The organism is Vibrio sp. QJM3NY_26, from assembly GCF_057786005.1.
In genome coordinates this window covers 749,729-807,399 of the sequence record NZ_CM173515.1, presented here as the reverse complement: position 1 = coordinate 807,399, position 57,671 = coordinate 749,729, and the positions used below count along the sequence as shown (strand labels likewise).

Annotated in this window: 52 protein-coding genes and 19 tRNA genes (2 of these 71 running past the window's edge); 51 read left to right on the top strand and 20 right to left on the bottom strand. The window is 44.0% G+C overall.

The features are described 5' to 3' along the window. The 4 genes from AC3CH4_RS03595 to hemA form a co-directional block, all read right to left on the bottom strand. A protein-coding gene (locus tag AC3CH4_RS03595) for a SirB2 family protein (RefSeq protein WP_004736238.1) crosses the window boundary here: on the bottom strand, positions 1–176 show its 5' portion. Its footprint begins 208 nt before the window's first position; only the first 176 of its 384 coding nucleotides appear in the window; its start codon is at positions 174–176; its stop codon lies off the left edge, out of view. A 208-nt stretch (positions 177–384) separates the two neighbouring features. Beyond that, positions 385–1,257 (bottom strand): peptide chain release factor N(5)-glutamine methyltransferase, encoded by an 873-nt coding sequence (prmC, locus tag AC3CH4_RS03590; RefSeq protein ID WP_171309285.1) that lies wholly within the window; start codon positions 1,255–1,257, stop codon positions 385–387. A gap of 5 nt (positions 1,258–1,262) precedes the next feature. Beyond that, positions 1,263–2,351, bottom strand: a complete 1,089-nt coding sequence (gene prfA / locus AC3CH4_RS03585; protein WP_004736236.1) for a peptide chain release factor 1 — start codon at positions 2,349–2,351, stop codon at positions 1,263–1,265. Between the two features lie 28 nt (positions 2,352–2,379). Further along, positions 2,380–3,639, bottom strand: a complete 1,260-nt coding sequence (hemA, locus tag AC3CH4_RS03580) for a glutamyl-tRNA reductase (RefSeq protein ID WP_171330835.1) — start codon at positions 3,637–3,639, stop codon at positions 2,380–2,382. 160 nt (positions 3,640–3,799) lie between these two features. On the opposite strand from hemA, the gene lolB reads away from it, so the two are divergent. The 25 genes from lolB to AC3CH4_RS03455 all read left to right on the top strand — a co-directional run bounded on the left by lolB (position 3,800) and on the right by AC3CH4_RS03455 (position 12,307). Next, positions 3,800–4,468, top strand: coding sequence for a lipoprotein insertase outer membrane protein LolB (lolB, locus tag AC3CH4_RS03575; protein WP_488543303.1), 669 nt, complete (start codon positions 3,800–3,802; stop codon positions 4,466–4,468). After that, on the top strand, positions 4,465–5,340 hold the full coding sequence (gene ispE, locus AC3CH4_RS03570; protein WP_171311875.1) for a 4-(cytidine 5'-diphospho)-2-C-methyl-D-erythritol kinase: 876 nt from the start codon (positions 4,465–4,467) through the stop codon (positions 5,338–5,340). The genes lolB and ispE overlap by 4 nt, the downstream gene beginning before the upstream one ends. A 27-nt stretch (positions 5,341–5,367) precedes the next feature. After that, positions 5,368–6,312, top strand: coding sequence for a ribose-phosphate pyrophosphokinase (locus AC3CH4_RS03565; RefSeq protein WP_012603389.1), 945 nt, complete (start codon positions 5,368–5,370; stop codon positions 6,310–6,312). Between the two features lie 224 nt (positions 6,313–6,536). Further along, positions 6,537–7,127, top strand: coding sequence for an aminoacyl-tRNA hydrolase (gene pth, locus AC3CH4_RS03560; RefSeq protein ID WP_488543302.1), 591 nt, complete (start codon positions 6,537–6,539; stop codon positions 7,125–7,127). 10 nt (positions 7,128–7,137) lie between these two features. Then, entirely contained in the window at positions 7,138–8,229 is a 1,092-nt protein-coding gene (gene ychF, locus AC3CH4_RS03555) for a redox-regulated ATPase YchF (protein WP_026012356.1), read from the top strand. Between the two features lie 280 nt (positions 8,230–8,509). After that, positions 8,510–8,586 (top strand) — tRNA-Met (locus tag AC3CH4_RS03550). Between the two features lie 68 nt (positions 8,587–8,654). Further along, positions 8,655–8,739: transfer RNA gene (locus tag AC3CH4_RS03545), tRNA-Leu, on the top strand. 29 nt (positions 8,740–8,768) lie between these two features. After that, a tRNA-Gln gene (locus tag AC3CH4_RS03540) sits at positions 8,769–8,843 on the top strand. 77 nt (positions 8,844–8,920) lie between these two features. Further along, a tRNA-Met gene (locus AC3CH4_RS03535) sits at positions 8,921–8,997 on the top strand. Between the two features lie 77 nt (positions 8,998–9,074). Next, positions 9,075–9,159, top strand: a tRNA-Leu gene (locus AC3CH4_RS03530). Between the two features lie 29 nt (positions 9,160–9,188). Continuing rightward, positions 9,189–9,263 (top strand) — tRNA-Gln (locus tag AC3CH4_RS03525). 68 nt (positions 9,264–9,331) lie between these two features. Further along, a tRNA-Leu gene (locus AC3CH4_RS03520) sits at positions 9,332–9,416 on the top strand. Positions 9,417–9,445: 29 nt separating this feature from the next. Continuing rightward, positions 9,446–9,520 (top strand) — tRNA-Gln (locus AC3CH4_RS03515). A gap of 107 nt (positions 9,521–9,627) precedes the next feature. Then, positions 9,628–9,712: transfer RNA gene (locus AC3CH4_RS03510), tRNA-Leu, on the top strand. A 51-nt stretch (positions 9,713–9,763) separates the two neighbouring features. Next, positions 9,764–9,840: transfer RNA gene (locus tag AC3CH4_RS03505), tRNA-Met, on the top strand. A 77-nt stretch (positions 9,841–9,917) separates the two neighbouring features. Beyond that, positions 9,918–10,002, top strand: a tRNA-Leu gene (locus tag AC3CH4_RS03500). 29 nt (positions 10,003–10,031) lie between these two features. Then, positions 10,032–10,106, top strand: a tRNA-Gln gene (locus tag AC3CH4_RS03495). Between the two features lie 68 nt (positions 10,107–10,174). Then, a tRNA-Leu gene (locus AC3CH4_RS03490) sits at positions 10,175–10,259 on the top strand. A gap of 29 nt (positions 10,260–10,288) precedes the next feature. After that, a tRNA-Gln gene (locus tag AC3CH4_RS03485) sits at positions 10,289–10,363 on the top strand. A 108-nt stretch (positions 10,364–10,471) separates the two neighbouring features. After that, positions 10,472–10,556: transfer RNA gene (locus tag AC3CH4_RS03480), tRNA-Leu, on the top strand. A 51-nt stretch (positions 10,557–10,607) separates the two neighbouring features. Beyond that, positions 10,608–10,684: transfer RNA gene (locus tag AC3CH4_RS03475), tRNA-Met, on the top strand. Between the two features lie 77 nt (positions 10,685–10,761). Beyond that, a tRNA-Leu gene (locus AC3CH4_RS03470) sits at positions 10,762–10,846 on the top strand. Positions 10,847–10,875: 29 nt separating this feature from the next. After that, positions 10,876–10,950 (top strand) — tRNA-Gln (locus AC3CH4_RS03465). A gap of 68 nt (positions 10,951–11,018) precedes the next feature. Then, positions 11,019–11,103, top strand: a tRNA-Leu gene (locus AC3CH4_RS03460). 157 nt (positions 11,104–11,260) lie between these two features. After that, positions 11,261–12,307, top strand: coding sequence for a lactonase family protein (locus AC3CH4_RS03455; protein ID WP_488543301.1), 1,047 nt, complete (start codon positions 11,261–11,263; stop codon positions 12,305–12,307). Between the two features lie 71 nt (positions 12,308–12,378). On the opposite strand, the gene AC3CH4_RS03450 is transcribed toward AC3CH4_RS03455, so the two are convergent. Further along, entirely contained in the window at positions 12,379–13,554 is a 1,176-nt protein-coding gene (locus tag AC3CH4_RS03450; RefSeq protein ID WP_488543300.1) for a 2-octaprenyl-3-methyl-6-methoxy-1,4-benzoquinol hydroxylase, read from the bottom strand. A 308-nt stretch (positions 13,555–13,862) separates the two neighbouring features. On the opposite strand from AC3CH4_RS03450, the gene miaB reads away from it, so the two are divergent. The 5 genes from miaB to lnt all read left to right on the top strand — a co-directional run bounded on the left by miaB (position 13,863) and on the right by lnt (position 19,591). Continuing rightward, positions 13,863–15,287, top strand: a complete 1,425-nt coding sequence (gene miaB / locus AC3CH4_RS03445; protein WP_146457494.1) for a tRNA (N6-isopentenyl adenosine(37)-C2)-methylthiotransferase MiaB — start codon at positions 13,863–13,865, stop codon at positions 15,285–15,287. A gap of 162 nt (positions 15,288–15,449) precedes the next feature. Beyond that, positions 15,450–16,571, top strand: coding sequence for a PhoH family protein (locus AC3CH4_RS03440; protein WP_017087693.1), 1,122 nt, complete (start codon positions 15,450–15,452; stop codon positions 16,569–16,571). Next, positions 16,572–17,033, top strand: a complete 462-nt coding sequence (gene ybeY, locus AC3CH4_RS03435) for an rRNA maturation RNase YbeY (RefSeq protein WP_017092515.1) — start codon at positions 16,572–16,574, stop codon at positions 17,031–17,033. It begins immediately after the preceding gene. A 120-nt stretch (positions 17,034–17,153) separates the two neighbouring features. Further along, complete coding sequence (gene corC, locus AC3CH4_RS03430) at positions 17,154–18,044, top strand: CNNM family magnesium/cobalt transport protein CorC (RefSeq protein ID WP_004735253.1); 891 nt, start codon at positions 17,154–17,156, stop codon at positions 18,042–18,044. 32 nt (positions 18,045–18,076) lie between these two features. Beyond that, on the top strand, positions 18,077–19,591 hold the full coding sequence (gene lnt / locus AC3CH4_RS03425) for an apolipoprotein N-acyltransferase (RefSeq protein ID WP_237299715.1): 1,515 nt from the start codon (positions 18,077–18,079) through the stop codon (positions 19,589–19,591). A 103-nt stretch (positions 19,592–19,694) separates the two neighbouring features. Here the strand turns inward: lnt and AC3CH4_RS03420 are convergent, their stop codons facing one another. Beyond that, positions 19,695–20,165 (bottom strand): zinc ribbon-containing protein, encoded by a 471-nt coding sequence (locus AC3CH4_RS03420; RefSeq protein ID WP_488543299.1) that lies wholly within the window; start codon positions 20,163–20,165, stop codon positions 19,695–19,697. A 265-nt stretch (positions 20,166–20,430) separates the two neighbouring features. Here AC3CH4_RS03420 and leuS point away from each other — a divergent pair, with 265 nt between their 5' ends. From leuS to lipA, 12 genes are all read left to right on the top strand, one after another. Next, on the top strand, positions 20,431–23,007 hold the full coding sequence (leuS, locus tag AC3CH4_RS03415) for a leucine--tRNA ligase (RefSeq protein ID WP_114633072.1): 2,577 nt from the start codon (positions 20,431–20,433) through the stop codon (positions 23,005–23,007). 226 nt (positions 23,008–23,233) lie between these two features. Further along, positions 23,234–23,875 carry an LPS-assembly lipoprotein LptE gene (locus tag AC3CH4_RS03410; protein WP_146457499.1) on the top strand — a complete coding sequence of 214 codons (642 nt, stop codon included), beginning with the start codon at positions 23,234–23,236 and terminating at the stop codon, positions 23,873–23,875. 9 nt (positions 23,876–23,884) lie between these two features. Next, positions 23,885–24,910, top strand: coding sequence for a DNA polymerase III subunit delta (gene holA / locus AC3CH4_RS03405; protein ID WP_428785081.1), 1,026 nt, complete (start codon positions 23,885–23,887; stop codon positions 24,908–24,910). Positions 24,911–24,974: 64 nt separating this feature from the next. Then, positions 24,975–25,292: a ribosome silencing factor gene (gene rsfS / locus AC3CH4_RS03400; RefSeq protein ID WP_004735247.1), complete on the top strand. Its 318-nt coding sequence runs from the start codon at positions 24,975–24,977 to the stop codon at positions 25,290–25,292. Between the two features lie 3 nt (positions 25,293–25,295). Then, positions 25,296–25,766 (top strand): 23S rRNA (pseudouridine(1915)-N(3))-methyltransferase RlmH, encoded by a 471-nt coding sequence (gene rlmH / locus AC3CH4_RS03395; RefSeq protein ID WP_004735246.1) that lies wholly within the window; start codon positions 25,296–25,298, stop codon positions 25,764–25,766. A 6-nt stretch (positions 25,767–25,772) separates the two neighbouring features. Beyond that, a complete protein-coding gene (mrdA, locus tag AC3CH4_RS03390) occupies positions 25,773–27,665 on the top strand; it encodes a penicillin-binding protein 2 (RefSeq protein WP_488543298.1) in 1,893 nt (630 codons plus the stop codon). After that, on the top strand, positions 27,665–28,786 hold the full coding sequence (gene rodA / locus AC3CH4_RS03385; protein ID WP_054548035.1) for a rod shape-determining protein RodA: 1,122 nt from the start codon (positions 27,665–27,667) through the stop codon (positions 28,784–28,786). Before mrdA ends, rodA begins: the two co-directional genes overlap by 1 nt. A 3-nt stretch (positions 28,787–28,789) precedes the next feature. Next, on the top strand, positions 28,790–29,629 hold the full coding sequence (locus AC3CH4_RS03380; protein ID WP_488543297.1) for a septal ring lytic transglycosylase RlpA family protein: 840 nt from the start codon (positions 28,790–28,792) through the stop codon (positions 29,627–29,629). A gap of 93 nt (positions 29,630–29,722) precedes the next feature. Continuing rightward, positions 29,723–30,904, top strand: coding sequence for a serine hydrolase (locus AC3CH4_RS03375; RefSeq protein ID WP_017079939.1), 1,182 nt, complete (start codon positions 29,723–29,725; stop codon positions 30,902–30,904). Between the two features lie 235 nt (positions 30,905–31,139). After that, the gene (ybeD, locus tag AC3CH4_RS03370; protein WP_017079938.1) at positions 31,140–31,415 is read left to right on the top strand and encodes a DUF493 family protein YbeD; all 276 of its coding nucleotides are present in this window, start codon (positions 31,140–31,142) and stop codon (positions 31,413–31,415) included. 195 nt (positions 31,416–31,610) lie between these two features. Further along, on the top strand, positions 31,611–32,270 hold the full coding sequence (gene lipB, locus AC3CH4_RS03365; RefSeq protein ID WP_017079937.1) for a lipoyl(octanoyl) transferase LipB: 660 nt from the start codon (positions 31,611–31,613) through the stop codon (positions 32,268–32,270). 4 nt (positions 32,271–32,274) lie between these two features. After that, positions 32,275–33,240, top strand: a complete 966-nt coding sequence (lipA, locus tag AC3CH4_RS03360; RefSeq protein WP_004735240.1) for a lipoyl synthase — start codon at positions 32,275–32,277, stop codon at positions 33,238–33,240. A gap of 174 nt (positions 33,241–33,414) precedes the next feature. Here the strand turns inward: lipA and AC3CH4_RS03355 are convergent, their stop codons facing one another. The 3 genes from AC3CH4_RS03355 to AC3CH4_RS03345 all read right to left on the bottom strand — a co-directional run bounded on the left by AC3CH4_RS03355 (position 33,415) and on the right by AC3CH4_RS03345 (position 36,398). After that, complete coding sequence (locus AC3CH4_RS03355; protein ID WP_488543296.1) at positions 33,415–34,776, bottom strand: sodium-dependent transporter; 1,362 nt, start codon at positions 34,774–34,776, stop codon at positions 33,415–33,417. A 302-nt stretch (positions 34,777–35,078) separates the two neighbouring features. Next, positions 35,079–35,837, bottom strand: a complete 759-nt coding sequence (locus AC3CH4_RS03350) for a YggN family protein (RefSeq protein WP_488543295.1) — start codon at positions 35,835–35,837, stop codon at positions 35,079–35,081. A gap of 87 nt (positions 35,838–35,924) precedes the next feature. Next, positions 35,925–36,398: a GreA/GreB family elongation factor gene (locus tag AC3CH4_RS03345; protein ID WP_488543294.1), complete on the bottom strand. Its 474-nt coding sequence runs from the start codon at positions 36,396–36,398 to the stop codon at positions 35,925–35,927. A gap of 145 nt (positions 36,399–36,543) precedes the next feature. Here AC3CH4_RS03345 and AC3CH4_RS03340 point away from each other — a divergent pair, with 145 nt between their 5' ends. Continuing rightward, positions 36,544–38,478 (top strand): RecQ family ATP-dependent DNA helicase, encoded by a 1,935-nt coding sequence (locus AC3CH4_RS03340; protein WP_488543293.1) that lies wholly within the window; start codon positions 36,544–36,546, stop codon positions 38,476–38,478. A 155-nt stretch (positions 38,479–38,633) separates the two neighbouring features. On the opposite strand, the gene dinB is transcribed toward AC3CH4_RS03340, so the two are convergent. Further along, a complete protein-coding gene (dinB, locus tag AC3CH4_RS03335; protein ID WP_019350587.1) occupies positions 38,634–39,710 on the bottom strand; it encodes a DNA polymerase IV in 1,077 nt (358 codons plus the stop codon). A 163-nt stretch (positions 39,711–39,873) separates the two neighbouring features. Here dinB and AC3CH4_RS03330 point away from each other — a divergent pair, with 163 nt between their 5' ends. Then, positions 39,874–41,115, top strand: a complete 1,242-nt coding sequence (locus AC3CH4_RS03330; protein WP_054548041.1) for a diguanylate cyclase — start codon at positions 39,874–39,876, stop codon at positions 41,113–41,115. A gap of 127 nt (positions 41,116–41,242) precedes the next feature. On the opposite strand, the gene nqrM is transcribed toward AC3CH4_RS03330, so the two are convergent. The 9 genes from nqrM to bolA all read right to left on the bottom strand — a co-directional run bounded on the left by nqrM (position 41,243) and on the right by bolA (position 49,362). Continuing rightward, the gene (nqrM, locus tag AC3CH4_RS03325; protein ID WP_004735214.1) at positions 41,243–41,497 is read right to left on the bottom strand and encodes a (Na+)-NQR maturation NqrM; all 255 of its coding nucleotides are present in this window, start codon (positions 41,495–41,497) and stop codon (positions 41,243–41,245) included. 16 nt (positions 41,498–41,513) lie between these two features. Next, positions 41,514–42,518, bottom strand: a complete 1,005-nt coding sequence (locus AC3CH4_RS03320) for an FAD:protein FMN transferase (protein WP_488543292.1) — start codon at positions 42,516–42,518, stop codon at positions 41,514–41,516. A 174-nt stretch (positions 42,519–42,692) separates the two neighbouring features. Further along, positions 42,693–43,919 carry an NADH:ubiquinone reductase (Na(+)-transporting) subunit F gene (nqrF, locus tag AC3CH4_RS03315; RefSeq protein WP_004735212.1) on the bottom strand — a complete coding sequence of 409 codons (1,227 nt, stop codon included), beginning with the start codon at positions 43,917–43,919 and terminating at the stop codon, positions 42,693–42,695. Positions 43,920–43,948: 29 nt separating this feature from the next. Further along, positions 43,949–44,545, bottom strand: a complete 597-nt coding sequence (gene nqrE, locus AC3CH4_RS03310; RefSeq protein ID WP_004735211.1) for an NADH:ubiquinone reductase (Na(+)-transporting) subunit E — start codon at positions 44,543–44,545, stop codon at positions 43,949–43,951. A gap of 7 nt (positions 44,546–44,552) precedes the next feature. After that, positions 44,553–45,185 (bottom strand): NADH:ubiquinone reductase (Na(+)-transporting) subunit D, encoded by a 633-nt coding sequence (locus AC3CH4_RS03305; RefSeq protein ID WP_004735210.1) that lies wholly within the window; start codon positions 45,183–45,185, stop codon positions 44,553–44,555. Further along, positions 45,185–45,952 carry a Na(+)-translocating NADH-quinone reductase subunit C gene (locus AC3CH4_RS03300; protein WP_004735209.1) on the bottom strand — a complete coding sequence of 256 codons (768 nt, stop codon included), beginning with the start codon at positions 45,950–45,952 and terminating at the stop codon, positions 45,185–45,187. Before AC3CH4_RS03300 ends, AC3CH4_RS03305 begins: the two co-directional genes overlap by 1 nt. Continuing rightward, positions 45,942–47,186, bottom strand: coding sequence for an NADH:ubiquinone reductase (Na(+)-transporting) subunit B (locus AC3CH4_RS03295; RefSeq protein WP_004735208.1), 1,245 nt, complete (start codon positions 47,184–47,186; stop codon positions 45,942–45,944). The genes AC3CH4_RS03300 and AC3CH4_RS03295 overlap by 11 nt, the downstream gene beginning before the upstream one ends. A gap of 5 nt (positions 47,187–47,191) precedes the next feature. Beyond that, positions 47,192–48,532, bottom strand: a complete 1,341-nt coding sequence (locus AC3CH4_RS03290; protein WP_017080319.1) for a Na(+)-translocating NADH-quinone reductase subunit A — start codon at positions 48,530–48,532, stop codon at positions 47,192–47,194. 521 nt (positions 48,533–49,053) lie between these two features. Continuing rightward, a complete protein-coding gene (gene bolA / locus AC3CH4_RS03285) occupies positions 49,054–49,362 on the bottom strand; it encodes a transcriptional regulator BolA (RefSeq protein ID WP_017079929.1) in 309 nt (102 codons plus the stop codon). Between the two features lie 175 nt (positions 49,363–49,537). Here bolA and AC3CH4_RS03280 point away from each other — a divergent pair, with 175 nt between their 5' ends. The 4 genes from AC3CH4_RS03280 (at position 49,538) to AC3CH4_RS03265 (ending at position 53,287) form a co-directional block, all read left to right on the top strand. Further along, complete coding sequence (locus AC3CH4_RS03280) at positions 49,538–50,689, top strand: methyltransferase (RefSeq protein ID WP_488543291.1); 1,152 nt, start codon at positions 49,538–49,540, stop codon at positions 50,687–50,689. A 67-nt stretch (positions 50,690–50,756) separates the two neighbouring features. Next, entirely contained in the window at positions 50,757–51,326 is a 570-nt protein-coding gene (locus AC3CH4_RS03275) for a YajG family lipoprotein (RefSeq protein WP_017074206.1), read from the top strand. Continuing rightward, complete coding sequence (locus AC3CH4_RS03270) at positions 51,326–51,874, top strand: peptidylprolyl isomerase (protein WP_237299735.1); 549 nt, start codon at positions 51,326–51,328, stop codon at positions 51,872–51,874. The genes AC3CH4_RS03275 and AC3CH4_RS03270 overlap by 1 nt, the downstream gene beginning before the upstream one ends. A gap of 54 nt (positions 51,875–51,928) precedes the next feature. Then, positions 51,929–53,287, top strand: a complete 1,359-nt coding sequence (locus tag AC3CH4_RS03265; RefSeq protein ID WP_017079927.1) for an AmpG family muropeptide MFS transporter — start codon at positions 51,929–51,931, stop codon at positions 53,285–53,287. A gap of 76 nt (positions 53,288–53,363) precedes the next feature. Here the strand turns inward: AC3CH4_RS03265 and AC3CH4_RS03260 are convergent, their stop codons facing one another. Beyond that, a complete protein-coding gene (locus AC3CH4_RS03260; protein WP_488543290.1) occupies positions 53,364–54,710 on the bottom strand; it encodes a DUF4397 domain-containing protein in 1,347 nt (448 codons plus the stop codon). A 585-nt stretch (positions 54,711–55,295) separates the two neighbouring features. Between AC3CH4_RS03260 and AC3CH4_RS03255 the strand changes: the two genes are divergently transcribed. From AC3CH4_RS03255 to csdA, 3 genes are all read left to right on the top strand, one after another. After that, the gene (locus AC3CH4_RS03255) at positions 55,296–56,087 is read left to right on the top strand and encodes a nucleoside-specific channel-forming Tsx family protein (RefSeq protein WP_029222329.1); all 792 of its coding nucleotides are present in this window, start codon (positions 55,296–55,298) and stop codon (positions 56,085–56,087) included. Positions 56,088–56,197: 110 nt separating this feature from the next. Further along, a complete protein-coding gene (gene panE, locus AC3CH4_RS03250; protein WP_488543289.1) occupies positions 56,198–57,091 on the top strand; it encodes a 2-dehydropantoate 2-reductase in 894 nt (297 codons plus the stop codon). An 87-nt stretch (positions 57,092–57,178) separates the two neighbouring features. Continuing rightward, a protein-coding gene (gene csdA / locus AC3CH4_RS03245; protein ID WP_488543288.1) for a cysteine desulfurase CsdA crosses the window boundary here: on the top strand, positions 57,179–57,671 show its 5' end (the start). Its footprint extends 719 nt past the window's final position; only the first 493 of its 1,212 coding nucleotides appear in the window; it begins with the start codon at positions 57,179–57,181; its stop codon lies beyond the right edge, outside the window.

Here is a 57,671-nt window from a genome sequence, read left to right as displayed (position 1 = left end):
AAAATCAAACCAATACCCGATAGCAGCAGCAACGAGTCATTGATATGAGGGAAACGCTGCAAGAAAGGATGCTTAAGCTTTGGTGAGTTAACCATCATCAGAGCGAAACGAATCGAAAGAAGTAGCGCGCTTATAGCAATCGTTAGTAGGTGAAAATGTTTTAAACCTTCGTACATGGTATTCCTTTATATTTTTATATGTGCTTTCGTTAACACGAGCCACACAATACCCGTTAATGCCCTGTAGTTCTGCGTTAATTCTCTGTATTTCCGCGTTAAGTGCATTATCGAGTTAAGTGTATTGTCGAGTTAAAGGTATCAATTTAGCAAGTTCATCATCTATTGCTCACAAGATGATTAACAGCAGCCTATGAGCAACCACTATCTATGAACAGTAACGACCCAATGTCACTCGGTCATTACCACCGTAATCTTTTTCTGTAACCACATCCAAGTAGCCCAGTTGTTGCATTATCTCACGTACCGCCAAGCCTTGGTCATAGCCGTGTTCAAATGCTAGCCAGCCTTCATTTTCTAAAAAACCGCGTGCGTTTTCAGAGATGTATCGAATATCAGCTAAACCTTTCTCTTCAGCAACTAACGCTGTGATCGGTTCAAAACGCACATCACCTTGAGATAAATGAGGATCGTTCTTCTCAATGTAAGGTGGGTTCGAGACAATCAACGAGAACTTTACAGCTTCTTCTTCAGAATTCACCGAGTTCAAAGGCTCAAACCAACTGCCATGTAAAAAAGTGGCGTTAGTGATATTTAATCGCTGAGCGTTTTCTGTAGCAAGTTGCTGCGCTTCAGGGCGAAGATCAATACCCATCACTGGTCGATTCGGCATCTCAGACGCCAATGCTAACGCGATAGCACCTGTGCCCGTGCCTAAATCTAGAATCGCACCTTGTTTGCCGTAGGTTTTATCCAAAGCGACTTCAACCAAACGCTCGGTATCCGGGCGCGGGATTAAAGTAGAAGGAGAGACTTTTAACGGCAGCGACCAAAACTCACGTTCACCAACAATGTAAGCCACAGGCTCACCGGTTAAGCGACGTTTTAGGAGGGTATGGAATTCGGATTCTTGTTCTGAAGTGAGGTGCTTCTCAGGCCAAGTCAGTAGGTAAGATCTAGGTTTATCTAAAGCGTGACAAAGCAGTACCGCAGCATCAATCGAGGGCGATGTGTTATCGCCCTCTTGAAGCTGTACGATTGCTGACTTTAAAGCACTTTCAACCGTATATGCTGACTGCATAGTAATTAGTTGTGCTCAGCAAGTGCTGCTAGTTGATCGGCTTGGTGCTCTTGTAGAACAGGATCAAGCAGGCTTTGCATATCACCTTCCAAAACTTCGTTCAGGCGGTAGATAGTTAAGTTGATGCGGTGATCAGAAACACGGCCTTGTGGGTAGTTGTACGTACGAATACGGTCACTACGGTCACCAGAGCCTAATAGGTTACGACGTGTATCTGAAATAGCAGCAGCACGACGCTCTTCTTCAGCTTGAACGATACGAGCCGCAAGAACAGCCATCGCTTTCGCTTTGTTTTTATGCTGAGAACGCTCGTCTTGACACTCTACTACGGTACCTGTTGGCAAGTGAGTAATACGGATTGCTGAATCCGTGGTGTTAACGTGCTGACCACCCGCGCCAGATGCACGGAAAGTATCAATTTTAAGATCGCCCGCTTTGATCTCTGGAAGATCTGCTTCTGGGATCTCAGGCATAACCGCAACGGTACAAGCTGATGTATGAACACGACCTTGAGATTCAGTCTCAGGTACACGTTGTACACGGTGACCGCCAGACTCGAACTTCATTGTGCCATAAACAGCGTCGCCACTGATTTTAGCGATCATCTCTTTAAAGCCGCCCTGCTCTGAAACATTGCTGCTCATCACCTCAACGCGCCAACCTTTTTTCTCGGCAAATCTAGAGTACATGCGGAAAAGGTTACCCGCAAAAATACCCGCTTCATCACCACCAGCACCGGCACGAATCTCTAAGAAACAGTTACGCTCATCGTTTGGATCTTTTGGAATCAGAAGAATTTGCAGCTCATCAGTCAGACGTTCAATGTTCGCTTTCGCATCTTTGATCTCTTCTTGAGCCATTTCGCGCATTTCTGCGTCGTCTTCATTTGCCATCTCTTCAGCAGCTTCTAAATCTTCTTGAGCTTGCTGGTATGATTTGAAGCACCCCGTCACCTCTTCTAATTGAGAATACTCTTTTGACAAGGCACGGAATTTGTCTTGATTCCCAAGTACACCGGGATCACCAAGTAGATGTTGAACTTCTTCATAGCGTTCAACAAGTGTTTCAAGCTTTATTAGAATCGAGGCTTTCATAATGTCTTATTCTGTTGGAGGTCGAATATTATTGAGGGTTTTCTAAGCCCAAACTCTGTCTAATGACCATTAATTTTGCAGGTTCTCCTTGCTCAGCTGCACTTTGAAGTGCACGCGTTGGAGCATGGATCAATTTGTTTGTGAGCTTATTACTTAGCTCAAGTAGGACTTTCTCAGGGTCACCGCCAGCGGCAAGTGATTGTAAACTCTTACTTAATAAATCTTCTCGGATTTCATTGGCCGATTTACGGTAATCACGAATACTGTCTACCGCTTGCAGTGAACGCATCCAACTCATAAACGCGGCGCTTTCTTCACTAACTATTGCTTCAGCTTGAATCGCTTCTACTTTTCGTTGTTCAATATTGCCATCAACGATCGACTGCAAATCGTCAACGGAATATAGGTAAGCATCATTCAGATCGCCGACCTGAGATTCCACATCACGAGGAACCGCAATATCAACCAACAACATAGGTTGATGCTTTCTTGTCTTCAGTGCGGTTTCAACCATGCCCTTGCCAATAATAGGCAGCGGGCTTGCAGTTGAGCTGATCACGATATCCGCTCTATGCAAATGGTCAGGAATTTCATTGAGGCTGATCACTTCAGCGCCAAACTCTTCTGCCAACCCTAAAGCACGCTCACGAGTTCGGTTGGCGACAATCATCTTGGTGCAACCATTCGCTGAAAGGTGTTTTGCCACCAATTCAATCGTCTCACCCGCACCCACCAATAACACCGTTGATTCAGCAATCGACTCAAAGATGTGTTTGGCTAACGTACAAGCTGCGTAAGCAACTGAAACCGCGCTTCCACCAATTTCAGTTTCAGTTCGAACACGCTTAGCGACAGAAAATGATTTCTGGAACAGTTTTTCCATTGAAGCATCAACAGATTTGTTCTCTCGCGAGTCCGTATAAGCTTGCTTCACCTGACCTAAGATCTGCGGCTCACCCAATACCAAGGAGTCCAAACCACAAGCTACGCGCATTAAATGTTTAATCGCGGCCTGCTCTTCATGGACATAAATGCTGGGTTTTAGCTCTTCAGGGCTAACTTGATGGAAAACTGACAACCAATCGATGAGCTTGTTTTTTGCCACGCCTTTGACGTCACAATACACTTCAGTTCGATTACAGGTAGAAAGTATGACACTTCCATTTACGTGTGCATTTGCGTTCAGTTGCTTGAGTGCCTCAGATAATTTATCTGGACCAAAAGCGACTTTTTCTCGCAATTCAACCGACGCTGTATTGTGATTGATACCTACGGCAAGCAAAGACATGTATCAGAAGTTCTCGATCAGGGAATGGAAACAAGGGGCGAATTTTACTTGATGCATGGCTCTATTTAAAGAGCAAGCGGGATTTGTTTTCCTGAGTTCGTGAATTCAATGCTATAGTTGAAGCGTTTTTTAGATAAATTTGAACAAGTTGTGAGCAAATATGAGCAAGCTTCGTAAAATCACGTCTCTTATTTTTTTGACCATAATTATGGTGGGTTGCTCGTCTATCCCAGAACAACCGACCAGCGTTGAGTGGCAAAGTCACCAAAACCGGCTTTTACAGATAGAAAACTATCAAGCCTCAGGCAAGCTCGCTTATATTTCTCCAGAGCAGCGCCAAAGCCTAAACTTCATATGGAAGCATTCACCAAATCAGAGTCAACTAAGGCTTACGACTTTTCTCGGTCAAACCGCCTTGAACCTCACAATTGACAGTTCGGGTGCCAAGGTAGTCACTTATGATGACCAAGTTTTTACTCATGCAAGTGCTTCCGTTCTTGTGGAACAACTTACTGGATTGCAGATTCCCATTGACCATCTACCGCAATGGTTCCTTGGCATTCCAGATCAAGCCGACAGCTACCAATTGAACACCACCAACACGCTTGAATCTCTCACCAAACAAGTCAGCAACCAGCTATGGACACTGAGTTTTGCTAACTATCGCAATACAGAGATGCCGAGTAAACTATTATCTGGTGAAGACAACAAGAACTCTAGTGAAGACAACACTAAGGTAGAGACAATCCCACTCCCTACTCGATTGTCATTCAAGCAAGACGAGAACAAAATCAACATTGTAGTTTCGAAGTGGACACTGAAAAAATGATAACAACGCCAACCCACTGGCCTTCTCCGGCTAAACTGAATTTATTTCTTTATATCACTGGCCGACGCGACAATGGCTATCACGAACTTCAGACCTTATTTCAGTTTGTCGAATTTGGCGATGAGCTAACAGTTAGTGCAAATCAAGAAACCAGTGCGATCACAATAACCCCTGAAATTCCAGGCGTTGCGACAGAAGATAACCTGATTTGGAAAGCCGCAACTGCCCTCCAACAATATACATCGACCTCTTTCGGTGCGGACATTGAACTCAAGAAAGTGTTGCCAATGGGAGGTGGCATTGGTGGGGGCTCTTCAAATGCAGCAACCGTGCTGGTCGCGCTTAATTATTTATGGCGACTCAACCTCTCTGATGATCAACTTGCCGAAATCGGTTTGCAGCTTGGTGCTGACGTTCCGGTCTTCGTTCGAGGCCACGCCGCCTTTGCCGAAGGGGTTGGAGAACAACTACAGCCCGCTAATCCGGATGAAAAATGGTATCTCGTTGTCAAACCTCAAGTGAGCATAGCAACTGTAGACATATTCACACATTCAGAATTAACTCGAAATACGCCGAAGCGAGCACTAGCAACGCTTCTAGAGCAAGAATACGTAAACGATTGCGAAAAAATTGTGCGAATGCTGTACCCAGAGGTTGATAAGCAACTTTCATGGCTGCTACAATACGCGCCGTCGAGATTGACTGGTACGGGTTCATGCGTTTTTGCTGAATTTAGCAGCAAAAAAGAAGCCGAATCGGTGCTAGAGCAACTGCCTGACACAGTTTCCGCGTTTGTCGCGAGAGGACGAAACATTTCGCCTTTGAAAGAAACTTTGGCTGAATACCAATCAGCCCACCCACAATCTATTTAAAACTGGACGCAACCCGAGGTTTCCACCGTGCCTGATATGAAGCTATTTGCTGGTAACGCAACACCTGAACTAGCCCAACGTATTGCTGATCGTCTATACATCTCTCTTGGCGATGCTACTGTAGACCGTTTTTCTGATGGCGAAGTCGCTGTTCAAATCAATGAAAACGTTCGTGGTAGCGATGTATTCCTGATTCAATCAACTTGTGCACCAACCAATGACAACCTTATGGAATTGGTGGTAATGATTGACGCAATGCGCCGTGCTTCTGCTGGCCGTATTACTGCTGTAATCCCTTACTTCGGTTATGCCCGTCAAGATCGTCGTGTACGTTCTGCTCGTGTGCCTATTACTGCAAAAGTTGTTGCAGATTTCCTTTCTAACGTTGGTGTCGACCGCGTTCTTACTATCGACCTACACGCAGAGCAAATCCAAGGCTTCTTCGATGTACCTGTTGATAACATCTTCGGCACTCCAGTTCTTCTAGAAGACATGGCTAACCGTGGCCTAGAAAACCCAGTCGTGGTTTCTCCAGACCTTGGTGGTGTTGTACGTGCTCGTGCAACCGCTAAAGCGCTAGGTGATGTAGACATCGCTATCGTTGATAAGCGTCGTCCACGTGCTAACGTTTCTGAAGTAATGAACCTGATCGGTGATGTTGAAGGCCGTGACTGTGTTATCGTTGATGACATGATCGATACTGGTGGCACACTGTGTAAAGCAGCTGAAGCACTTAAAGAGCGCGGTGCGAAGCGTGTATTCGCTTACGCTACTCACGCTGTATTCTCTGGTACTGCTGCAGAAAACATCCGTAACTCAGTTCTAGACCAAGTTATTGTTACAGATTCAATCAAGCTTTCTCCAGAGATGGCTGCGACAGGCAAAGTGACTGAGCTAAGCCTTTCTCGCATGCTTGCTGAAGCAATTCGCCGCATCAGCAACGAAGAATCAATCTCAGCGATGTTTAACTAATCAAAGCTCTATAGCTTTGTTTTAGAAAAGCTTTGTTTTAGAAACTCGTGAGAGAGACATATTAAGCACTTCATTGAATGAAGTGCTTTTTTTATGTCTAACCAATATTAAGCCGCAATTCACCACAGTCAGGAATCATCGTGTTGCTATCAGCTAGCTCGCACCTTTTTCATAAACTGTGATATCATACGGCGCTTTTTGAAATCCCAAGAGAGATCCATACCTTGAGCCAACAAATAAAACTTCTCGTTGGACTGGCTAATCCAGGTCCAGAATACGCCAAAACTCGCCACAATGCGGGTGCTTGGGTAGTTGAAGAATTAGCGCGTGTACATAACGTGACACTAAAGAACGAACCAAAGTTCTTTGGCCTAACGGGTCGTATCATGGTTCATGGTGAAGATCTTCGCTTGCTGATCCCAACGACTTTTATGAACTTGTCAGGCAAAGCTGTTGCTGCCTTAACAAAGTTCTACCAAATTAAACCAGAAGAGATCATGGTGGCTCACGATGAGTTAGATCTTCCTCCAGGTATTGGAAAGTTAAAAAAAGGTGGTGGTCATGGTGGACATAATGGTCTGAAAGACATCATCAGCAAGCAGGGTAACAATAAAGAATTCTATCGTCTTAGATTAGGCATTGGCCATCCAGGACACAAAGATAAAGTTGCAGGTTATGTATTAGGCAAAGCTCCTGCGAAAGAGCAAGAGTGTATCGAGGCTGTCGTTGACGAATCGGTTCGTAGCCTAGACATCTTATTAAAAGATGGCCTACCAAAAGCACAAAATCGCTTACATACGTTCAAAGCAGAATAAGGTTTATATCATGGGTTTTAAATGTGGCATCGTTGGTCTACCAAACGTTGGTAAGTCAACTCTGTTTAACGCACTGACTAAAGCAGGCATCGAAGCAGCAAACTTTCCATTTTGTACAATCGAACCAAACACAGGTATCGTTCCGGTTCCAGATCTACGCTTAGATGCATTAGCAAAAATTGTTAATCCACAGAAGATCCTTCCAACGACAATGGAATTCGTAGATATCGCAGGCCTAGTTGCTGGCGCATCTAAAGGTGAAGGTCTAGGTAACAAATTCCTAGCTAACATCCGCGAAACTGATGCTATCGGTCACGTTGTACGCTGCTTTGAAAACGAAAACATCGTTCATGTTTCTGGCAAGGTCTCTCCAATCGAAGATATCGAAGTGATCAACCTTGAGCTTGCTCTTGCCGATCTAGATAGCTGTGAACGTGCAATCTTCCGTAATGCTAAAAAAGCAAAAGGCGGAGATAAAGACGCTAAATTTGAAACTACAGTTCTTGAAAAGCTTCTACCTATCCTGACTGAAGGTGGTATGGCTCGTACTGTTGAACTTGGCAAAGAAGAAGTAGCAGCAATCGACTACCTTAACTTCCTAACGCTTAAGCCAACAATGTACATTGCAAACGTTGCTGAAGATGGTTTTGAAAACAACCCTTACCTAGACGCCGTTCGCGAATATGCAGAAAAAGAGAACAACGTTGTTGTTGCTGTGTGTGCTGCAATCGAATCTGAACTTTCTGAGCTTGACGATGAAGACCGTGAAGAGTTTCTAGCTGACATGGGCATCGAAGAACCAGGCCTTAACCGAGTGATCCGCTCTGGTTACGAGCTACTGACTCTTCAAACTTACTTTACTGCCGGTGTTAAAGAAGTTCGTGCTTGGACTATTCCTATCGGTGCAACAGCACCGCAAGCAGCTGGTAAGATCCACACCGACTTCGAGAAAGGTTTCATCCGTGCAGAAGTAGTTGGCTACGAACATTTCATCGAATTTGGCGGTGAAAGCGGAGCAAAAGATGCAGGTAAATGGCGTCTTGAAGGCAAAGAATACATCGTTAAAGATGGTGACGTAGTTCACTTCCGCTTCAACGTATAATTCTGATTAAACATCTAGAAAAAAGGCCAGTGAATTCACTGGCCTTTTTGTTTTCCCCCTTTAGAAATAGCCCCACATCCAAAACTTAACTTCCTATATATATCGCCTTTTAGACCTGTTTTTTGTCGACAAATACACCTCTTTGCCTAAAAAGAAACCGAACAGATGTTTATTCGCGATTTATTCAAAAAAAAAGTTGACGGGTTTCGCTCAACTCCGCATAATGCGCCCCGTTCACAACGAAGCGGCAACGTCTCGAAATGAGCAACAATTTGGAAATGGCTACTTAGCTCAGTTGGTTAGAGCACATCACTCATAATGATGGGGTCGCAGGTTCGAATCCCGCAGTAGCCACCATTTTCTAAGCACTCTGTTTGTCATTAAACATCTGTCTCTTAACAACAAAGAGTTTTTAGGAAAGTAAAGCGGTCGTGGCGGAATTGGTAGACGCACCAGATTTAGGTTCTGGCGCCGAGAGGTGTGAGAGTTCAAGTCTCTCCGACCGCACCATATTGAGATATCTTAATTGATATCATTGTTGGGCTATCGCCAAGCGGTAAGGCACTGGCTTTTGATGCCAGCATTCCCTGGTTCGAATCCAGGTAGCCCAGCCACAATTTAAAGTGTAATTATCTTTAAAAAGATAATGGCATTGGAAGCGAGATTATATTATATTACTTCGCTCTCAGATGGCTACTTAGCTCAGTTGGTTAGAGCACATCACTCATAATGATGGGGTCGCAGGTTCGAATCCCGCAGTAGCCACCATTCTTTCTTTATGAAAGAAAAAGTACAAACAACGTTATATTGAATTACCAATGTCGATATAACTATAAAGATTTGCTGCGGTCGTGGCGGAATTGGTAGACGCACCAGATTTAGGTTCTGGCGCCGAAAGGTGTGAGAGTTCAAGTCTCTCCGACCGCACCATTATTTAGATATCTTAATTGATATCCTGTTGGGCTATCGCCAAGCGGTAAGGCACTGGCTTTTGATGCCAGCATTCCCTGGTTCGAATCCAGGTAGCCCAGCCATTACAACGTTACTTAGACAAACCATAAGTCTTCTTAACTATACTCTTTGCTAGAGTAAAAGCTTTGCTGCGGTCGTGGCGGAATTGGTAGACGCACCAGATTTAGGTTCTGGCGCCGAGAGGTGTGAGAGTTCAAGTCTCTCCGACCGCACCATTATTTAGATATCTTAAATGATATCCTGTTGGGCTATCGCCAAGCGGTAAGGCACTGGCTTTTGATGCCAGCATTCCCTGGTTCGAATCCAGGTAGCCCAGCCACTATTAAACTCTTTGTTTTTACTTAGCTTGTTTTTAAGCTAAATAGCAAACCAAGAGTACAACGTTACATCGAACCACCAATGTCGATATAACTATAAAGATTTGCTGCGGTCGTGGCGGAATTGGTAGACGCACCAGATTTAGGTTCTGGCGCCGAGAGGTGTGAGAGTTCAAGTCTCTCCGACCGCACCATTATTTCTCTTTTATTAGAGATAAAATAGTGAATACATAAAATTCATTATTGGCTACTTAGCTCAGTTGGTTAGAGCACATCACTCATAATGATGGGGTCGCAGGTTCGAATCCCGCAGTAGCCACCATTCTTTCTTTATGAAAGAAAAAGTACAAACAACGTTATATTGAATTACCAATGTCGATATAACTATAAAGATTTGCTGCGGTCGTGGCGGAATTGGTAGACGCACCAGATTTAGGTTCTGGCGCCGAGAGGTGTGAGAGTTCAAGTCTCTCCGACCGCACCATTATTTAGATATCTTAATTGATATCCTGTTGGGCTATCGCCAAGCGGTAAGGCACTGGCTTTTGATGCCAGCATTCCCTGGTTCGAATCCAGGTAGCCCAGCCATTACAACGTTACTTAGACAAACCATAAGTCTTCTTAACTATACTCTTTGCTAGAGTAAAAGCTTTGCTGCGGTCGTGGCGGAATTGGTAGACGCACCAGATTTAGGTTCTGGCGCCGAGAGGTGTGAGAGTTCAAGTCTCTCCGACCGCACCATTATTTAGATATCTTAAATGATATCCTGTTGGGCTATCGCCAAGCGGTAAGGCACTGGCTTTTGATGCCAGCATTCCCTGGTTCGAATCCAGGTAGCCCAGCCACTATTTAAACTCTTTGTTTTTACTTAGCTTGTTTTCAAGCTAAATAGCAAACCAAGAGTACAACGTTACATCGAACCACCAATGTCGATATAACTATAAAGATTTGCTGCGGTCGTGGCGGAATTGGTAGACGCACCAGATTTAGGTTCTGGCGCCGAGAGGTGTGAGAGTTCAAGTCTCTCCGACCGCACCATTATTTCTCTTTTATTAGAGATAAAATAGTGAATACATAAAATTCATTATTGGCTACTTAGCTCAGTTGGTTAGAGCACATCACTCATAATGATGGGGTCGCAGGTTCGAATCCCGCAGTAGCCACCATTCTTTCTTTATGAAAGAAAAAGTACAAACAACGTTATATTGAATTACCAATGTCGATATAACTATAAAGATTTGCTGCGGTCGTGGCGGAATTGGTAGACGCACCAGATTTAGGTTCTGGCGCCGAGAGGTGTGAGAGTTCAAGTCTCTCCGACCGCACCATTATTTAGATATCTTAATTGATATCCTGTTGGGCTATCGCCAAGCGGTAAGGCACTGGCTTTTGATGCCAGCATTCCCTGGTTCGAATCCAGGTAGCCCAGCCATTACAACGTTACTTAGACAAACCATAAGTCTTCTTAACTATACTCTTTGCTAGAGTAAAAGCTTTGCTGCGGTCGTGGCGGAATTGGTAGACGCACCAGATTTAGGTTCTGGCGCCGAGAGGTGTGAGAGTTCAAGTCTCTCCGACCGCACCATCATTGAATAGAACCCAGCTTTTTAGTTGGGTTTTGTTTTATCTGGAATATGCAATTCTGCTAGCCAAGTCACCAAGTATTCTCTTCTATAACCTCACTTTTAATACGTTTTTATAAGACAATGTCTGCTCCACTTTCTAATTGAGTATGACTACCTATGAAAAACCTCCCATTAACGATCGGTTGCTACACGGATACGCCAAGTAAAAGCCAAGGTGTCTATCAAACTCAGTTAGATCTAGAAACAGGAAAACTATTACCTCTAGAGCTTATTGCCGAATGTCATAACCCCTCTTTTATCACCGCGACAAAGTCTGGAATCTATACAGCAGCTGAAGTTGAGCAAAAGAAACAACCGAAGCTCATTCATATACCTAATGTTGACTCACAAATCACGTCCAATACAGGCCTCATCTCGGGGGATCACCCCTGCCACGTTGCGATAGATCCCCACAATAAGTTTGCTATTACATCGCAATACTCGTCAGGGACATTCGATATCTTTAGTTTAAGTATCAACGGTAATATCGATAAACGACTCAAAACACTCAAAATGGTTGGCTCAGGGCCGAACAAAGAAAGACAAACTGGCCCACATGCTCATCAAAGCCTTTTCCTGAATAACTCTCCGCAGTTTGTTACCGTCGATCTCGGAGCCGATCGAATCAACTTCTATTGCTTCGACGAAGAACAAGAAGAATTCCTTGATGAGCCAATGCAGTCTATTAAAGTGCCAGTAGGGAATGGACCTCGTCACCTAGTCTTTAACCAAGCTGAAGATAAAGCCTATGTGGTGTGTGAGCTCTCGGAAACGATATTGATTTTGGAGAAATCTTTAGGGCTGTGGAATATTATGGAAGAGGTTGACGCACTTCCTAATACGGAGAAAGGAGAAGCCGCGGCTGCAATTAAGCTATCGCCAGATGAGCAATTCCTTTACGTATCTTGCCGACATCAATCAAGAATCAGTTGTTTTCGAATAGATTCAACTACTCAAAAGCTCATATTTATGGACAGTTACGATATTGAAGGCAAGTTCCCTCGCGACTTTCATATCACTAATGACGGACAATGGCTTATCTCCGCAAACCAGCACTCCAACAACCTCACGTCATTCAAACGAAATGTTGAAGATGGCTCTCTGACCTATACCGGTTACTCGTTAGACCTTGATGCACCAGTTTGTGTCACTCAGCAACAATAAGCATTACAACAAAAACAAAAAAGGAGAGCATCGGCTCTCCTTCTCTATATAAACAACCTGATCTAACCATTTTAAAGGCCCAAGGCGTATTTCAAGACTTGAGCTTTAATCGGCCCTGAGTTTTCTGCTAACTTTAGTGCAGCATTGCGGACAAACTTTAACGGGCCAATGTCATTACTGAACGTTTTATAGAAGAAGTCCATTCCACTCTGCATCATTAAGTTGTCACTTCTTCTCATCACTTCATAGCGTCTTGCTACAGATTGATTCAATTCGCCTTTTTCATTGGTGACATCCAATAGTACTGAAACATCTTTAAAGCCCAAGTTGACGCCCTGCCCTGCTAAAGGGTTAATCGTATGCGCTGAATCACCGACTAAAATACAATTATTCTTCGAGTATGATTGAGCATGACGTCGTGTCAGAGGAAAAGATCCAGAATTCAATACCTTGATATCACCTAGCTCTTTAGGGAAGTTAGCGAGTACTTCATTACGCAGCTTTTCAGGGCTCATCGATGATAATTGTTTTATACGAGATGGGGAGTCATACCAAACCAACGATCCCTGCCCGACTTCTTGACCGTCAGAGGTTAGAGAACACAATGGCAAAAATGAACGAGGACCACTTGGTAGGAATTGCTGCCAAGTAATATCTTGTTGAGGCTGCTCGGTTTCGACATTGATAAGCATGCAGTGTTGTCGGTAATCCCACGCTGTAATACCAATTCCAGCTTGCTGACGAACGGCTGAATTCGCGCCATCAGCCCCAACCACCCACTTCGCTGATAACTCAGCTCCTGATTGAAGCTTAACGATATTGGTTTCACCAAACTCAATCTCATCCAGCTTTTCTGGGCATAACAGTTCGAGATTGTCGTAGGCATCAAATTGAGACCATAATCCTAGTTGAATGAGCCTATTCTCAACAATATAGCCTAGACGAGGCAGATCCAGTGATGCAGCATCAAATCGAGTACGACACTCTGGATGCTCCCACGTTTCTAAACGCTTGTAAGAACACACGCGCATCGCTGCGATACTTTGCCACGCACCAAGACCTTCAAGTAAATCGACCGATGCTTGAGAAATCGCAGACACACGAGTATCCATCGCTTGTGACTCACCAAAAGCTTGTGGGGCAAAACCTTCGATCACCGCAACACTCAGCCCTTGCTTCGCAAAGCCGACCGCTGTTGCTGCGCCAACCATGCCGCCACCGACTACCACAATATCGTAACTGTTCATATTTTGTACTTATCAGTTTGATTCTTTGACTGTTTTTGATTGTACTTTTTCATAACTAACTTGTAACCAAAAACCTTATTCGAAAAAAGGGTTATCCCTTATGGTATATGGCGTTAACAATAATAAAAACCACTACATAAGAGATTTGTTCAGACTACTAGTCAGTCGGTTTTGAAACCAGTACAATACGCCGCTTGCCGCTAGAGCCAGTCATAAAATTGAATACCGAATTATGACAAACACTACTGGCGGATGAATAATGGGCGATTTGCTCCCTTAAATTAAACTAACGATCGAGCGAACATATAATGAGTAAGAAACTGCTAATTAAAACTTGGGGCTGTCAGATGAATGAATACGATTCATCAAAAATGGCCGACCTGCTTAACGCTGCAAATGGCTATGAGCTAACTGAAGTACCTGAGGAAGCAGACGTACTACTATTGAATACTTGTTCTATCCGCGAAAAAGCGCAAGAAAAAGTATTCCACCAGCTTGGTCGTTGGAAAACGCTTAAAGATAAAAAAGAAGGTGTAGTGATCGGTGTGGGTGGCTGTGTAGCAACTCAAGAAGGTGATCACATTCGTCAACGAGCACCGTACGTAGACGTTATCTTTGGCCCACAAACATTACACCGTCTGCCAGAGATGATTAAGTCATCACTGTCTAACGAAAAGCCAGTAATGGATATCTCATTCCCTGAGATCGAAAAGTTCGATAACTTGCCGGAACCTAAAGCAGACGGTGCAACAGCCTACGTTTCTATCATGGAAGGCTGCTCTAAGTACTGTACTTACTGTGTTGTGCCATATACTCGTGGTGAAGAAGTTAGCCGTCCAATGGATGATGTGCTCTACGAAGTTGCACAACTGGCAGAGCAAGGCGTACGTGAAGTAAACCTACTAGGCCAAAACGTAAACGCATTCCGTGGCCCTACTTACGAAGGCGACATCTGCACATTTGCAGAACTACTTCGCCTAGTTGCGTCTATCGATGGTATCGACCGTATTCGTTTCACTACAAGCCACCCGCTTGAATTTGGTGATGACATCATTGAAGTTTACAAAGATACGCCAGAGCTAGTGAGCTTCTTACACTTGCCTGTACAAAGTGGTAGTGACCGTATTCTTACGATGATGAAACGCCCGCATACGGCAATCGAGTACAAGTCTATTATCCGCAAACTGCGTAAAGCTCGTCCTGATATTCAAATCAGCTCTGACTTTATTGTTGGTTTCCCTGGTGAATCTAAGCAAGACTTCCAAGATACAATGAAGCTAATTAAAGAAGTTGATTTCGATATGAGCTTCAGCTTTGTTTTCTCTCCTCGTCCAGGTACACCTGCCGCAGATTACCCATGTGATGTACCAGCACAAGAGAAGAAAGATCGCCTGTGGGAGCTGCAACAGACAGTCAACACACAAGCTATGCGTTTCTCTCGCCTAATGCTAGGCACAGAGCAGCGTATCCTTGTTGAAGGTCCATCAAGAAAGAATCTAATGGAACTGCGTGGCCGTACTGAAAACAGCCGTGTTGTGAACTTCGAAGGTTCTGCAGACCTAATCGGTCAGTTCGTAGACGTGAAGATCACTGAGGTTTACACCAACTCACTACGTGGTGAGCTAGTTCGCACAGAAAAAGACATGGGTCTACGCGTTGTAATGTCTCCAGCAGAAATGATGGAAAAAACAAAACGTGAAGACGAGCTAGGTGTAGCCACGTTTACGCCATAGGTAATACAACTGTTTGAGCACAAAGCTCAAACACAAAGCTTGAAATTACCTGACTAAGTGACCATCTTAGAAATAGGGAATCACCATCAGAAGCCCGGTCTAAATCGGGCTTCTTGCTCTTTTTTTTATTTAAGAGTGAGTGGCACAAAATGAGAGGCTAATTTGAGCAATAAAATCGTTACCTTAGAGATAAATCTAGAGCCAGCAGACAACAAGCGCTTGGCAAGTTTATGCGGACCATTTGACGACAACATCAAGCACCTTGAGCGTCGCCTTGGTGTAGAGATTAATTACCGTAGCAACTTTTTCACCATTGTCGGTAAGCCTCACACAACTGCCGCAGCTTTAGACATCATCAAACACCTCTATGTTGAAACGGCTCCAGTTAAAGGCAACATAATCGATATCGAACCAGAGCAAGTACATCTGGCGGTCACTGAGTCTGGCATTTTGGAGCAACACGTCGAGTCTGAAATCGACTACGGCAAAGAAGTGACCATTAAGACTAAAAAAGGCGTCATAAAACCACGCACACCCAATCAAGCTCAATACCTAATGAACATGGTGACTCATGACATCACCTTTGGTATTGGACCTGCTGGTACTGGTAAAACATACTTAGCTGTTGCGGCTGCGGTTGATGCACTTGAACGCCAAGAGGTTCGCCGAATCCTACTGACTCGCCCTGCTGTTGAAGCTGGTGAGAAGCTTGGTTTCCTGCCGGGTGATTTAAGCCAAAAAGTGGATCCGTATTTACGTCCACTTTACGATGCACTGTTTGAGATGCTTGGCTTCGAGCGTGTTGAGAAACTGATTGAGCGCAACGTGATTGAAGTTGCGCCACTGGCTTACATGCGTGGTCGTACATTAAATGATGCGTTTATCATTCTTGATGAGAGCCAAAACACCACGGTAGAACAGATGAAGATGTTCTTAACCCGTATCGGTTTTAACTCACGCGCTGTGATCACAGGTGATATTACGCAAATCGATTTACCTCGAGGAGCTAAGTCAGGTCTACGTCATGCAACTGAAGTACTCAACGAAGTGGATGACATTAGCTTTAACTTCTTCATGTCTGAAGACGTCGTTCGCCACCCTGTCGTTGCTCGTATCGTCAATGCGTACGAGAAGTGGGAAGCAAAAGACCAGAAAGAACGCAAAGAGTTTGAAAAGCGTAAACGTGAAGAGCGTGAAGCCAAACTTCTTGAAGCTCAGCAAGCCGTTACGACACAATTAGCAACACAAAATAGCTCTGTAATTACAGAACAAGGTGATAAATAGATGTCTATTGAACTAGACCTGCAAATAGCGGTCGAAAATGAGCAAGGACTTCCAACTAAGCAAGATATTCAGCTTTGGTTGGACAAAACAATTCCTCAGTTTCAAGAGAATGCCGAGCTCACCGTTCGTATTGTTGATACAGAAGAGAGCCACCAGCTCAATCATGACTACCGTGGAAAAGATAAGCCAACTAACGTGCTGTCTTTCCCATTTGAAGTACCACCAGGAATGGAATTAGATCTACTGGGTGACCTCATTATCTGCCGCCAAGTTGTCGAAAAAGAAGCAGAAGAGCAAAATAAGCCTCTGCTAGCACACTGGGCTCATATGGTTGTACATGGCAGTCTGCATCTGCTAGGTTATGATCATATCGAAGATGATGAAGCTGAAGAGATGGAGTCACTCGAGACAGAAATCATGCAAACTATGGGGTTTGAAGACCCGTATATTCTAGAAAAGTAAATTGATTCTAGTAAAGTAGGTTGCAGAGAAACAATAACTCATCGAACCTGTGATTTTCGCAGGAATCTGAGTTGTAACGTGTGCTATCACACTTCTGATAGCGTTATTTTTTGAGAAATCATGAACGAAGGTAACCCCCCCACTTCTGAGGGAAGTAAAAAATCTGAAGGTCCGAGTAGAAAGTCCTTCTTTGAACGCCTAGGCCAACTATTTCAAGGTGAAGTAAAAGATCGCCAAGAGCTCGTAGATGTAATCCGCGACTCAGAAATTAATGACCTAATTGACCACGACACGCGCGACATGCTCGAGGGTGTTATGGAAATTTCAGAGATGCGAGTACGCGATATCATGCTGCCTCGCTCTCAAATGGTTACAGTTGAACGCACCGATGATTTAGATACATTGATTGCGCTTATTACTGATGCTCAACACTCTCGCTACCCAGTGATCAGTGAAGATAAAGACCATGTTGAAGGCATTCTATTAGCGAAGGACCTACTTAAGTATTTGGGTTCAGAAAGTGCCCCATTTGATATCGAACAAGTGATTCGCCCTGTCGTGGTTGTTCCTGAAAGTAAGCGAGTTGATCGCCTGCTCAAGGAGTTCCAAGAAGAGCGTTACCACATGTCTATCGTTGTCGATGAGTTTGGCGGTGTTTCTGGCCTGGTAACCATTGAAGATATCCTCGAAGAAATCGTTGGTGAAATTGAAGACGAGTTCGACGATGAAGAAGAGCTAGATATTCGTAAGCTGAGTAAGCATACCTATTCGGTTAAAGCTTTAACCACCATTGAAGAGTTCAACGATACGTTTAACACTTCCTTCAGTGATGATGAAGTCGATACTGTGGGTGGTATGGTAATGACAGCACTCGGTCACCTGCCTGTTCGTGGCGAAATTGTAGAAATCGGAAACTACCATTTCAAAATAACATCCGCAGATAACCGTCGTGTGATTCAGCTACAGGTAACCATCCCTGACGAGCAGCCTCTTCCGACTATCGAAGAATAACAACTTCTCTCTAAAGAGATGACAGAAATTAGATGACTAAGACCTTTATTCATCGCCTATTACGGCCGCTTGCGGCCGTTTTTGTTGGCGCTATAACCACCCTTTCATTCGCTCCATATTCAATATGGCCTCTTGCTATTCTCAGCCCAGCTTTGTTGCTGTTACTGATCCACAACCGTTCTCCTAAAAGTGCGCTTTGGATTGGTTACGCATGGGGCTTAGGCCAATTCACGACTGGTATTAGTTGGGTATACGTCAGTATTGATGGCTTTGGCGGAATGCCTCTGGCTGCCAATTTATTCTTAATGGCATTGCTTGTTGGTTACCTTGCTGTCTACTCCGGTCTGTTTACTTGGAGTTTAAACAAATTCTTTCCGAGCAATAACCTAAGCCGATTTTTTCTTGCTGCCCCTGCACTATGGTTAATCTGTGACTGGCTACGCGGCTGGGTAATGACTGGCTTCCCGTGGTTATGGCTAGGTTACAGCCAAATCGACTCTCCATTAGGCTCATTCGCACCGATTGGTGGTGTCGAACTTGTGACGCTAGCGATTATTGTGTCAGCTTCTGCACTCGCGTATACAGTTATAAACAAAGCGTGGAGTGTCAGCATTATCCCTGCGATTGTCTTCAGTGCTGGTTTCGGTATTCGAAATATCGACTGGGTGACACCGAACCCTGAAAAAACCACCTCAGTGGTATTGATTCAAGGTAACGTCGACCAAGACAGCAAATGGCTACCTAGCCATCGCTGGCCAACGATGATGAAGTACACCGATTTAAGTAGAGAAAACTGGGATGCTGATATCATCATCTGGCCTGAGGCGGCTATTCCAGCATTCGAAGTTGAGATTCCATCTTTCCTACGAAACTTAGATAGCGCAGCGAAGATGAACAACAGCTCAATCATTACTGGCGTGCTGAACCAATCTGAAGATAAGAAGTACTACAACAGTGTTCTTTCTCTCGGTGTCAATCCATACGGTGAATACAGCTACGATCCAGACGAACGCTACCATAAACATCATCTTCTACCATTTGGTGAATTTGTACCGTTTGAGGATATCCTGCGCCCGTTAGCACCGTTCTTTAATTTGCCAATGTCATCATTTAGCCGTGGCGATTTCGTTCAGCCAAACATAGTGGCAAATGGTCGTCATCTAGCACCGGCGCTTTGTTATGAGATCATCTTTAATGATCAAGTGAGACAAAACGTAACGGATGAAACTGACTTTATTCTAACGCTCTCTAACGATGCGTGGTTTGGCCGTTCGATTGGCCCCTTGCAACATATGGAAATCGCACAAATGCGTGCTCTGGAGCTGGGTAAGCCGCTGATTCGCTCAACCAACAATGGTGTAACGGCAGTAACGGATCACAAAGGCAGGATCATCAAGCAAATACCGCAGTTTGAAACCGCAGTATTGAAAGCTGAACTCATTTCAACGGATGGTCAAACCCCTTATCACGTGGTCGGTACTTGGCCACTGTATATCTGGGCGTTGCTTAGTTTGGTAGCTGGCTGGTTTATGAGAAGAAAAGACTAGATTCGAGATTCGAGATTCGACGGAAAGTTGTTGAGGGTTGGCTGATTCAGTCAACCCTTTTTATTACTACGGTGTAAAGTTGAAGATGCTATGCCGCCAGTATTTACGGCTTAAGCGCTTTGCGGCTAAACCCTGTCGAGCCACATTTAATACACGGAATAATCGTCGTTGGGTGGTTATATTCGGTTTGATGCCCACACTCATCACAGACAAGTGTCCCGAGCCCAATAACCTCATCAGCTTGATACAAGCCTTGATGTTCTAAGTCTTGAAACAGTTCAACCCATTCAACCTTAGTGCGATCAGTGATATCCAAGAGTCCTTGCCAAATAGAATCTGTGATCATTAAATAAAATGGACCACCTTTACTATCTTCATAGCTTTCGGAGAACTCTTTTAAGTCCGACTTCACGTAGGCCGAAATCAATGACAATTCGTCTTTGGTCATGTCATTGGCTGCTTTCGCATATTTACCTGACGTTTTTATTTTGTTGTTAAGCTCTTCAGGACTATGCTTCAGCGTTTCTATCACCTCTTCGACGACTTCTTCATAGAGTGCTTTTTTCTTCGGCATAACGACCTCCTTAAGATGACCAAGCTTTATCTTAGTGAACTGACCTTAAGTGAAGCGACCAGTCCCTAACAAACAAATGCAATTCATACCCTTAAGTATAGCTGTCCTAAGTAATTAGGTTGAATTTACGCAATCAACCACGCTGCAACTGCAAGTATGAAGGGTATAACTATTGTTGTACTAAGCTCCTTTAGGTATTCTATGACGATCTGTAAGATTCTGTTCTAACCGAACTCACAAATTCCAAGATAACCGGATACCATCGATGCAAGAACAATATAACCCGCAAGAGATTGAACAAAAGGTTCAACAACACTGGGATGACAGCGAGACTTTCGTTGTAAGTGAAGACCCAAATAAAGAAAAATTCTACTGTCTTTCTATGTTCCCGTACCCAAGTGGCCGACTGCATATGGGTCACGTGCGTAACTACACCATCGGTGATGTGGTATCTCGTTTCCAACGTCTACAAGGCAAAAACGTAATGCAACCAATCGGTTGGGATGCATTCGGCCTACCTGCAGAAAACGCAGCTGTAAAAAACAACACAGCGCCTGCTCCGTGGACCTACGAAAACATCGAATACATGAAAAACCAGCTTAAACTTTTAGGCTTTGGTTACGACTGGAAACGTGAATTCGCAACGTGTACGCCTGAGTACTACCGTTGGGAACAAGAGTTCTTCACTAAACTTTACGAACAAGGCCTAGTTTACAAGAAGACATCTTCTGTTAACTGGTGTCCAAACGACCAAACTGTACTAGCGAACGAGCAAGTAGAAGACGGTTGCTGCTGGCGTTGTGATACTCCAGTAGAACAAAAGAAGATCCCACAGTGGTTCATTAAGATCACTGAATACGCTCAAGAGCTACTAGACGACCTAGACAACCTAGAAGGTTGGCCTGAAATGGTGAAAACCATGCAGCGTAACTGGATCGGCCGCTCTGAAGGTGTTGAGCTGTCTTTCGCTGTTAACGGTGAAGAAGCGCCACTAGAAGTGTACACAACACGTCCAGACACACTAATGGGTGTTTCTTACGTTGGTATCGCTGCAGGTCACCCTCTTGCAGAGAAAGCATCACAGAACAACCCTGAGCTTGCAGCATTCGTTGAAGAATGTCGTAACACCAAAGTGGCTGAAGCTGAACTAGCAACGATGGAAAAGAAAGGTATGGATACAGGCCTAACGGCTATCCACCCTCTTAACGGTCGTGTTGTTCCTGTTTACGTGGCGAACTTCGTTCTTATGGATTACGGCACAGGTGCGGTAATGGCAGTTCCCGCTCACGATCAACGTGACTACGAATTCGCAACTAAGTACGGCATCGATATCATCCCAGTAATCAAACCTGAAGACGGTTCTGAGCTAGATGTGTCTGAAGCGGCTTACACTGAGAAAGGTGTACTGTTCGATTCTGGCGAATTCGATGGTCTTGCGTTCCAAGAAGCATTCGATGCAATTGCTGCGAAGCTTGAAGCAGAAGGCAAAGGTAAGAAGACTGTAAACTTCCGTCTGCGTGACTGGGGTGTATCTCGTCAGCGTTACTGGGGTGCTCCAATCCCAATGGTAACCACTGAAGACGGTGAAGTTCACCCAGTACCAGCAGACCAACTGCCAGTCATTCTTCCAGAAGACGTGGTAATGGATGGCGTAACTAGCCCAATCAAGGCAGATAAGTCTTGGGCTGAAACCACATTCAATGGCGAACCAGCGCTACGTGAAACTGATACGTTCGATACGTTCATGGAATCTTCGTGGTACTACGCACGTTACTGTTCACCACAAGCTGACGACATTCTAGATCCAGAGAAAGCAAACTACTGGTTGCCAGTTGACCAATACGTTGGTGGTATCGAGCACGCATGTATGCACCTGCTTTACTCTCGTTTCTTCCACAAGCTTCTTCGTGATGCGGGTTACGTGACATCTGATGAACCGTTCAAGCAGCTTCTATGTCAAGGCATGGTTCTGGCTGATGCGTTCTACCACACGAACGAGAAAGGCACGAAAGAGTGGATTGCTCCAACTGACGTGACTATCGACCGTGACGCGAAAGGTCGCATTGAAAAAGCTGTAGACAACCAAGGCCGCGACGTTGAGCACTCAGGCATGATCAAAATGTCTAAGTCTAAAAACAACGGTATAGACCCACAAGAGATGGTAGACAAGTACGGTGCTGATACAGTACGTCTATTCATGATGTTTGCATCACCTGCAGATATGACGCTTGAGTGGCAAGAGTCTGGCGTTGAAGGTGCAAACCGCTTCCTTAAGCGTGTTTGGAAACTGGTTCACGCTCACTCTGCTAAGGGTGCGGCTGAAGCTGTTGACGCTTCTGCGCTATCTGGTGACCAGAAAGCACTTCGTCGTGATATTCACAAGACTATCGCGAAAGTAACGGACGATATCGGCCGTCGCCAAACGTTCAACACAGCCATCGCTGCAATCATGGAACTGATGAACAAGCTAGCGAAAGCACCTCAAGAATCTGTACAAGATCGTGCAATCCTTGATGAAGCGCTAAAAGCGGTAGTACGCATGCTTTACCCAATGACTCCACACATCTCTTACGAAATGTGGATTGCTCTGGGTGAATCAAACGTAGACTCAGCAACATGGCCAACGTTTGACGAGAAAGCACTAGTTGAAGACGAGAAGACTATCGTTGTCATGATCAACGGTAAGCTACGAGCGAAACTAACGGTTGCAGCTGACGCGACAGAAGAGCAAGTTCGTGAACTTGGTCTAAACGATGAAAACGCTATGAAGTTCCTAGATGGCTTAACGATTCGTAAAGTTATCTTCGTACCTGGTAAACTTTTAAACATCGTAGCTAACTAATATTTGCTAGCTAACATTGGCAAACTAACAGTTGCAGATTAAAGCGAACCAGCTTTAGTCTGCACATATAACTGCTGAAGCGAACTTATTTTGTTTTCAGCAGTCTTTAGACAGGGTGCGACATCGCCCTGTCTACTTATTTAAGCGCTTTAGATTCATAGCTCAACAATTCTAACGAATTAAAGCCTTTAAATAAGTATTCTACCTTCATGAGAGCCATCAAATAATGCGCCTGATTTCACTATCTTCATTGAAAGTTACTGTTGTTGTTTTAACCGTTAGCCTACTGAGTGCCTGTGGTTTCCACTTACGTGGTGACTATTCTGTACCAGAAGAACTCAACAAGATCTCTGTGACCAGTTACGACCAATACAGTACGTTTACACGTATGATGAAAGGTCAGCTACGTATGAATGATGTAGAAATCGTATCGCCTACAGAAAACACCCCTAATTTGCATATTATTAGCGAAAGCGTTAGTGAGCGAACTCTGTCCCTTTACCAGAATACTCGTGCAGCAGAAAAAGAACTGACACTCAACGCATCATACCGCGTCACGATTCCTGAATTAGGCTCAAAGACATTCTCAACGAGCGTAACCCGTAGCTACCTAGACAATCCGTTAACCGCATTAGCAAAATCGGTTGAGCGCGACATGATCGAAGATGAGATGCGTAAGCTTGCAACAAGTCAAATCCTTCGTCAAATGGCTCGACTAAAAGCGAACATCGCTGCTGATAGCATGGATCTAGATGCGCTAGAAAATGTTCAAGTGAAAGAGCTTGAGAAACAATACAACATCAAGAACGTCGAAATAGATCCAAGTTCTACGGAAACGACAAAGCCCGTAGAATCAGCTGAACAATAGGTTTATTTGATGCGTATTTTTGCTGACCGCTTATCAGAGCAACTTGCTAAACAACTAAGTAATGTTTACCTCATTTTCGGTAACGAGCCTCTGCTGTTACAAGAGAGCCGAGAAGCGATTCAAAAGGTTGCTAAAGAGCAAGGCTTTGATGAACGTCACCGCTTTGCTATTGATAACAGTCTGGACTGGAATCAAGTCTATGACTGTACTCAAGCATTAAGCCTGTTCTCTAGCCGTCAAATCATCGAACTTGAACTGCCAGAGTCCGGGGTCAATGCGGCGATAGCCAAAGAGTTACTGGCAATCTCAGAGCATATCCACAGCGATATTCTGTTGATCTTGATTGGTACGAAGCTAACCAAGGCTCAAGAAAGTGCTAAATGGTTTAAAGCACTGTCTAATCAGGGTCACTGGATCAGTTGCCTAACGCCAGATGTCAGCCGCTTACCTCAGTTTGTCCAAGCGCGCTGCCGTCAAATAGGCTTATCTCCAGACCCTGAAGCGATTCAAATGCTGGCACAATGGCACGAGGGTAACCTATTTGCTCTCACTCAAAGCCTAGAAAAGCTAGCGCTCCAATACCCTGACGGAAAACTTACCCTAGTACGCTTAGAAGAATCACTGAGCCGTCACAACCACTTTACTCCATTCCATTGGAGTGACGCGTTACTGGCTGGAAAAGGTAATCGTGCACAACGAATTCTAAGACAACTGGAAGCTGAAGGTGTAGAGCCAGTCATTTTACTGCGTAGCATACAACGTGAACTTGCCTTGCTATTACAAATGCAGCAACAAATGAAACAGATGCCGATCGGCCAAGTATTCGAAAAACACCGTATCTGGCAATCTAAAAAGCCTCTTTATAACGCTGCGCTAACAAGAGTTTCGATTTCTCAATTACATTCGTTGTTTGCGTTGCTGACTCAAGCCGAATTGATGACAAAAACTCAATATGAACAGTCGCCTTGGCCACTAATTCATCAGTTAAGCGTAGAGTTTTGTATCCCTTCAGCTTCAATCCCATTTCACGCATAAAAGCGTGGTATATTCTAGGGTCAACAGATCCTAAAAAGCTAAATTCAGATTAAAGGAACACCCCGTGTTACGTGAAGAACTAAAAGATTTTCTTGCAGACAAAGCCGACGACATGAAAGCAGAATCGATTGTTACTATCGATGTAGAAGGCAAATCAAGTGTTACTGATTACATGATTGTTTGTACTGGCACCTCTAAGCGCCATGTTGCCTCTATCGCACAACACGTTGCCGATGAAGTGCGTAAAGCTGGTATGCAACCACTAGGCATGGACGGGCAGCAAGAAGGTGAATGGGTTGTTCTAGATATGGGAACAAGCATGCTTCATGTTATGCAAGAAGAACATCGAGAGCTGTACCAACTAGAAAAACTTTGGGGCTAAGCGTTGAAGATCCAGTTAATCGCAGTTGGTACAAAAATGCCAAAGTGGGTCGAAGAAGGCTTTAAAGAATATAAACGCCGCTTCCCTCATGATATGCCATTAGAACTCATTGAGATCACTGCGGGAAAACGTGGTAAAAATGCTGATATTGCACGTATTCTTCAAAAAGAAGGCGAAGCAATGTTGGCAGCAGTGCCAAAAGGCAACCGCATTGTCACGCTTGATATCCCAGGTAAAAAGTGGGATACCCCACAACTGGCAGAACAATTGGAAAGTTGGAAGTTGGATGGACGCGACGTTTCTATCCTTATTGGCGGGCCTGAAGGATTAGCACCTGCGTGTAAAGCGGCTGCAGACCAAAGCTGGTCTCTATCGGCGCTTACTCTCCCTCACCCATTAGTACGCGTTATCATGGCGGAAAGCTTGTATAGAGCTTGGAGCATCACTGCTAACCACCCTTATCATCGAGAATAAGCGTTAATGTTACGTAAACGTAGCCAAATCCGTGATTACAAAGCAGAAGCACGACTATTTACTAGTCGTGCTTTTGTTGCGTTTGCGGGGATCATAGTCATGATGTCGATGTTGGTTGTTAACCTGTACAACATTCAGGTCAACCAATATCAAGACTATAAAACCCGCTCTAACGACAACCGTATCAAGGTCGTTCCAATCGCACCTAACCGTGGTTTGATTTACGATCGCAACGGTGTACTTCTTGCCGAAAACCGCCCCGTTTTCAACCTAGAAATTACGCCCGAAAAAATCAAAGATATGGATGACACGCTCGTCCGTCTACAAACGTTAATCGAGATTCCACCTGAACGTATCGAGCGTTTTAATCGTGACCGCCGCAATTCACGACGCTTCAAGTCAGTGCCTATTCTAAATCAGCTCACCGAAGAGCAAGTTGCGGTATTCTCTGTAAACCAGCATAAATTTCCGGGTGTTGAGGTAACAGGCACATTAAAACGTTTTTATCCGTATGGTGATGTACTGACTCACGTTATTGGCTATGTATCGCGCATCAACGATCGCGATATACAGCGCTTAGTACGAGAAGAAAAAGACGCCAATTACAAAGCAACACGTGACATCGGTAAACTTGGTATTGAGCGCTACTACGAAGACATGCTGCACGGCACCGCGGGTTATCAAGAAGTTGAAGTAAACAGCCGTGGACGAGTCATTCGCACACTAAAATTTGTCCCTTCGGTTCCGGGTAAAGATATTGTACTTAACTTAGACATCAATCTTCAGTTATACGTGCACAAACTGCTCGATGGACGCCGTGGCTCTGCCATCGTTCTGGATCTGAAAGACAATGGCGTGTTAGCAATGGTGTCTAGCCCAAGCTACGACCCAAATGCCTTTGTACATGGTATCTCCTCTAAAGGTTATAACGCTCTACTACAGAACAAAGATCGACCTTTGGTTAACCGTGCCACATTGGGTATTTATCCACCAGCTTCTACGATCAAACCGTTTATTGCCGTTGCTGCTCTACAAGAAGGTGTGATTACACCGAATACAACGCGTAATGATCCAGGCTATTGGAAAATACCTAACTCCAAAACCAAGCCGTTTCGCGACTGGTTACGTTGGGGACACGGTGTTGTTGATATAGAGAAAGCGATTGAAGAATCAGTTGATACCTTCTTCTACCAAATCTCCTTTGATCTAGGTATCGACCGTTTATCTCAATGGATGATGTTATTCGGCTTTGGTGACTACACAGGCATTGATATTTACGAAGAAAGTAAAGCCAACATGCCAACTCGTGAATGGAAAATGGCAAGACACCGTGTGCCTTGGTATCAAGGTGACACCATCCCTGTTGGTATCGGACAAGGCTATTGGACGGCAACACCGATGCAAATCGCTAAAGCCACGTCTGTATTGGTCAACGAAGGTGAAGTAACAGCGCCTCACCTATTACGTGCGACGATCGATAATGGTCAGCCATTCGATGACCAAACAGTATCAGAGATCGAAACTTATCCTCCAATCACTGGTGTTAAGCAGAAATACTGGGATATCGCGCAAGAAGGCATGAGACTGGTAAACCACGGTAAGAAAGGTACTGCAAGACGTTCATTCCAAAAGATGTCTTACCAAACCGCTGGTAAATCAGGAACTGCGCAAGTATTCGGTCTCAAAGAAGACGAAGAATACAACGCGGACGAAATCGCAGAGCATTTACGCGATCATGCACTCTTTACGGGTTATGCTCCTTTTGAAGATCCAGAAGCGGTTGTGACTATCGTATTAGAAAACGCAGGTGGTGGCTCATCAAATGGCGGCCCTGTCGTTAGAAAAATATTAGACCATATTATTCTCGCTGAAGAAGATGAAAGTAAGGCAACAAAATAATGAAACTTGATCCTTCTACTGGACGAAATAGAGCCTTGTTTGAAAGGCTCCATATCGATCTACCATTACTGCTCGGTATTCTGGTGTTGATGGGCTTTGCCTTATTGATCATGTACAGCGCCAGCGGACAAAGTCTTGCGATGATGGATCGCCAAGCAATGCGTATGGTGCTGTCTTTAGGTGTCATGATCTTCTTAGCACAACTTTCGCCTCGTACGTATGAAACCTTGGCCCCGCTGTTATTTGCAGGCGGTGTCATCTTACTCTTGGGCGTGTTGTTCTTTGGTGAGGCATCTAAGGGTGCCCAACGTTGGTTAAATTTCGGTTTTGTTCGATTCCAACCCTCTGAACTATTAAAGCTTGCGGTACCTTTGATGCTGGCTCGATTTATCGGTAAACGATCACTGCCGCCAACCTTTCAAACATTAGCGATCTCGCTAGTGATGGTGTTTGTACCTACCATTTTAATCGCTAAGCAACCCGACTTGGGTACATCTATCCTTATCGCCGCATCTGGTATCTTCGTGATATTCCTGGCTGGTATAAGTTGGAAAATCATTGCCAGTGCCGCAATAGCGTTAGGGGCATTTATCCCAATATTATGGTTCTTTTTGATGCGTGAATATCAAAAAGTACGAGTAAGAACCCTTTTTGATCCTGAATCAGATCCATTAGGTGCGGGCTACCACATCATTCAAAGTAAGATTGCGATAGGTTCGGGTGGTATATCAGGAAAAGGTTGGCTACAAGGAACTCAATCCCAACTGGAATTCATTCCAGAGCGTCACACTGACTTCATTTTTGCGGTAATAGCCGAAGAATGGGGCATGATTGGTATTTTGTTCTTGCTTGCTATCTACCTATTCATTATTGGACGGGGTTTAGTACTCGCGAGCCAAGCGCAAACAGCATTTGGTCGAATGATGGGCGGCAGTATTGTACTGAGCTTCTTCGTTTATATCTTTGTAAACATTGGCATGGTAAGCGGTATTCTACCCGTGGTTGGTGTTCCTCTACCTCTCGTCAGCTATGGCGGTACTTCAATGGTTACCCTTATGGCTGGTTTTGGTATTTTAATGTCGATCCATACACACAGAAAAGCATTTTCAAAGGCGACCTAATCGATGTCTATTACAATATTTCAAAGAAAAGCATCTTTGGTTGATGAGCTGCCAATCAAAAAAATAGCCTCTATTCTAGGCTTAGCGATTTTAATCAACGGCTGTTCTTCACAAAAGCCAACCGGTCGCTACGATATTGATACGGATATTGCACCAGATGCACCTATCTCGGTGGAGCATCTAGAAGATGCTCACCCTCAATATGAACCTTATAGTTTAGGTGGTAACACGAATTACACTTTGCGTGGCGAAGACTACAAGATCGTAAAGAAGACCGAAGGTTTTACTGAGAAAGGCAAAGCCTCTTGGTACGGTAAGAAATTTCATGGTCACTTAACGTCTAACGGCGAGATCTACGACATGTATTCAATGTCGGCAGCGCACAAAACATTGCCAATTCCAAGCTATGTAAAAGTGACAAATACTGATAACAATAAAACGACGACTGTTCGTATCAATGACCGCGGTCCATTCCATGAAGGTCGAATCATTGACCTTAGTTATGCGGCAGCTTATAAGCTCGATGTGTTGAGAACCGGCACCGCAAATGTTGAGATAGAAGTCATTACTGTGGCTATGCCAACCGACGCAAATAAAAAGGCCGCTTTACCGCAATTTATCATTCAAGTTGCAACTTCTCCACATGAAGACAGAACCGAGAAGTTAGCCAAAGATCTAGGTGAAAAGCTAGCTGTAGCAACGTTCTTGCAGCCAAATGACGATAACTACCGTCTGATGCTTGGGCCATTTCATGACTATGCTCTGACTCAAGAGAAATTAGAACAAGTTAAGCTAATGGGTTACCCGTCAGCTTATATAAAAAAACACACACTAACCCGCTAATTAATCTAACAGTTACTTCTGGTAATCAGCGCTCTGGTGTGACAGAGTGATTCTGTTAATATATGAATAGTTCACCAAATAATTGCATTCAAAATGATTAAATCTAATAAACTTGTTAAATCGATTTTTGCTACTTCTGTTGCTCTTTCTGCAACGATAGCTACATCGTCATTCGCCGCTCCAATTGTAGTCCCTGATGCACCCCAAATCGCCGCTAAAGGTTTTGTTCTGATGGATTACCATTCAGGCAAAGTACTAGCAGAGAAAGAGATGAACACTCAACTTTCTCCAGCAAGTTTAACCAAGATGATGACGAGCTACGTGATCGGCCAAGAGCTAGAACGTGGCAACATCAATCTAAACGACGATGTTGTAATCAGTGAGAATGCTTGGGCTAAAAACTTCCCAGATTCATCGAAAATGTTCATTGAAGTGGGCACAACGGTTAAAGTGGAAGAACTGAACCGTGGCATCATCATTCAATCAGGCAACGATGCTACTGTTGCAATGGCTGAGCATATTGCTGGTTCTGAAGATGCATTCGTTGACCTAATGAACGCATGGGCAAGCTCTATCGGCATGAAAGACACGCACTTTGCTAACGTGCACGGTCTAGACAACCCGAATCTATACTCAACACCTTATGATATGGCGCTACTTGGTCAGGCGCTGATTCGCGATGTTCCTGATGAGTACCGTATCTACTCAGAGAAAAAATTCACTTACAACGGCATCACCCAGTACAACCGTAACGGTCTGTTATGGGATAAGAGCATGAACGTTGATGGCATCAAAACGGGCCATACAAGCAAGGCAGGTTATAGCCTAGTAAGCTCAGCAACCGAGGGCAAAATGCGCCTAGTTGCTGTTGTGATGGGAACTAAAAATGCTAACGCTCGTAAAACAGAAAGCAAAAAGCTGCTTAGCTACGGCTTCCGTTTCTTCGAAACAGTGGCGCCACACACAGCCGGTGAAACCTTCGTAGAAGAGAAGATCTGGATGGGTAGCAAGGATACAGTTGCACTAGGTGTCGACGAAGATACTTTCGTTACCCTACCTCGTGGTCAAGCTAAGAACCTAAAAGCAAGCTTCGTTCTTGAAAAGGAACTAGAAGCACCAATCAGCAAAGGCGATGTTGTCGGTAAACTATTCTACCAAGTTGATGGTGAAGACGTTGCTGAATACCCACTACTTGCACTTGAAGATGTAGACCAAGGCAGCTTATTTAGTCGTCTATGGGACTACCTAGTATTGCTGTTTAAGGGTTTATTCTAAACCAGTCAAAGCTTTGCTCTAAGCAATACACAAGCTCAGTGCAAAGCTAACTCAATGAGTAAGTTCATTATTTACTCATTGACGAACTAAAAGCCGCCATGTGCGGCTTTTGTTGATCTTGAGTTCAGAGATATTTACACGTAATATTCCGCCCTATTACTCGTGTCTGTTGACCGAACACGCTTTTTATCGACATTTCGCCAATTTGCGAGAGTCTAGCCTTTTGGAGCTATTCATGAACATCAATTCTGATGCAAAACTAAAAGATCTCTTAGAGTTCCCTTGTTCATTCACTTACAAAGTAATGGGCTATGCAAAGCCAGAACTTACTGAGCTAGTGCTAGAAGTGATCCAGCGTCACGCTCCTGGTGACTACAGCCCAACGCTAAAACCGAGTGCGAAAGGTAACTACCACTCTGTTTCTATAAATATTACGGCGACTTCAATTGAGCAAGTAGAAACGCTTTATAAAGAACTGGGCGAGATAGAAATCGTTCGTATGGTTCTGTAATCTCCGATTACACATGAAAAACAGCGGCTTATTGCCGCTGTTTTTGTTTGAAGCACCCTATCTAGGTCAAATTCATTCAACTTAATTTTCAATAAATACAAAGAAAGTTGAAAAACCTTGCAGTCCGTCTGTAGTTAGAATCATGTTTCGCGTTTATAATGCGTTCACTTTATTAATCCTTGGGGGAGTGCTACTTTGCAAAATAAGCTAATCGTAAAAAAATTAGGCCGTCAGGATTACGAACCTGTATGGAAAGCCATGCATAAGTTCACAGACGAACGCACAGAAGAAGACGTAGACCAAGTTTGGTTGGTTGAACACAACCCTGTCTTCACTCAAGGACAAGCAGGCAAAGCCGAGCATGTACTAAATGCTGGTGATATCCCTGTCATTCAAAGCGATCGCGGTGGCCAAGTGACTTATCACGGCCCAGGTCAGTTAGTCGCATACTTTTTGATTAACATCCGCCGCAAAAAATTCGGAGTACGTGATTTGGTGACTCATATTGAGAACCTCGTAATCAACACTCTGAAAGCTTACAATATAAATTCAACTGCCCGACCTGACGCTCCTGGTGTCTATGTCGATGGCAAGAAAATCTGTTCACTCGGATTACGTATTCGACGTGGCTGCTCGTTCCACGGGTTAGCACTCAACGTCGATATGGACCTGTCTCCATTCCTACGCATTAACCCATGCGGTTACCAAGGCATGGAAATGGCGCAGGTAAGCCAACTCGGCGGACCAAGTGAACTAGAAAACGTTGAGCAACAGTTAATACAAGAGCTAGTAGAACTACTCGGCTATGACCAAGTAGACATTCAAGCCACCAGTAACATTACAGCAGAAGCATAAAATCATGAGCAAACCAATCCAAATGGAAAAAGGCGTTAAATATCGTGACGCTGACAAAATGGCATTAATTCCCGTAAAGAATATGCCTGCTGAACAGAAAGAAGTTCTACGTAAGCCTGCATGGATGAAGATTAAACTTCCTTCAGACAGCCATCGTATTCAAGAAATCAAATCAGCAATGCGTAAAAACAACCTGCACTCAGTTTGTGAAGAAGCGTCTTGCCCTAACCTAGCCGAGTGTTTTAACCACGGCACGGCAACGTTTATGATTCTTGGCGCTATCTGTACTCGTCGCTGCCCGTTCTGTGATGTTGCCCATGGTCGCCCTGTTGCTCCTGAAGCAGAAGAGCCGAAGAAACTGGCTAAGACGATTAAAGACATGAAACTGAAGTACGTAGTAATCACTTCAGTTGACCGTGATGACTTGCGTGATGGCGGTGCTCAACACTTTGCTGACTGTAACCGTGAAATTCGCGAACAAAACCCAAATATTCGTATCGAAACGCTGGTACCAGACTTCCGTGGTCGTATGGACGTTGCGCTTGATCTAATGAAAGACAACCCGCCAGATGTTTTCAACCACAACCTAGAGACAGCGCCGCGTCTATACCGCAAAGCGCGTCCAGGTGCGAACTACAAATGGTCTCTTGATCTATTGAAGAAATTCAAAGAACAGCACCCAACTATCCCAACAAAATCAGGGGTGATGATGGGCCTTGGTGAGACGAAAGAAGAGATCGTTCAAGTACTGAAAGACCTTCGTGAACATGGTGTAACGATGCTGACACTAGGCCAATACCTAGCACCAAGCCGTCACCACTTACCAGTAGAACGCTACGTGCCGCCTTCTGAGTTCGATGAGCTGAAAGAAATTGCTCTAGAGCTAGGCTTCACTCACGCCGCTTGTGGTCCGTTTGTACGTTCTTCTTACCATGCAGACTTACAGGCTCAAGGTATGGAAATTAAGTAATCACGATTGCTTAACTAGAAATACGAAGGCGCTGACTATTATGTTCAGCGCCTTTTTTCTATCTTGTTCGTGCCACTTAAAAACAACAGAGCCACTCTTTATGAGTGGCTCTGTGCTTAACTTTTCAAGTTCTTCTGAGGGTTTAGGTTCAGAGAGTCCCGATAGGGTTCAGCGTTAGCCGAAAGAAGCCCAGATAACCGTTGCTACTAAGATTGGGCACACAAACTTCACATACATTGGCCAAACCTTACCAAACCAACCCAATTGGAAATCAGGGCAACCTTGCTCAAGCTCTTTCACTTTTGAAGCTCGGCTCCATACCCAACCACCAAACACGCAGAACATCAGTGCAGCAATCGGTTGAAGGTACTGAGTCGCAATCATCGCCACCATGCCAAACATCGCTGCAAAGTTGTAAACAATCACCACACTAAACAACGCGATAGCACTACCAATCACCCAGCTTGTTGGCGTTCGTCTGGTATTAAAGCGCTCACTAACAAGAGCAACAGGCCCTTCCAGCATCGAAATAGAAGAAGTTAGAGCAGCAATCGTTAGCAATAAGAAGAAAACAATCGCGAAGATCTGACCAAGTACGCCTAAGCTATCAAACATCAACGGCAGAACCGTAAATACCAGCGTGTCTGAGCTCAATAGTGAGCCGTCTTCAGCATAGATTTGTACACCTTTTTGCATCGCAACAAACATTGCAGGCATAACCACTAAGCCAGCAATAAACGCGACAGCAGTATCAACCAAAGTTACGTTCATCGCCATTTTTGGTAGGTTCTCTTTCTTGCTTAAGTAAGAACCGTAAACCAACATAGAGCAGCCACCAATGGTTAGCGAGAAGAAGCCTTGTCCCATTGCCGCTAGAATCAGTTTTCTATCCCACACTTTCTCAAAGTCTGGAACCAAGTAATGTTTCAGCCCTTCCATCGCACCTGCTTGCGTCATGATGTAAACAAACAGTAAGCCAAACAAAATGAACAATGCCGGCATTAAGCGAGTCGACCACTTCTCGATACCTTGCTTAACACCCCCCTGAACAATCAAGATAGTCAGCACATAGAATGCGACCGTACCAAATACATTGCGCTCAACACTGAAGCCTTTAAACCAATCAGCAACAGCTTCTAGACCGACAAGATCAGCGACTGCACCAATTAGGAAGCAAATCAACCAACCGCCGACAATACTATAAAAGGCTAACACGGCACTTGGGACACTTAGGCCAATCCAACCGACAAATTCACCGACTTTCTTACCTAACGGATTTGTCGTCAACGAGCGCATACTATCGACAGGGTTCGCTTGACCATGGCGGCCAATCGCCATCTCAACCACCAGCATCGGGAAAGCAACCACGAAAATCATGATTAGGTAAACAAGCAGAAAAGCGCCACCGCCGTTACTGGCAACTTGAGTTGGGAAACCCCAAATATTACCTAAGCCAACAGCTGCACCCGCCGCTGCTAAAATAAAACCCAAACGAGAGCTAAAGTGCTCTCTTGAAGAGGAAGATTGTTGGTTCATATTGCCCGCATCAAAAATCAGTGAACTAGTTGAGAAGTACAGTAATAAAAAGCAATGATAGGCACAACCAATAAATGAACAATTATCTAATTTTTACAATCAATGCGCTATTTATAACCACAAAGTTAACAATCTACCGGTGTTATCGTTCACCAAATAACGATCAGTCAAGATGTAGACCTAGGAAAACGAAGAAAGTATATCGGGTTAAATGCTCGTGCGGCTGAATCCATAGATCCATAAGCACATACATACAAAAAGAGCACCAAACGGTGCTCTTGTGATTCATCAGTCAATTCAGATTAGATCGTGAATACTTGATAGTCTTTTAGGTTCGGAATGATTTCATGCAGCTCTTGCTCTTGTTCTGCCATATCATCAAGTGAATCACAGAACTCATTCGCTTCCTCTTGCACTTGTTGAGAGTGTTCTTTCATTCGCTCTTCAACTTTAAGCTTTAATTCAGCCATGCTATCAGCCAATTCGGTAAGGTTTAAACCACCGTCTTGTTTCATTTTTTCTGACATCGCATTAAAAGCGCTGGAGATAAATTCTTGATTAAAGATTTCTTTCGCCTTCTCGAAATCTTCAGACCAACCATTGGCCATCGAATCAAAACTGTCTGCTGGTAACACTAACTCGCCATCTTTGTAGTAACGAGCTTCCAGTTCAGCAAAGTAGGTTTTCATTGATTCTTTTACATTATCAAATGATTCCGGTGAATCTAGGCTAGCCGCAATATCATCAATCACGTCATTCGCTAACGCTAGGCTATCGTTCGCCATTTGTTTCGCTCGTGGTAAGTACTCACTCATGCTTTCGCGGTATTTTTCAATCGCCGCTTGTTGGTCGGCATCAAGCTCAACCTTCTCACCATGGATATATAAGTCGTTGTTGCCATCGAAAACGGCAGTATCACCATTCACTTGATGGATTTCGACTTTTTGGTCATCGATTCGTAATTCATTTTTCAAATCAACTCGACACTGAGCTGCAAAAGTTGGCAGGCTCACAACAGCGGTAGCCACTGTTAATGATGCAATTAATACGCTTTTTTTCATAACACCCTCTCATCAATCTGCTCAACGACTATACCGCTAGTTTATGCTTCTTTGTCAGAAAAACGTTTATATTTATAAGCCTGTCATTCAGTCAATCGATACTACTTCATAGCAAAACTGTTTATCAGCGACCCTAAACTCAATTTCATCACCGACTTCTTTGCCCATTAGAGCCTGACCAAATGGTGCATTCGACGTCACGATGGCAATCTCATTTTCGTTCCATGTAACAGAAAGCCCCCCAACCTTAGGACCAAGGAAAAAGTGTTTATATTGATCATGCTCGTCAATAACGACAACATAGCTGCTGACGGTGATTCTTTCACTGTCTCGTAAGACGAGGTTCCGGTAACACTGGATGTCGTCTTCACACTCTTGCACTCTTACGGCTTGGCCATGAGCAAGATACGAAGCTTCTAATGCCAATGTATCGTACTTATGTTCAGGCACAGTCTCTTCATCGGTCGCAGCATCAATCGCACGCTGAGTCGCAGATTGGGCGATACGTAGTCGGGATTCGAGTTGCTCTAAGATTATTTGGCGAAGCTCAGACTTATTCATACTATTGGGGTGCTTTTCTATAGGAGCTACAGAATAGAATTAGGTACAATCAGGTGCAAGACATTTGATTCATCAAGCGACGCTATCATGAATGGACGCTCGCTTTATCATCAATACGACACTTAATAATTCAGGTAGAACATAAATGATTGAGCAGAAGTTAAAACAAATATTCGGATTCGACTCACTGCGTAATGGGCAAAAGCAAGTCATTGATAATGTTCTATCTGGTCATTCGACGGCGGCCATATTCCCAACCGGCTCAGGTAAGTCGCTTTGCTATCAATTGCCAGCGCTAGCATTGCCACATTTAACCTTAGTGATATCGCCACTGTTAGCTTTAATGAAAGACCAGCTCAGCTTCTTGCACAGCAAAGGCATTAGCGCAGCTGCAATCGAATCAAGCCAAGACAGACAAACCACCCAACAAGTGATGCAGTCGGTACGTAACGGAGACACCAAGATCCTGATGATCTCGGTTGAGCGTCTTAAGAACGAACGCTTTCGCCAGTTTATCTCCCAAGTACCAATCTCGTTACTGGTGGTCGATGAAGCGCACTGTATTTCAGAATGGGGGCATAACTTTAGACCAGACTACCTAAAGCTTCCCCAGTACCAAAAACAGCTCAATATTCCTCAGGTACTGCTGCTGACAGCAACCGCGACCACATCAGTTATCCAAGATATGAAGTCTAAGTTTGATATCGATGAAGATCGAGTTGTCGTTACCGGTTTCTATCGTGAAAACCTTGACCTCTCAATTCAACCTTGCGAACAAACCAGCAAACTAGAAACCTTGTGCAACGTCGTTAATCAAGCTTCTCTTGCTCCGACTATTGTTTATGTCACCCTTCAACAAACAGCAGAGATGGTGGCTCAGCAACTTCGTAACGCTGGCGTAAATGCTGTTGCTTATCATGCAGGTCTTAAGCCTGAAAACCGAGATGTAATTCAACATCAATTCATGAATGATGACGTGAACTGTATCGTGGCCACCATTGCGTTTGGTATGGGCGTCGATAAATCCAACATTCGCCGAGTCATTCACTTTGATTTACCTAAATCGATAGAGAACTACTCGCAAGAGATCGGTCGAGCAGGCCGAGATGGCCAGCCTTCAGAATGTATTCTTCTCGCCAACAAGTACGGCCTCAGTACACTAGAGAACTTCGTATTTGGCGATACGCCAGACAACATATCGATCCAAGCAGTATTGAAAGAGATCTACGAAAATCAAAACATTGGCGTTTCTGGCTCAAACCAATGGGAGACTATGCTTAACCAGCTATCACGTGAATCCAACGTTCGTCAGTTACCGCTAAAAACACTACTGGTGTATCTTGAAATTGAAGGCGTGATTGAGCCGAAGTACAGCTACTTTGCTGACTACAAATTTAAGTTCGTTCGCCCGAAGCAGCAGATCACCGAACAGTTCCAAGGCGAACGTCGTCATTTTGTCGAAGCGATTTTCCAGTGCTCGCCTCAAGCCAGAGTCTGGTGCCAAGTTGATTTCGATGCGCTGTGGACACATTTCCAGACTGATCGTCAGCGTGTGATTGCGGCAATCGATTATTTCAATGAACAAGGTTGGATTGAGTTGGAAAGTAAGCAGATCACAGATGTATATGCGATCCACAACACCTCTGAAGACATGATGCAGTTATCGGAACGTCTAACTGAATTGTTTAAAGAAAAAGAGAACAGCGAAATAAACCGTCTTAACCAAATGCTGAGCTTCTTTGAGGCAGACACGTGCCTAAGCTCACGCCTAGCAAGCTACTTTGCAGATGATAAGGCACCAACAAACTGTGGTCATTGCTCGGTATGCCGTGGTGAGGTGGCAATATTACCAACTGTCGATGTTGATCCCGTTGACGACGAAACCGTAATGACATGGATTCATGAATTTGTATCTAAGAGTCAACAATTGATCACCGACGAAGCCATTACGCGTTTTCTATGCGGAATAGCAACCCCGCTTTCAACTAAGCTTAAAGCCAGCAAAATGGTCGGTTACGGAAAGTTAGAGCAGCAACCATTCAGTGATACCTTAGCGCGAGTTAAACAGCTTCCTAGATAAGGCATCTCACGTATTGATATAGAAACTGGCTAGGCTATGAAGTCTAGTCGGTGCTTATCAGTGCACATCTCATTACTCTATTCCCACTTATCCTCTATCCTCTATCCTCTATCCTCACCTACCCTCTATTCTTATTACTCTCTAAACAAGACAGACTAAAAGAAACTCAACTGACGCATTTGATCTTTGGGTTGTAGCATCACGCTCAAACCAAGCAGGCGTATTTCTCGCCCCTGTTGTCTTTTCAGTATTTCACTTAACAGTTCTTTAAAGTGTTCACGATCTAGAGAGGCGTGGATGTGTTCAATTGTGGTTTGTTGAAAGTCGGCGAACTTGAGCTTAATGCCCTGCTTGATGATCGCTTTACTTGGGCTGGCTTTTTCGAGACGAGTTTCAAGCTCAGGAAACAGCTTATCTTCGATCACCTGCCAACATTCCTCGTAGGTAGAAATGTTTTGAGTAAAGGTGCGCTCCACACCTACCGATTTTCGTTCACGTTCGATGATAACTTCTCGGTCATCAACTCCATGACTGCGCTTCCATAGTGATGCACCTTGACGGCCAAACCTGAGCAATAGATCGCGATAATCAGACTCCTTAATATCCTTACAAGTAAAGAAGCCTGCTTGATGCAGTTTTTCGATACTGACCTTGCCAACACCGGGAATCTTTTCGAGTGGGAGCTCATCAATCACGGCTTGTACGTCTTGTGGAGGAATCACAAACTGTCCGTTAGGTTTGTTCATATCTGACGCTACTTTCGCTAGAAACTTTATTGGAGCGATGCCAGCCGAAGCGGTCAAGTTGAGTTCATTCCAGATATCGTGACGAATCGCCTCTGCAATCAGTGTGGCCGAACCATGACATTGCTTGGAATCGGTGACATCAAGGAAAGCTTCATCCAAAGAAAGAGGTTCAATGATGGATGTGTATCGAGAAAAAATTTCGCGGATCTTTTTCGATATCTCGACGTAGACCGACATTCTCCCGGGGACAACCAATAGGTTGGGGCAAAGCTGCAGCGCTTTTCCTGTTGGCATTGCAGAACGAATACCAAACTTGCGAGCTTCGTAATTACATGTACTCAAAACCCCGCGCTGTTTTTCATGTCCCCCGACGGCGAGCGGGCGATTTCTATAAGATGGGTTATCTCGCATTTCTACAGCTGCGTAAAAACAATCCATATCAACATGGATTATTTTTCTAACTTTCTCTTCGCCCGCACTACACATTTAGGAATAACTCAACCTTACAACTGTATCTATGAACAGTATAATCAATTATTCCTAGATTTAAAATGATCTGGAGTCCAGCTCAAGAGGTTTCTCTTCAATAGCCGCCTATTATTCTGATAGTATTGTTAAGGAGTATTTAGTCTATAAGTAGGGATAGCTTTTGAGTGAGAAAATACTAGTAGTAGAAGACAGTCGTGCATTCAGAAACTACCTGTACCAGCAATTTAAAAATGATGGCTATGATGTTTCACTGGCTGAATCTGTAGCAGAAGCCAAAGCTATCTTAGAGCAAGAGACGGATTTCTTGTGTGCGGTGCTCGATTACTGCTTACCCGATGGACAAGATGGTGAGATTATTGATTTGGTACTCGGCTATCAACAAAAAATCATTGTGCTCACGGGCATGTTCAACAACACACTTCGAGAGCAAGTACTCGCAAAAGGTGTGCTTGATTACATCCTCAAAGACAGCATGTCGTCAGTCAGTTACTTACTTCCTCTGGTTAATCGAATCTCGAATAACCGATACCATAAAGCTTTAGTTGTTGATGATTCTGCTGTGGTTCGTCGATATGTCGTCCAACTTCTTGAGCATCAATATATTCAAACGATTCAAGCGGAAGATGGAGAGCAAGCACTAGAGCTCCTCCAAAACGATCCTGATATCACTTTTGTCGTTACCGACCATGACATGCCGAACAAAGATGGCATTTCGATGACCCGTGATATTCGAGTCCAACACGATCGTAATCAACTCGCTATTCTCGGCCTATCTGGCAGTGATGATCGCACAATGACTGCTCGCTTCCTTAAAGCTGGCGCCAACGACTTCCTTTATAAGCCATTTAACCAAGAAGAATTTTTCTGCCGTATTCACCAATTACTCGACATGAAAGAAGCGACCAACGAGCTGTTTCGTCATGCAAACGAGGATGCTCTGACCGGACTTTGGAACCGTCGCTACCTATTCAATAAAACATGTAAAGGCTGCGAACATCGCAGTATCGCCATGATGGATATCGACTTTTTTAAAAAGGTGAATGATACCTACGGCCACGACGGTGGTGACGCGGTATTAATTGAGATTGGTAAAATCATCAAAGAGCACTTTAAAGATGATTTAGCGGCTCGCTTCGGTGGCGAAGAGTTTTGCATTCAGTCATGCGAACCATTTGAAGATTTTATAGAGACCTTGGAGTCGATGAGAGTTGCAATTGAAAATCATGAAGTGCAGCATGATTCACATGTGATTAAAGTGAGCATGAGCATTGGCGTGACCGACCAAGAAGGCTCTTTAGACGAGCAAATCAAAGCAGCAGACGAGCTACTTTATACCGCGAAAAAGCAAGGTCGAAACCAGTTGATATGCGCTCGTAATAACCTTCAACGCGTTAATGAGTAGCTCCTGCTTTCCTAGAGCACGAATCGAGTCAGCCTTTAAAATGAAAAGAGCCCAAGGTGTTAACCTTAGGCTCTTTGTTTTTTGAGGATCAGGTTTCGCTCCTAATCGTTATTGCTGCTAATCGCAATTAAGCAATACGATCTTTATTCCAAGAAGCTTCTTTTTGCTGACGCTCAGCCAGTTTCTCTTCGCGGTACGCTTCACGTGCTTCACGCTTTTTGCGCGCATCACAAGGTTCAGGACAGTTACATACTTTATCAATACCAACAGCACCTAAGCCACCACAGCTACCCTTCACAACTTTCTTTTGGATAATATAGCCAATAGACATCGCTGCGATTACTGCAAGAAAAACACCAAATGTAATCAGAAATGTATTCATAATTCTCTCGCTTACCTTATTTACCTAAGTATGGCTTAAATGCTTCAGAAGCAATTTCTTTAAAGCCATCTGCTGTTTTTACCACCATGAACACAGGGATGTTATGTTGGTTCGCGACTTCCAGTCCTTTTTCTTCACCTAAGACCATAAGGCCTGTAGATAAGCCATCTGCAGTCATTGAAGACGGGTTTAAAACGGTTACAGAAACCACTTTATGATGAAGCGGCTTGCCTGTTTCAGGGTTAATGATGTGTGAGTAACGAACACCATCGCGCTCAAAATAGTTACGGTAGTCACCAGATGTTGCGATCGCCATATCACCCGGCTCGATGATCTCTTGAATGTTGCGCTCGTCGATAGTTGGCTTCTCTATGGCGATGCGCCAACCCACACTTTCACGGTTTAAACCCTTCAAGCGGATTTCACCACCTACTTCAACCATGTAATTATGAATACCAATTGAATCAAGGTAATCAGCAACGACATCCACACCCCAGCCTTTTGCGATAGTTGAAAGGTCAACATACAAGTTAGGCAAGTCTTTGCTTAACTTATTACCTTCAACGCTTAAGTGATGAATGCCAACCTTAGCCTTGCGAGCCGCAAGCTCTTCATCTGATGGAACCACTTCAGGACGCGCTTCAGGACCAAAACCCCAAAGGTTAACTAATGGTCCAACCGTAACATCCAATGCACCTTCAGTAAGATCGTTCAAACGAATCGCTTCTTTCACAACAGTAGCTGTTTGTTCAGATACTTCGAATGCATCGGCACCTTTATGCTGGTTAAAACGGCTCAGTTCTGAGTCCTCACGGTAGGTCGACATTTGATCATTCACTTCTTCAAGCAGACGGTCGATCTCGGTATGAACTTCGTTAGACTCAGGAAATTCATCACCATTGATGTACTTAATATTGTAACTGGTACCCATTGTAGGGCCACTTAAATGCACTTGCTCTCTTGCCTGATCACAGCCCGCAAGAAAAATCAAAGAAGTTAATGCAACAAGCCAAATTCTCACTTGCTTACTCCTGTTTAAGGTTAAGGATTTATATAAGGAAAAATAAGAGTAAAAAATAGGTATTTTGAATGCCTTACTCTTTCTTATATAAGCCAGTTTGTTGTGACGAGTAGTCTTAGAAAAACAAATGGCTGACTCGTAAGAGTCAGCCATAATATCAATCAGTTAAATGGATTAACCACCGAAGTCATCTAGTAGAATGTTTTCATCTTCTACACCAAGATCTTTCAGCATGCCGATAACAGCCGCGTTCATCATTGGTGGACCACACATATAGTACTCACAGTCTTCAGGAGCTTCATGATCCTTCAGGTAGTTTTCGTACAATACGTTGTGGATGAAACCTGTGTAACCATCCCAGTTGTCCTCTGGTTGAGGATCAGACAGTGCACAGTGCCACACGAAGTTCTCGTTTGCAGCCGCTAGGCCATCGAAATCTTCAATGTAGAACATCTCACGCTTAGAACGTGCACCGTACCAGTAAGACATCTTACGAGTAGAGTTAAGACGCTTAAGTTGGTCGAAGATATGTGAACGCATTGGCGCCATGCCCGCACCACCACCGATGAATACCATTTCATTGTCTGTGTCTTTAGCAAAGAACTCACCAAATGGACCAGAAATAGTACATTTGTCGCCTTCTTTAAGAGACCAGATGTATGAAGACATCACACCAGGAGCTACGTCAGGGTTATTTGGCGGCGGAGTTGCGATACGCACGTTAAGCTTGATGATGCCTTTCTCTTCTGGGTATGAAGCCATAGAGTAAGCACGAATCGAATGCTCTTTAACGATAGACTCGTAACGGAACAAGTTGAACTTATCCCAGTCACCACGGTATTCGTCAGGAATATCGTAATCTGCGTATTTCACGTGATGTGGTTCAGCTTCAATCTGAATATAACCACCCGCGCGGAATGGAACTTCTTCACCTTCAGGGATAGCAAGTGCTAGCTCTTTGATGAAAGTAGCTTCGTTATCATTAGAGATAACTGTACATTCCCACTTCTTAACACCAAAGATGTCTTCGTCTAGCTCAATCTCCATGTCAGTTTTCATAGCAACTTGACATGCAAGACGTTCGCCTTCGCGAGCTTCGCCTTTGGTGATGTGATCAAGTTCAGTTGGTAGGATGTCGCCACCACCAGACTTAACTTTTACACGACACTGACCACAAGAGCCACCGCCACCACAAGCAGACGATACGAAGATACCAGCGCCAGCTAGGGCACCAAGTAGCTTGCTACCAGGCTGAGTAACGATCGCCTTTTCAGGGTCGCCGTTTACAGCAATAGTGATGTCACCTGATGGTACTAGCTTAGACTTAGCGAAAAGAATCACTAGTACTAGAGCCAATACAATAATGGTAAACATCGCTACGCCAAGAATAATGCTTTGCATTTGTTATTCCTTATTACTGGGTGCTTACCCTACAGTTGAACACCAGAGAAAGACATAAAGCCTAACGCCATCAGACCAACAGTAATGAACGTGATACCAAGGCCACGTAGACCTGGAGGTACGTCAGAGTACTTCATCTTCTCACGGATACCCGCAAGAGCAACGATAGCTAACATCCAACCCACACCAGAACCGAAGCCGTAAACAACAGATTCAGCAAAGTTGTAGTCACGAGTTACCATGAAAGATACACCACCAAAGATTGCACAGTTAACTGTGATCAATGGAAGGAAGATACCTAGTGCGTTGTACAAAGGTGGGAAGAAACGGTCTAGAACCATCTCTAGGATTTGTACAAGTGCAGCGATAACACCGATGAATGCGATGAAGTTAAGGAAACTTAAATCGACACCGGCAACAAGTGCATTTTCTTTTAGGATGTGTGTGTAAACAAGGTTGTTTACAGGAACAGCGATTGTAAGTACTACAACTACCGCAACACCAAGACCAAAAGAAGTTTTAACTTTCTTAGAAACCGCTAGGAATGTACACATACCTAGGAAGAAAGAAAGCGCCATGTTTTCGATGAAAATCGATTTAACTAGCAGACTAATATAATGTTCCATGACTACCTTACCCCTTCGCTTCTACTTGTTCTGGTTTGAACACACGAATTGCCCAAATCAAGAAACCAATTAGGAAGAATGCAGAAGGTGCTAGAAGCATCAAGCCGTTTGGCTGATACCAACCACCGTTGCTCACTAGAGGTAGTACTTCCATACCAAATAGTTTGCCAGAGCCTAGAAGCTCACGGAAGAAACCAACAGTGATAAGAACGAAACCGTAACCAAGACCGTTACCAAGACCATCGATGAAAGATGGGATTGGCGCAGACTTCATTGCGAATGCTTCAGCACGACCCATTACAATACAGTTAGTAATGATTAGGCCAACGAATACAGATAGCTGCTTAGAGATATCGTATAAGTATGCTTTAAGCACTTGGTCTACCACGATTACTAATGATGCGATAATTGCCATCTGAACGATGATACGCACACTGTTAGGAATGTGGTTACGGATCAAAGAAACGAAGAAGTTAGACAGAGCAGTAACGAACATTACCGCGATAGTCATAACAAATGCTGTTTCTAGCTTAGTGGTTACCGCAAGAGCAGAACACACACCAAGAACCTGTAGCGCGATTGGGTTGTTATCCAACACAGGCGCTAAGATGCTCTTTTTAATTTCTTTTGCACTAGACATTAGTTCAGACCTCCGTCACGAACTTTTGCTAGGAACGGACCAAAGCCCATATCACCTAACCAGAAGTCAAATGTATGTTGAACACCAACGCTGGTCAGTGTTGCACCAGAAAGGCCATCTACACCGTGCTCAGAACCTTGAGGAGCGCCACCTTTAACAACCTGGATAGCAGGTTTGTGGTTTTCGTCGAATAATTTCTTACCAACGAATTGAGCGCGCCAAGTTGGGTTCTCAACTTCACCACCAAGTCCAGGAGTTTCACCTTGCTCGTAGTAAGTGATACCAGAAACTGTGTTGCCATCAGTTTCTACCGCAACGAATGCGTACATCATTGACCATAGACCGTTACCGTGAACAGGGATGATAACTTTAGAAGTTTCAGCGCCATCTTTCACTAGGTATACCGTACCCGTGTTAGCACGACGAATGATCTTTGCGATGTCATCTTCAGCTGAAAGCTTGATTGACTGAGCAGGATCTTTTGCCGCTTTACGTTGGTCGTATGCAGCAGCGTCGCCGTCAACGAAATCGCCAGTAGCGAAATCAACTAGACGAGGTTCGATGTTCTCTGCGTACAGTGCTGGGATATTACCCGCAAGTTCAATGCCCGCAACTTCAAGGATCTTAGTTTGCTGATCCAGAACTGCGTTAGCTTGTTGCTTAGGTTTAAGAACAACTGCAGCTGTTGAAACGATGATTGAGCACACTAGGCTCAATGCGATAACAACAAACAGCGTCTTTTTAATGCTATCGTTATTACTTGCCATAGCGCGCTAGTCTCCGCTTAATGTTCTTCTCGATTACAACGTGGTCAAACAGAGGAGCAAATAGGTTTGCGAATAGAATCGCAAGCATCATGCCTTCTGGGTATGCAGGGTTAACTACACGAATCATTACACACATTGCGCCGATTAGGATGCCGTACCACCACTTACCTTTATTGGTAAATGAAGCTGATACTGGGTCAGTCGCCATGAAGAACATACCGAATGCGAAACCACCTAGAACTAGGTGCCAATGCCAAGGCATGCTGAACATTGCATTAGTGTCAGAACCAATCACGTTAAATAGTGTTGATACTGCAACCATACCGATCATTACACCCGCAATGATGCGCCATGAAGCAATGCCCATGTAAACAATCATTGCTGCACCAATCATAAGTGCAAGCGTTGAAACTTCACCGATAGAACCTGGAATGTTACCAATGAATGCGTCCATCCAAGTGATTGCTTCACCTGATGTTACGTTCATTAGTGCACTACCGCCGCCTTGAGCCCATTGGCTAAGAGCAGTTGCACCAGAGAAGCCATCTGCAGCAGTCCAAACTACGTCACCTGAAATCTGTGCAGGGTATGCAAAGAACAGGAACGCACGACCAGCAAGAGCAGGGTTCAAGAAGTTACGACCCGTACCACCGAAGATCTCTTTCGCAACAACAACACCAAAGGTAATACCTAGTGCTGCTTGCCATAGAGGAAGCGTTGGCGGAACGATAAGCGCAAATAAGATAGAAGTAACAAAGAAACCTTCGTTGACTTCGTGCTTACGCACCATACAGAACAGTACTTCCCAGAAACCACCAACGATAAATACCGTTGCGTAGATAGGTAAGAAGTAAGTCGCACCCAAGAGCATCTTACTGCCCCAACCTGCATCGGCCCCTAAGGAGGCTCCAAGCATTTCGGTTAGCCAGTAGTGCCAGTTACCATCAATGATAGAAACTAGTTCTGCACCTGAATACATGTGGTTTAGTGCTGCGATAGCCTGACCACCTGCGTTGTACATACCCCAGAACATTGCTGGGAATACCGCAAGCCAAACCATGATCATGATACGTTTTAAATCAACGCTATCACGGACATGCGAGCTTTTCTTTGTAACAGTACCTGGTGTGTAGAAAAGTGTTGCTGCTGCTTCGTAAAGCGCAAACCACGTTTCGTGTTTACCACCTGGTTCAAAATGATGCTCGATGTCTTCAATAAACTTTTTAAGGCCCATGAAAATTACCCTTCCTTCACAATTGTATCTAGGCATTCACGAAGTAACTGACCGTACTCGTACTTACCAGGACATACAAAGGTACACAGTGCTAAATCTTCTTCATCTAGCTCTAGCGCACCAAGTGCTTGTGCACTATCAACGTCACCAGCGCATAGATCGCGAAGCAGCAAAGTAGGCTCCATATCTAATGGCATTACTTTCTCGTAGTTACCAATTGGAACCATAGAGCGATCACTACCGTTCGTTGTCGTTGTCATGTTGAACAACTGACCTTTAAACACGTGACCAAGGAATGAACGAGTAACAGAGAACTTGTTCTTACCAGGCATAGCCCAGCCGAATAGCTCTTTATCACGACCTTCACGAAGAACCGAAACTTGTTGATGGTAACGGCCAAGGTAAGCATGTGGACCTGAAGCGTGAACACCAGATAGCACTGAACCTGAGATCAGGCGAACTTCACCTGGCATCAACTCGCTGTCCGTTAACTCTTCAAGGCTAGCACCAATTTGAGTACGAACTAGACGAGGGTTGTTAACTACTGGACCAGCCAGAGAAACAACGCGCTCAGAGTAAATCTCACCAGTAAGGAAAAGCTTACCGAATGCGATCACGTCTTGGTAGTTAATGCTCCACGCTACATTTTGTGCATTTACCGGATACAGGTAATGCATATGCGTGCCTGCAAGACCTGCAGGGTGTGGGCCATCAAAAACATGTTCTTCAACGTTAGACTGAGCTGAACGAGGTAAGCTAGTACCTTTTTTACAAACGTACACTTTACCGTTAGTCAGAGTTGAAAGAAGATCTAAACCAGCAACGAAAGCATCAGACTGCTCGTTAATGATTAATTCTGGCTCAGCTGCTAGCGGATTAGTATCCATAGCAGTAACGAAAATAGCCTGAGTTTCAGAATCAACTGCTGGAACCTTGCTGAACGGACGAGTTCGCAAAGCGGTCCATGCGCCAGACTCAACTAATTGAGCTTTAACCGTTTCACGGTCAAGGCCTACTAGTTGGTTAGCTTCATAGCTATTGAACGTGATTTGCTCATTGCCTGCTACTTCAATCACTACTGATTGAAGAACACGCTTAGCACCACGGTTCACTTCAATAACTTTACCGCTTGCTGGAGAAGTAAATACAACACCTGGGTTCTTTTTATCTGCAAAAAGAACTTGGCCTTTCTTCACTTCATCACCAACGCGAGCATGCATCGTAGGACGCATACCAACGTACTCTTCGCCAAGCAAGGCGACTTTAGTGATGGACTTACCATCATTAATCACCTGGGATGGAGTTCCTGCGATAGGAAGATCCAAACCCTTCTTTATTGTAATCATACGCACTTGCACTACTTTATCGGGAAAAAGATTCTTTTAATTGCGTAAATTCAGGACGTTTTAAAATCGCCCTTAGACACGACATTACAGTGTCCGGTTTTGGTAAATTTGAGATACCAAAATCGCAACAATACATTAATAAACTCATCACAAGAATCATGTGAGATTTATCAGGTGCCATATTCTAGCATTTTTTGACAACTTGATGCCATGACCAATAACTTGAATACGGCCTTTATTTGGTGAGATTTGAAGCATATGGACTCTCAAATATGTATAAATTTGACGAGCCGCACAGATAGAATGGCTTTTAGAACGTGTTTTAAACAAGAGATTAATACTCTGTCACAAACTAATATTTTACGTGTTATGTTGAAACACTGTTAATAAAAACATTACTCATTGTAGGTATTTTCGCTAGGTCAATTTACCATCAGCTTGAGTGATATAACAACAGAAAACAGATAGATTTTGAGACAAAAGAGGCGGTCTAGCCGCCTCTTCTATATGGGTTAATTATCTTACTTACCACCACCCATACACATCGGGCTATCTGGCACGTTATTTAGCTGCTTCATCCATTCATCTTTTGTATAAGTGTGAATGGATAGTGCGTGAATATTATTCGCTAACTCTTCTGATAGTGCTTTATTCACCGCTCTATGACGAGCAATAAGACGCAAACCTTCAAACACATCGCTGACAACAATCACTTTAAAATGACTCTCAGAACCAGCCGGAACATTGTGCATATAGCTCTCATTCACCACGTTTAAATGACTTGGTGAAAACTCATTGTGCAATTTTGTTTCGATAACTTCTTGGATCATCGTGATTCCTTAAATAGCGTATTGGCATTATCTGTCGCTCCAGTATAAACCCTAACTGACCGACTGTCTGAGTATTTCATCGCTGACTCGAGAGGTTTAGTCGAGTTTTTTATATCTTGTTCAGGCTGCATTTGAGACAATATCTTTGTTATTTCTTACATAAGTATCTCAAGCAATGAAAACTGAACTTACCCTTCACGATAGAACTTTAACCCTAAATCGTTTCCCCAACCGTTCAAATGAAACCCTTCAAGCTTGGGATGCCGGCGACGAATATCTGATTAGCCATGTTGAAGAGATGAACCTTGAACCTGGTAAACACATGCTGATCATGAACGACAGTTTTGGTGCCCTATCCGCTTGGTTCTCCAAAGATCATGACGTGACCATGATGAGTGACTCTTTCATTTCTCATCGCGGAACGCTAAAAAACTTACAGCGCAATCAAAGTAACCGAGTGAACTTCTTGAACACGATGGATGATATCCCACACGGTATCGACCTTGTGATCATGCAATTGCCAAAAACCAACCGCCACCTAATATGGCAATTGAGCCAGTTGCGCCAAGCATTACCTGAAGGTTGCCAAGTGATTGGTGTGAATAAAGTAAAAGAGATTCACACTTCAACACTGAACCTGTTTGAAAAATATCTCGGTGAAACCAAAACCTCTCTGGCTAAGAAAAAGCATCGTCTTGTGTTCTCTTCTCCAAACAGCCAACCGATTCAAACAGTAGAACCTTATGTTGAATGGGACGTAGACGGTGAAGATATCCGCCTGAAAAATTTACCAAATGTTTACTCAGGGGAAGCACTCGATCAAGGCGCTCGTTATATGCTAGAGCACATCCCTCAAGATCCTGAGCTACGTCATATTATCGACTTAGGCTGTGGCAACGGTGTATTGAGTGTAAAAGCTGGGCAATTGAACCCACAAGCTCGTATCACCTGTGTGGATGAAAGCTTTATGGCGGTGGAATCGGCGCGCCAAAACGTCAAGGATAACCTTGGTGAAGAAGGCAACTTCCAGTTCATCGCCAACAACTGTTTAGATGGCTTCAAGAAGAACAGCACTTACTTAGTTATGTGTAATCCTCCGTTCCACCAGCAACAAGCAATTACAGACCACATTGCATGGCAAATGTTCTGTGATGCAAAGCATGTTCTAAGCAATGGAGGCAAATTAATTGTTATTGGCAACCGCCACCTCGGATACGATGTCAAACTAGCAAGATTATTTGGTGAAGCGAACGTCGAAACGCTTGAGTTGAACCAAAAATTTGAGATATTACAGGCAACAAGAGAACCTGCTAATTTTAATAAATAGGCAGTAGACTGCTTCATAAGAATTTAAAATACCGAGCTTCTGGTGTGAATTTAGAAAGGATAAAGGAATGAAAAAACTGATTTTGGCTGCCTCTATTATGGCTTTAACAGCATGTTCAGCCCCTCAGCAAGAACAGATCAATGTAATGCCAGAAGCTTCGCTAAGCTCAAGCAACCTTGTACAAGGCAAAACATACACACTAACCAGTAAAGATGTTCGTGCAGCTCAGTACGTAGCATTAGTTGATAGTGGCCGTTCAAATATCCAGCCGATTCACGCTAAACAGAACATGCGTATTTCTCTAGAGGACGCATTAGCAAAACAACTGGAATCCCAAGGTTTCCGCGCAAGCGTAAACAGTGAAAACTCAATTGTTTTAGAGATTCAAGAAGCACTTGTTACCGTAGAACACACCATTATGGAAAACCAAATGGACGGTAAAGTCACACTTGAAGTTACCGCTGAGACACCTGAAGGTAAGCTTGTAAAAACATTCAACGGCACTGCAACTCGTACCGGAGCATTAAGCGCTTCAAACGACGACATTTCAATGGTTCTAAACGATGTGATCAACTTGGTTCTTACTGAAATCGCGAACGACCCTGAACTACAAAACTACATGAAGGAACGTTTCTAATGAGCCGCATTCTAACTTCTATCGCATTAATGCTGGTTAGCGTAAGCGTTTGGGCTGGCCCTAAAGTGAACGTAGAGACAACATTAGGCGACTTCACTATCGAGCTGAACCAAGAGCAAGCACCGGTTAGTGTTGATAATTTCCTTAAATACGTCGCAGACGGCAGCTACGAAGGCACTATCTTCCACCGAGTAATTCCTGGCTTCATGGCTCAAGGTGGTGGCTTTGACCAAGATATGAATCAACAAGCAACTTATGCTCCTATCAAAAATGAAGGCAGTAACGGTCTAAAGAATGATACAGCAACGATAGCAATGGCTCGCACTAATGCGCCAGATTCTGCGACTCGTCAGTTCTTTATCAACTTTTCGGATAACGACTTCTTGAATGCAAAAGGTGGTAACCCGGGCTACGCTGTTTTTGGCACGGTAACTGAAGGGTTTGATGTCGTACAAAAGATGGCAACCATTCCGACTAAGCGAATGGGCCGCATGTCAGATATTCCAACCGACCCTATCATCATCAACAAAGTAACACTTCTTAAGTAATCTCATACAGCGCCCTTAACCTCTTAAGGGCGTTTTTCTATACAAGGACGCCCCATGTCATCTGGCACTCCCTCTCTTTCTTGGATGCAGACTTTCCGTAGCTACCTAGATAAACGCCTACTTTGGGTGTTTATGTTGGGTTGTTCGAGTGGCTTTCCTTGGGTTCTTATCGGCTCTAACATGTCAGGCTGGCTAAAAGATGCAGGATTAACTCGTGCTGCTATCGGTTATTTCGGTAGTGTATTTGCCGTCTATGCCATTAACTTTCTTTGGGCACCACTGGTAGACCGAGTCAAACTGCCGATTCTACATGCGATATTGGGCCAACGACGCAGTTGGATATTTCTATGCCAAAGCTTTGTATTGATCTGCACGCTGTTCATTGCCGGGGTGAACCCTGCCAATGACTTGATGTTCACCTCAATGTTGGCTCTCGGAATTGCGATTGCGTCGGCAACCCAAGATATAGCCATTGATGCCTTCCGTATTGATTCATTTCCTAAATCTGAATCTACCAAATTACCGCAAGCATCCGCAATGGCAGTGATGGGATGGTGGACTGGCTACTCTCTTCCTGGTTACCTCGCATTTATCAATGCCGATACAATAGGTTGGAATGGTGTTTATTACGGCATGGCCGGTGTCGTCATCATTCTGATGCTATTCACCCTGTTTGTCGGAGAGCCAACAACACAACGTGAAGCATTACAAAAAGAAGCACAACAGCGCCATAATAAAGTTGTGGGCTCTAAAGTTGTGGCCTGGCTAAGCGTTACAGTGTTGGAGCCTTTCTACGATTTCTTTAAGCGAAACGGTGTTCAAGTTGCTATTACGCTTCTGCTGTTCGTATTCCTGTTTAAGATAGGTGAAGCCTTCTTAGGCAGAATGTCGATTCCCTTCTATAAAGAGATCGGCTTTAGCAATGAACAAATCGGCCACTACTCCAAGTTAATTGGTTGGGGTGCAACCATATTCTTTACCTTGCTAGGCAGTGTCTTCAATGTGAAATTTGGTATTGTACGTGGGCTAATGATTGGCGGCGTAGCAATGGCAGCCAGCAACCTAATGTTTGCATGGATTGCTCAAGTAGGACCCAATGAAAACTTATTCCTTGCAACGATTATTGTCGATAATTTCACAACCGCCTTTTCGACAGTGGCATTCGTTTCCTTCTTAACGCTACTAACTGGGCAAGCTTTCTCGGCAACGCAATACGCCTTGCTAGCATCATTGGGAAATTTCGGTCGTACAACTCTGGCTTCATTTAGCGGTGAGCTGGTCGACTTCCTCAATGATTGGTCAACCTTCTTTATACTAACGTCATTAATGGTGATTCCAAGTTTGATCATGCTCTACTCGTTACGCCACTTTTTCACTGATTTATTAGAGAAAGCCAAAAACAACCACGAATAAGAGTAAAAGAAAACAAAAGAGAAGAGGGTAGCACTGGGCTACCCTCTTTTACTTTCTGCCAGCAGATACTTAAACGCTAATCTGTTGTATCACTTACGATTAAGTTAAAGCCAGTTCCCATCGAGTCATCAATCGCGACGACTTGATAAACAACACCGTCAGCCAAAGTTGCAGGCGCAGAGTCAATGGCAACAGTAGTTGGGTCTCCTGCTACAGTAATTGTCACGTAGTAAGATCCCGCTGCCACATAAATACCATTCGCGTAATCTTTGAACTTCACATCACTTAGTGCCGGAGTGCTACCAGAGATTCCCACGTTCTCAGTCAAGTAGATATCAACCGATGCTGCAACTGGGTTTGCCGCCGCATGAGTAATGTTTAACACCGCACTGGTCGCAACCGGGCGACGGTTTTCAGGGACAACTAGTGGTTCCAAATTGAGTGGACTTACCGTACCCACTGCATAAATGCTGTAATCCATTCCAGCAAATACAGCTAAACCATCAACATCGATAAATGTTGGAGTCGTCGTTGCAGTTTCGTAAATATCAATATCGTAACTACCTGAAGCCAAGTCTAGGAAGCCGCGAATCTCTTTAAACATCAGAGCATCAAGAGGAGCAAACTTAGTAGCGTTAACGAACACATCTACATCCGGTGCACCATCGACTAAATGCCCGACTCTTACTTCTGCAGTTTCTGCCATATCGTAGATTAAAGATGATCCAGTTCCGTCCATCACCATCAATTTTACAGGTGAAGCGCTATTGGAGTCAGCTCTTGGCACCGCCGCTATGGTTAGCTCACTACCGCCAGACAGAGTGATTTCTCCAGAGTCAAAAGCAATGGCACTGCCACTTACCGTTTCAAGTCTCACACGATATTGTCCTGCGGGAATATTGAGTACGTCAGTAAAGTCTTTATAACCGAGAGTGCCAAGCGGAGCGCCCAATGGATCATTCGGTGCCGTTACGTATAAGTTCACATCTCCAACCCCTGTTGCCGCGTGAACAACTTGCACATCTAAACTTGAACTTGTTGCCGTTCCCTCAGCAGGCCTTGTAACAACTAAAGCCTCAACCGGGTTATTAGAACCATCAGCATCGCCGACCACCATTACGGTGTAATCTAGATCACCGCTCAAATCGAATTGGCTTGGTGAAATTACGGTAGCAACTGCGTCACCAGGAAGTTGAACGTCGACTTGCAAAGTTGTTTGCCCTTGATTTACAAATGCGTATCCGGATGCTTGAGCATAATCGACACCGCTCCAACGAGCCTGACTATTTACTAAGACATTAGCCAACGGAGCATCTGGCGATGCATGTACAGCTTGTAGTTGAGTTGTTGGTTCATCGTCATCATTACACCCCACAATGAACAGGGCTGACATCGCTACCGCGAGTATTGGTGAATATTTCATCGGTCTTCTCTCCAAAAAAGTTAGACCAGTTCGTCACACAAATGATTAGTCCAATAACTAATCTTTAAAAATTGTCTCAAAATCTAGTGCAGTGAACTGTCTTTAATTCTCCGTGATTCAAAAAGTAGCTAGATTGAAATTCCTAGTCAGTCATCACATGAGTTGTTCATCAATTGATTCCAACATCATTACGCAGTTGGTCAAAAATAGATCAAAGACAAGATTGAAAGGAGGTTTTAATGAGTCATTTTTAAAGAGAAAACTATTAGAAAGGAATACTGTTGATTTTGATATGCATGTCACTCTATTTAGTAGAATCGTTTGCTTAGCGCAGTATTTCACCGATTTATCCACAAAATAATCTAATTTCACAAAATCAATAGAAACAGGGGTGCATCAAGATGCATTGCCATCTTAAAGTTCCATCATTTAGATCGTTAGTGTGATCAACCTCACCATAATAATTATAGTTTTCACTCTGTCTCACTTTTATTTGAGAACAAAATCGCTATTATGCTCGGCATTCGGACATACAAACACGCACGGATTAGCGGGTTACTTATTTTAAACATAGAGAGTTCCATTATGCGTAAATCACTTTTAGCTCTTGGCCTAATTGCAGCAACATCTGCTCCAGTAATGGCAGCTGATTATTCTGACGGCGACATCCATAAAAACGACTACAAATGGATGCAGTTCAACCTTATGGGTGCTATTGACGAACTTCCAGGCGAATCAACTCATGATTACCTAGAGATGGAGTTTGGTGGTCGCTCTGGAATCTTCGATCTATACGGTTACGTTGATGTATTCAACCTAACGTCTGATCCAGGCAGTGATAAAGATGGTCAAGAAAAAATCTTCATGAAATTTGCACCACGTATGTCTCTAGATGGCCTAACTGGTAAAGATCTATCTTTCGGTCCAGTTCAAGAGCTTTATGTTTCTACGCTTATGGAATGGGGTGGTAACTCTGGCGTTAACACTCAAAAAGTTGGTCTTGGCTCTGACGTAATGGTTCCTTGGTTAGGCAAGATTGGCTTAAACCTATACGGTACATACGATTCAAACGAAAAAGACTGGAACGGCTACCAAATCTCGACTAACTGGTTCAAACCATTCTACTTCTTCGAGAACGGTTCGTTCATCTCTTACCAAGGTTACATCGATTACCAATTCGGTATGGATGATGATAATAAAGCGCTGAAAACATCAAATGGCGGCGTTATGTTTAACGGCCTTTACTGGCACTCAGACCGTTTTGCTGTTGGTTACGGCCTTAAAGGCTACAAAGACGTTTACGGTCTTAAAGATGACGGCCTAGCAGGTAAAACGACAGGCTTCGGTCACTACGTAGCAGTAACTTACAAGTTCTAATCGAACTTATAAGAAAGTTTCCTAAATGGCACCCTCGGGTGCCATTTTTTATTGCTTTCATTTAATGCCTCGCTATCCTTGCAGCATCACTTTTTTATCTCGGTATAGCTGTGAACATCACGATTGTTGGGCCAGGGGCCATCGGCTCTTTATGGGCAATAAAACTACTTCAAGCTGGTCATAATGTCTCTTTGTGGAGTCGTTCCACTGATAACTCAATTGAATTATCACTTGATGGACAAGCTTCCCTTTCCTTCAGTAACAACAATATCGAAAAGCTATCAGCGAGTGACTTGGTTATTTTCACGGTCAAAGCTTGGCAAGTAGAAGAAGCAACCACTTCACAGCTTCAACATCTCGATCCCGACACCATTCTCATGTTCATGCATAACGGAATGGGCGCGGTCGACAACATCGCCACTCAAATTGATGCTCACCCGGTAGTACTAGCGACCACCACCCAAGCGGCATTCAAGCCCAACCGCAACAATGTATACCACACGGGATTGGGCCAAACTCAATTGGGTGCTTTCAACCAAACTGGCCAACAGTGTACGTTTTTAGTTGATGTCTTAGATGATGCTCTCCCTGCTGTGCGTTGGAACCCACAAATAGAAACCGCGCTTTGGACTAAGCTCGCCATCAATTGTGCGATCAACCCACTAACTGGATTGGAACAGATCAAAAATGGCGAGCTTACAGATAAAAGGTTTGAGGATATTTTGAGTTCTATCGTTAAAGAGCTCACGCAGGTTATGCAAGCCGAAGGGATCGTTTGTTCATTCGATGAATTGGAAGCAAGCGTCAAACAGGTTATCCAAGCCACGGCGCAGAACAACTCATCCATGAAGCAAGATATGTTTTACCAACGCAAGACAGAGATCGACTTCATTAACGGCTACCTTATTAAGACCGCACTCAAGCATCAGATAGACGTTCCCGTTAACCAAAGACTGTTCGCTCAAGTCAAAGGGCAAGAAAATCGCTGGAATCATCAAGATTAGTCAGCAACAGTTAACAAGTCGCGATAAAATAACAATACCGCTAAGCACAACGCTAGCACCAATTTCCAAGATTTTAGGTAAGAATAGATGCTTGATATCAATCACATCCGAGAGCAGTTTCCTGCGCTATCACAAACCATCAATCAACAACCATTGATTTACTTAGACAGCGCGGCAACGACACAAAAACCTCAGGTGGTTATTGATGCCATTAGCCAATATTACTCCAAACAAAATGCCAATGTTCACCGTGGTAGTCATAGCTTAACAGCGAACGCGACCAGCCAATTTGAAGCGGCAAGAGATAAGGTCGCTCAGTTTATCGGTGCAAGATCTTCAAAAGAGATCATTTGGACTCGCGGTGCCACCGAAGCACTCAACCTGATAGCTCAAACCTACGCAAGAAGCACCCTTCAGCCTGGCGATGAGATCTTGGTTAGCGAAATGGAACATCACGCCAACATTGTGCCTTGGCAAATTGTGGCTGAACAAACCGGGGCTAAAGTTGTTAAAGTACCGATGACATCGGATTGCGAATTTGACCTAGTCGCGTTTGATACGCTTTTAAATGAACGAACCA

What these genes read in the sequence shown, in the direction of transcription:
- prmC (WP_171309285.1), bottom strand. Translation starts at nt 1,257, where the DNA reads ATGCAGTCAGCATATACGGTTGAAAGTGCTTTAAAGTCAGCAATCGTA.
- prfA (WP_004736236.1), bottom strand. Translation starts at nt 2,351, where the DNA reads ATGAAAGCCTCGATTCTAATAAAGCTTGAAACACTTGTTGAACGCTAT.
- hemA (WP_171330835.1), bottom strand. Translation starts at nt 3,639, where the DNA reads ATGTCTTTGCTTGCCGTAGGTATCAATCACAATACAGCGTCGGTTGAA.
- lolB (WP_488543303.1), top strand. Translation starts at nt 3,800, where the DNA reads ATGAGCAAGCTTCGTAAAATCACGTCTCTTATTTTTTTGACCATAATT.
- ispE (WP_171311875.1), top strand. Translation starts at nt 4,465, where the DNA reads ATGATAACAACGCCAACCCACTGGCCTTCTCCGGCTAAACTGAATTTA.
- ychF (WP_026012356.1), top strand. Translation starts at nt 7,138, where the DNA reads ATGGGTTTTAAATGTGGCATCGTTGGTCTACCAAACGTTGGTAAGTCA.
- AC3CH4_RS03455 (WP_488543301.1), top strand. Translation starts at nt 11,261, where the DNA reads ATGAAAAACCTCCCATTAACGATCGGTTGCTACACGGATACGCCAAGT.
- AC3CH4_RS03450 (WP_488543300.1), bottom strand. Translation starts at nt 13,554, where the DNA reads ATGAACAGTTACGATATTGTGGTAGTCGGTGGCGGCATGGTTGGCGCA.
- miaB (WP_146457494.1), top strand. Translation starts at nt 13,863, where the DNA reads ATGAGTAAGAAACTGCTAATTAAAACTTGGGGCTGTCAGATGAATGAA.
- ybeY (WP_017092515.1), top strand. Translation starts at nt 16,572, where the DNA reads ATGTCTATTGAACTAGACCTGCAAATAGCGGTCGAAAATGAGCAAGGA.
- corC (WP_004735253.1), top strand. Translation starts at nt 17,154, where the DNA reads ATGAACGAAGGTAACCCCCCCACTTCTGAGGGAAGTAAAAAATCTGAA.
- lnt (WP_237299715.1), top strand. Translation starts at nt 18,077, where the DNA reads ATGACTAAGACCTTTATTCATCGCCTATTACGGCCGCTTGCGGCCGTT.
- AC3CH4_RS03420 (WP_488543299.1), bottom strand. Translation starts at nt 20,165, where the DNA reads ATGCCGAAGAAAAAAGCACTCTATGAAGAAGTCGTCGAAGAGGTGATA.
- leuS (WP_114633072.1), top strand. Translation starts at nt 20,431, where the DNA reads ATGCAAGAACAATATAACCCGCAAGAGATTGAACAAAAGGTTCAACAA.
- AC3CH4_RS03410 (WP_146457499.1), top strand. Translation starts at nt 23,234, where the DNA reads ATGCGCCTGATTTCACTATCTTCATTGAAAGTTACTGTTGTTGTTTTA.
- holA (WP_428785081.1), top strand. Translation starts at nt 23,885, where the DNA reads ATGCGTATTTTTGCTGACCGCTTATCAGAGCAACTTGCTAAACAACTA.
- mrdA (WP_488543298.1), top strand. Translation starts at nt 25,773, where the DNA reads ATGTTACGTAAACGTAGCCAAATCCGTGATTACAAAGCAGAAGCACGA.
- rodA (WP_054548035.1), top strand. Translation starts at nt 27,665, where the DNA reads ATGAAACTTGATCCTTCTACTGGACGAAATAGAGCCTTGTTTGAAAGG.
- AC3CH4_RS03380 (WP_488543297.1), top strand. Translation starts at nt 28,790, where the DNA reads ATGTCTATTACAATATTTCAAAGAAAAGCATCTTTGGTTGATGAGCTG.
- AC3CH4_RS03375 (WP_017079939.1), top strand. Translation starts at nt 29,723, where the DNA reads ATGATTAAATCTAATAAACTTGTTAAATCGATTTTTGCTACTTCTGTT.
- ybeD (WP_017079938.1), top strand. Translation starts at nt 31,140, where the DNA reads ATGAACATCAATTCTGATGCAAAACTAAAAGATCTCTTAGAGTTCCCT.
- lipA (WP_004735240.1), top strand. Translation starts at nt 32,275, where the DNA reads ATGAGCAAACCAATCCAAATGGAAAAAGGCGTTAAATATCGTGACGCT.
- AC3CH4_RS03355 (WP_488543296.1), bottom strand. Translation starts at nt 34,776, where the DNA reads ATGAACCAACAATCTTCCTCTTCAAGAGAGCACTTTAGCTCTCGTTTG.
- AC3CH4_RS03350 (WP_488543295.1), bottom strand. Translation starts at nt 35,837, where the DNA reads ATGAAAAAAAGCGTATTAATTGCATCATTAACAGTGGCTACCGCTGTT.
- AC3CH4_RS03345 (WP_488543294.1), bottom strand. Translation starts at nt 36,398, where the DNA reads ATGAATAAGTCTGAGCTTCGCCAAATAATCTTAGAGCAACTCGAATCC.
- AC3CH4_RS03340 (WP_488543293.1), top strand. Translation starts at nt 36,544, where the DNA reads ATGATTGAGCAGAAGTTAAAACAAATATTCGGATTCGACTCACTGCGT.
- dinB (WP_019350587.1), bottom strand. Translation starts at nt 39,710, where the DNA reads ATGTGTAGTGCGGGCGAAGAGAAAGTTAGAAAAATAATCCATGTTGAT.
- nqrM (WP_004735214.1), bottom strand. Translation starts at nt 41,497, where the DNA reads ATGAATACATTTCTGATTACATTTGGTGTTTTTCTTGCAGTAATCGCA.
- nqrF (WP_004735212.1), bottom strand. Translation starts at nt 43,919, where the DNA reads ATGCAAAGCATTATTCTTGGCGTAGCGATGTTTACCATTATTGTATTG.
- nqrE (WP_004735211.1), bottom strand. Translation starts at nt 44,545, where the DNA reads ATGGAACATTATATTAGTCTGCTAGTTAAATCGATTTTCATCGAAAAC.
- AC3CH4_RS03305 (WP_004735210.1), bottom strand. Translation starts at nt 45,185, where the DNA reads ATGTCTAGTGCAAAAGAAATTAAAAAGAGCATCTTAGCGCCTGTGTTG.
- AC3CH4_RS03300 (WP_004735209.1), bottom strand. Translation starts at nt 45,952, where the DNA reads ATGGCAAGTAATAACGATAGCATTAAAAAGACGCTGTTTGTTGTTATC.
- AC3CH4_RS03295 (WP_004735208.1), bottom strand. Translation starts at nt 47,186, where the DNA reads ATGGGCCTTAAAAAGTTTATTGAAGACATCGAGCATCATTTTGAACCA.
- AC3CH4_RS03290 (WP_017080319.1), bottom strand. Translation starts at nt 48,532, where the DNA reads ATGATTACAATAAAGAAGGGTTTGGATCTTCCTATCGCAGGAACTCCA.
- bolA (WP_017079929.1), bottom strand. Translation starts at nt 49,362, where the DNA reads ATGATCCAAGAAGTTATCGAAACAAAATTGCACAATGAGTTTTCACCA.
- AC3CH4_RS03280 (WP_488543291.1), top strand. Translation starts at nt 49,538, where the DNA reads ATGAAAACTGAACTTACCCTTCACGATAGAACTTTAACCCTAAATCGT.
- AC3CH4_RS03275 (WP_017074206.1), top strand. Translation starts at nt 50,757, where the DNA reads ATGAAAAAACTGATTTTGGCTGCCTCTATTATGGCTTTAACAGCATGT.
- AC3CH4_RS03270 (WP_237299735.1), top strand. Translation starts at nt 51,326, where the DNA reads ATGAGCCGCATTCTAACTTCTATCGCATTAATGCTGGTTAGCGTAAGC.
- AC3CH4_RS03265 (WP_017079927.1), top strand. Translation starts at nt 51,929, where the DNA reads ATGTCATCTGGCACTCCCTCTCTTTCTTGGATGCAGACTTTCCGTAGC.
- AC3CH4_RS03260 (WP_488543290.1), bottom strand. Translation starts at nt 54,710, where the DNA reads ATGAAATATTCACCAATACTCGCGGTAGCGATGTCAGCCCTGTTCATT.
- AC3CH4_RS03255 (WP_029222329.1), top strand. Translation starts at nt 55,296, where the DNA reads ATGCGTAAATCACTTTTAGCTCTTGGCCTAATTGCAGCAACATCTGCT.